This window comes from Bacillus sp. FJAT-29937 (assembly GCF_001509555.1).
Lineage (GTDB): Bacteria > Bacillota > Bacilli > Bacillales > Cytobacillaceae > Cytobacillus.
This window is the reverse complement of record NZ_LMAS01000011.1, coordinates 12,230-69,900: the sequence shown is the minus strand read 5'-3', so window position 1 is coordinate 69,900 and position 57,671 is coordinate 12,230. Positions and strand designations below refer to the sequence as shown.

General features: G+C 37.9%; 50 protein-coding genes, 8 tRNA genes, 2 pseudogenes and 1 other annotated feature (1 of these 61 cut by a window edge). Of the genes and pseudogenes, 8 read left to right on the top strand and 52 right to left on the bottom strand.

Going from position 1 to position 57,671, the window contains the following annotated elements; genetic code table 11:
* The 5 genes from AR328_RS19210 to AR328_RS22930 all read right to left on the bottom strand — a co-directional run.
* Positions 1-157: the beginning of a sigma-70 family RNA polymerase sigma factor gene (locus tag AR328_RS19210; RefSeq protein ID WP_066300098.1), read on the bottom strand. 365 nt of this gene lie to the left of the window's left edge; only the first 157 of its 522 coding nucleotides appear in the window; the start codon lies at positions 155-157; its stop codon lies beyond the left edge, outside the window.
* Positions 158-663: 506 nt separating this feature from the next.
* Positions 664-1,539 carry a DMT family transporter gene (locus AR328_RS19205; RefSeq protein ID WP_066300096.1) on the bottom strand — a complete coding sequence of 292 codons (876 nt, stop codon included), beginning with the start codon at positions 1,537-1,539 and terminating at the stop codon, positions 664-666.
* Positions 1,540-1,655: 116 nt separating this feature from the next.
* A complete protein-coding gene (locus tag AR328_RS19200) occupies positions 1,656-2,177 on the bottom strand; it encodes a CBO0543 family protein (RefSeq protein ID WP_231735023.1) in 522 nt (173 codons plus the stop codon).
* Positions 2,178-2,523: 346 nt separating this feature from the next.
* Positions 2,524-3,327 (bottom strand): NERD domain-containing protein, encoded by an 804-nt coding sequence (locus AR328_RS19195; RefSeq protein WP_197414498.1) that lies wholly within the window; start codon positions 3,325-3,327, stop codon positions 2,524-2,526.
* Entirely contained in the window at positions 3,228-3,482 is a 255-nt protein-coding gene (locus AR328_RS22930; protein WP_066300089.1) for a hypothetical protein, read from the bottom strand. The genes AR328_RS19195 and AR328_RS22930 overlap by 100 nt, the downstream gene beginning before the upstream one ends.
* Before the next feature lie 295 nt (positions 3,483-3,777).
* On the opposite strand from AR328_RS22930, the gene AR328_RS19185 reads away from it, so the two are divergent.
* Both AR328_RS19185 and AR328_RS19180 read left to right on the top strand, forming a co-directional pair.
* Positions 3,778-4,323, top strand: a complete 546-nt coding sequence (locus tag AR328_RS19185; RefSeq protein ID WP_066300086.1) for a GNAT family N-acetyltransferase — start codon at positions 3,778-3,780, stop codon at positions 4,321-4,323.
* A gap of 180 nt (positions 4,324-4,503) precedes the next feature.
* Positions 4,504-5,538: a DUF3231 family protein gene (locus AR328_RS19180; protein WP_066300078.1), complete on the top strand. Its 1,035-nt coding sequence runs from the start codon at positions 4,504-4,506 to the stop codon at positions 5,536-5,538.
* 65 nt (positions 5,539-5,603) lie between these two features.
* Here AR328_RS19180 and AR328_RS19175 read toward each other — a convergent pair whose 3' ends face one another.
* The 4 genes from AR328_RS19175 to AR328_RS19160 form a co-directional block, all read right to left on the bottom strand.
* A complete protein-coding gene (locus AR328_RS19175; RefSeq protein ID WP_066300073.1) occupies positions 5,604-6,152 on the bottom strand; it encodes a PadR family transcriptional regulator in 549 nt (182 codons plus the stop codon).
* An 87-nt stretch (positions 6,153-6,239) separates the two neighbouring features.
* On the bottom strand, positions 6,240-6,845 hold the full coding sequence (locus AR328_RS19170) for an L-2-amino-thiazoline-4-carboxylic acid hydrolase (protein WP_066300063.1): 606 nt from the start codon (positions 6,843-6,845) through the stop codon (positions 6,240-6,242).
* 118 nt (positions 6,846-6,963) lie between these two features.
* Positions 6,964-7,767, bottom strand: coding sequence for an Fpg/Nei family DNA glycosylase (locus AR328_RS19165; RefSeq protein WP_066300060.1), 804 nt, complete (start codon positions 7,765-7,767; stop codon positions 6,964-6,966).
* Positions 7,768-7,891: 124 nt separating this feature from the next.
* The gene (locus tag AR328_RS19160; RefSeq protein ID WP_066300057.1) at positions 7,892-8,758 is read right to left on the bottom strand and encodes a LysR family transcriptional regulator; all 867 of its coding nucleotides are present in this window, start codon (positions 8,756-8,758) and stop codon (positions 7,892-7,894) included.
* A gap of 161 nt (positions 8,759-8,919) precedes the next feature.
* On the opposite strand from AR328_RS19160, the gene AR328_RS19155 reads away from it, so the two are divergent.
* On the top strand, positions 8,920-9,798 hold the full coding sequence (locus tag AR328_RS19155) for a DMT family transporter (RefSeq protein ID WP_066300054.1): 879 nt from the start codon (positions 8,920-8,922) through the stop codon (positions 9,796-9,798).
* Positions 9,799-9,894: 96 nt separating this feature from the next.
* On the opposite strand, the gene AR328_RS19150 is transcribed toward AR328_RS19155, so the two are convergent.
* The 6 genes from AR328_RS19150 to AR328_RS19125 all read right to left on the bottom strand — a co-directional run bounded on the left by AR328_RS19150 (position 9,895) and on the right by AR328_RS19125 (position 15,496).
* The gene (locus tag AR328_RS19150; RefSeq protein ID WP_066300049.1) at positions 9,895-11,100 is read right to left on the bottom strand and encodes a DUF418 domain-containing protein; all 1,206 of its coding nucleotides are present in this window, start codon (positions 11,098-11,100) and stop codon (positions 9,895-9,897) included.
* 521 nt (positions 11,101-11,621) lie between these two features.
* Positions 11,622-12,224 carry an alpha/beta hydrolase gene (locus AR328_RS19145; RefSeq protein ID WP_066300044.1) on the bottom strand — a complete coding sequence of 201 codons (603 nt, stop codon included), beginning with the start codon at positions 12,222-12,224 and terminating at the stop codon, positions 11,622-11,624.
* Between the two features lie 14 nt (positions 12,225-12,238).
* Positions 12,239-12,847 carry a flavin reductase family protein gene (locus AR328_RS19140; RefSeq protein ID WP_066300041.1) on the bottom strand — a complete coding sequence of 203 codons (609 nt, stop codon included), beginning with the start codon at positions 12,845-12,847 and terminating at the stop codon, positions 12,239-12,241.
* A 21-nt stretch (positions 12,848-12,868) separates the two neighbouring features.
* Positions 12,869-13,807 carry a ring-cleaving dioxygenase gene (locus AR328_RS19135; RefSeq protein WP_066300032.1) on the bottom strand — a complete coding sequence of 313 codons (939 nt, stop codon included), beginning with the start codon at positions 13,805-13,807 and terminating at the stop codon, positions 12,869-12,871.
* Between the two features lie 80 nt (positions 13,808-13,887).
* Complete coding sequence (locus AR328_RS19130) at positions 13,888-14,304, bottom strand: MarR family winged helix-turn-helix transcriptional regulator (protein ID WP_066300029.1); 417 nt, start codon at positions 14,302-14,304, stop codon at positions 13,888-13,890.
* 319 nt (positions 14,305-14,623) lie between these two features.
* A complete protein-coding gene (locus AR328_RS19125) occupies positions 14,624-15,496 on the bottom strand; it encodes a YitT family protein (RefSeq protein WP_066300026.1) in 873 nt (290 codons plus the stop codon).
* A gap of 190 nt (positions 15,497-15,686) precedes the next feature.
* On the opposite strand from AR328_RS19125, the gene AR328_RS19120 reads away from it, so the two are divergent.
* Positions 15,687-18,857, top strand: a complete 3,171-nt coding sequence (locus AR328_RS19120) for an ATP-binding cassette domain-containing protein (protein ID WP_066300024.1) — start codon at positions 15,687-15,689, stop codon at positions 18,855-18,857.
* 82 nt (positions 18,858-18,939) lie between these two features.
* On the opposite strand, the gene AR328_RS19115 is transcribed toward AR328_RS19120, so the two are convergent.
* Positions 18,940-19,458 (bottom strand): GNAT family N-acetyltransferase, encoded by a 519-nt coding sequence (locus tag AR328_RS19115; protein ID WP_066300022.1) that lies wholly within the window; start codon positions 19,456-19,458, stop codon positions 18,940-18,942.
* A gap of 23 nt (positions 19,459-19,481) precedes the next feature.
* Entirely contained in the window at positions 19,482-19,934 is a 453-nt protein-coding gene (locus AR328_RS19110) for a MarR family winged helix-turn-helix transcriptional regulator (protein ID WP_066300015.1), read from the bottom strand.
* 115 nt (positions 19,935-20,049) lie between these two features.
* Here AR328_RS19110 and AR328_RS19105 point away from each other — a divergent pair, with 115 nt between their 5' ends.
* A complete protein-coding gene (locus AR328_RS19105) occupies positions 20,050-20,682 on the top strand; it encodes a YczE/YyaS/YitT family protein (protein WP_066300013.1) in 633 nt (210 codons plus the stop codon).
* Between the two features lie 21 nt (positions 20,683-20,703).
* On the opposite strand, the gene AR328_RS19100 is transcribed toward AR328_RS19105, so the two are convergent.
* The 3 genes from AR328_RS19100 to AR328_RS19090 form a co-directional block, all read right to left on the bottom strand.
* Positions 20,704-21,681 (bottom strand): ring-cleaving dioxygenase, encoded by a 978-nt coding sequence (locus AR328_RS19100; RefSeq protein ID WP_066300012.1) that lies wholly within the window; start codon positions 21,679-21,681, stop codon positions 20,704-20,706.
* A 38-nt stretch (positions 21,682-21,719) separates the two neighbouring features.
* On the bottom strand, positions 21,720-22,667 hold the full coding sequence (locus AR328_RS19095; protein ID WP_066300010.1) for a ring-cleaving dioxygenase: 948 nt from the start codon (positions 22,665-22,667) through the stop codon (positions 21,720-21,722).
* A gap of 278 nt (positions 22,668-22,945) precedes the next feature.
* Positions 22,946-24,019 (bottom strand): PQQ-dependent sugar dehydrogenase, encoded by a 1,074-nt coding sequence (locus AR328_RS19090; RefSeq protein ID WP_066300009.1) that lies wholly within the window; start codon positions 24,017-24,019, stop codon positions 22,946-22,948.
* A 529-nt stretch (positions 24,020-24,548) separates the two neighbouring features.
* On the opposite strand from AR328_RS19090, the gene AR328_RS19085 reads away from it, so the two are divergent.
* Positions 24,549-24,821: a hypothetical protein gene (locus AR328_RS19085; protein WP_231735020.1), complete on the top strand. Its 273-nt coding sequence runs from the start codon at positions 24,549-24,551 to the stop codon at positions 24,819-24,821.
* Positions 24,822-25,301: 480 nt separating this feature from the next.
* Here the strand turns inward: AR328_RS19085 and AR328_RS19075 are convergent, their stop codons facing one another.
* The 12 genes and pseudogenes from AR328_RS19075 to AR328_RS19015 form a co-directional block, all read right to left on the bottom strand.
* Entirely contained in the window at positions 25,302-26,576 is a 1,275-nt protein-coding gene (locus AR328_RS19075) for an MFS transporter (RefSeq protein WP_066299995.1), read from the bottom strand.
* Between the two features lie 443 nt (positions 26,577-27,019).
* Positions 27,020-28,621: an FMN-binding glutamate synthase family protein gene (locus tag AR328_RS19065; protein WP_066299983.1), complete on the bottom strand. Its 1,602-nt coding sequence runs from the start codon at positions 28,619-28,621 to the stop codon at positions 27,020-27,022.
* A 245-nt stretch (positions 28,622-28,866) separates the two neighbouring features.
* A pseudogene (locus AR328_RS23575) lies at positions 28,867-29,002 on the bottom strand (IS110 family transposase); the annotation flags it as partial.
* A gap of 587 nt (positions 29,003-29,589) precedes the next feature.
* On the bottom strand, positions 29,590-31,197 hold the full coding sequence (locus AR328_RS19055) for an N-acyl-D-amino-acid deacylase family protein (RefSeq protein WP_066299978.1): 1,608 nt from the start codon (positions 31,195-31,197) through the stop codon (positions 29,590-29,592).
* Between the two features lie 309 nt (positions 31,198-31,506).
* The gene (locus AR328_RS19050; protein WP_066299975.1) at positions 31,507-32,496 is read right to left on the bottom strand and encodes an ABC transporter ATP-binding protein; all 990 of its coding nucleotides are present in this window, start codon (positions 32,494-32,496) and stop codon (positions 31,507-31,509) included.
* Positions 32,497-32,499: 3 nt separating this feature from the next.
* Complete coding sequence (locus tag AR328_RS19045) at positions 32,500-33,495, bottom strand: ABC transporter ATP-binding protein (RefSeq protein WP_066299972.1); 996 nt, start codon at positions 33,493-33,495, stop codon at positions 32,500-32,502.
* Positions 33,496-33,519: 24 nt separating this feature from the next.
* Entirely contained in the window at positions 33,520-34,434 is a 915-nt protein-coding gene (locus AR328_RS19040; RefSeq protein WP_066299970.1) for an ABC transporter permease, read from the bottom strand.
* Between the two features lie 20 nt (positions 34,435-34,454).
* On the bottom strand, positions 34,455-35,405 hold the full coding sequence (locus tag AR328_RS19035) for an ABC transporter permease (protein ID WP_066299968.1): 951 nt from the start codon (positions 35,403-35,405) through the stop codon (positions 34,455-34,457).
* 69 nt (positions 35,406-35,474) lie between these two features.
* On the bottom strand, positions 35,475-37,034 hold the full coding sequence (locus AR328_RS19030) for an ABC transporter substrate-binding protein (protein ID WP_066299966.1): 1,560 nt from the start codon (positions 37,032-37,034) through the stop codon (positions 35,475-35,477).
* 157 nt (positions 37,035-37,191) lie between these two features.
* Positions 37,192-38,373: a hypothetical protein gene (locus tag AR328_RS19025; RefSeq protein ID WP_066299963.1), complete on the bottom strand. Its 1,182-nt coding sequence runs from the start codon at positions 38,371-38,373 to the stop codon at positions 37,192-37,194.
* A 680-nt stretch (positions 38,374-39,053) separates the two neighbouring features.
* Positions 39,054-40,274: an amidohydrolase gene (locus AR328_RS19020; protein ID WP_066299960.1), complete on the bottom strand. Its 1,221-nt coding sequence runs from the start codon at positions 40,272-40,274 to the stop codon at positions 39,054-39,056.
* 13 nt (positions 40,275-40,287) lie between these two features.
* The gene (locus AR328_RS19015; protein ID WP_066299952.1) at positions 40,288-41,526 is read right to left on the bottom strand and encodes an amidohydrolase family protein; all 1,239 of its coding nucleotides are present in this window, start codon (positions 41,524-41,526) and stop codon (positions 40,288-40,290) included.
* A 252-nt stretch (positions 41,527-41,778) separates the two neighbouring features.
* Between AR328_RS19015 and AR328_RS19010 the strand changes: the two are divergent.
* A pseudogene (locus AR328_RS19010) lies at positions 41,779-42,159 on the top strand (IS4 family transposase); the annotation flags it as partial.
* A gap of 368 nt (positions 42,160-42,527) precedes the next feature.
* Here AR328_RS19010 and AR328_RS19005 read toward each other — a convergent pair.
* From AR328_RS19005 to sigW, 11 genes are all read right to left on the bottom strand, one after another.
* Complete coding sequence (locus tag AR328_RS19005) at positions 42,528-43,325, bottom strand: hypothetical protein (RefSeq protein WP_066299949.1); 798 nt, start codon at positions 43,323-43,325, stop codon at positions 42,528-42,530.
* 164 nt (positions 43,326-43,489) lie between these two features.
* Positions 43,490-44,800 carry a Na+/H+ antiporter family protein gene (locus AR328_RS19000; RefSeq protein WP_066299946.1) on the bottom strand — a complete coding sequence of 437 codons (1,311 nt, stop codon included), beginning with the start codon at positions 44,798-44,800 and terminating at the stop codon, positions 43,490-43,492.
* A 323-nt stretch (positions 44,801-45,123) separates the two neighbouring features.
* On the bottom strand, positions 45,124-46,641 hold the full coding sequence (gene hutH / locus AR328_RS18995; RefSeq protein WP_066299944.1) for a histidine ammonia-lyase: 1,518 nt from the start codon (positions 46,639-46,641) through the stop codon (positions 45,124-45,126).
* 127 nt (positions 46,642-46,768) lie between these two features.
* Positions 46,769-47,212: a hut operon transcriptional regulator HutP gene (gene hutP / locus AR328_RS18990; protein WP_066299936.1), complete on the bottom strand. Its 444-nt coding sequence runs from the start codon at positions 47,210-47,212 to the stop codon at positions 46,769-46,771.
* Positions 47,213-47,341: 129 nt separating this feature from the next.
* The gene (locus AR328_RS18985; RefSeq protein ID WP_066299934.1) at positions 47,342-47,527 is read right to left on the bottom strand and encodes a hypothetical protein; all 186 of its coding nucleotides are present in this window, start codon (positions 47,525-47,527) and stop codon (positions 47,342-47,344) included.
* A gap of 193 nt (positions 47,528-47,720) precedes the next feature.
* Complete coding sequence (gene glmS, locus AR328_RS18980; RefSeq protein ID WP_066299930.1) at positions 47,721-49,523, bottom strand: glutamine--fructose-6-phosphate transaminase (isomerizing); 1,803 nt, start codon at positions 49,521-49,523, stop codon at positions 47,721-47,723.
* 477 nt (positions 49,524-50,000) lie between these two features.
* A complete protein-coding gene (gene glmM, locus AR328_RS18975) occupies positions 50,001-51,353 on the bottom strand; it encodes a phosphoglucosamine mutase (RefSeq protein WP_066299927.1) in 1,353 nt (450 codons plus the stop codon).
* Between the two features lie 32 nt (positions 51,354-51,385).
* A complete protein-coding gene (locus AR328_RS18970; protein ID WP_066299923.1) occupies positions 51,386-52,657 on the bottom strand; it encodes a CdaR family protein in 1,272 nt (423 codons plus the stop codon).
* Complete coding sequence (cdaA, locus tag AR328_RS18965; protein ID WP_066299921.1) at positions 52,650-53,477, bottom strand: diadenylate cyclase CdaA; 828 nt, start codon at positions 53,475-53,477, stop codon at positions 52,650-52,652. Before cdaA ends, AR328_RS18970 begins: the two co-directional genes overlap by 8 nt.
* Before the next feature lie 166 nt (positions 53,478-53,643).
* On the bottom strand, positions 53,644-54,279 hold the full coding sequence (locus AR328_RS18960; RefSeq protein ID WP_066300209.1) for an anti-sigma factor family protein: 636 nt from the start codon (positions 54,277-54,279) through the stop codon (positions 53,644-53,646).
* A gap of 202 nt (positions 54,280-54,481) precedes the next feature.
* Complete coding sequence (sigW, locus tag AR328_RS18955) at positions 54,482-55,045, bottom strand: RNA polymerase sigma factor SigW (protein ID WP_066299919.1); 564 nt, start codon at positions 55,043-55,045, stop codon at positions 54,482-54,484.
* 188 nt (positions 55,046-55,233) lie between these two features.
* Here sigW and AR328_RS23350 point away from each other — a divergent pair, with 188 nt between their 5' ends.
* Positions 55,234-55,437 carry an aspartyl-phosphate phosphatase Spo0E family protein gene (locus AR328_RS23350; RefSeq protein ID WP_331457202.1) on the top strand — a complete coding sequence of 68 codons (204 nt, stop codon included), beginning with the start codon at positions 55,234-55,236 and terminating at the stop codon, positions 55,435-55,437.
* Between the two features lie 39 nt (positions 55,438-55,476).
* On the opposite strand, the gene rocF is transcribed toward AR328_RS23350, so the two are convergent.
* The 9 genes from rocF to AR328_RS18910 form a co-directional block, all read right to left on the bottom strand.
* On the bottom strand, positions 55,477-56,373 hold the full coding sequence (rocF, locus tag AR328_RS18950; RefSeq protein WP_066299916.1) for an arginase: 897 nt from the start codon (positions 56,371-56,373) through the stop codon (positions 55,477-55,479).
* A gap of 286 nt (positions 56,374-56,659) precedes the next feature.
* Positions 56,660-56,732, bottom strand: a tRNA-Lys gene (locus tag AR328_RS18945).
* A gap of 10 nt (positions 56,733-56,742) precedes the next feature.
* Positions 56,743-56,817, bottom strand: a tRNA-Gln gene (locus AR328_RS18940).
* Positions 56,818-56,897: 80 nt separating this feature from the next.
* Positions 56,898-56,982 (bottom strand) — tRNA-Tyr (locus AR328_RS18935).
* 124 nt (positions 56,983-57,106) lie between these two features.
* Positions 57,107-57,182, bottom strand: a tRNA-Thr gene (locus AR328_RS18930).
* Between the two features lie 22 nt (positions 57,183-57,204).
* Positions 57,205-57,280: transfer RNA gene (locus AR328_RS18925), tRNA-Val, on the bottom strand.
* 4 nt (positions 57,281-57,284) lie between these two features.
* Positions 57,285-57,359 (bottom strand) — tRNA-Glu (locus AR328_RS18920).
* Positions 57,360-57,377: 18 nt separating this feature from the next.
* Positions 57,378-57,450 (bottom strand) — tRNA-Thr (locus tag AR328_RS18915).
* Between the two features lie 36 nt (positions 57,451-57,486).
* A tRNA-Asn gene (locus AR328_RS18910) sits at positions 57,487-57,561 on the bottom strand.
* A 24-nt stretch (positions 57,562-57,585) separates the two neighbouring features.
* Positions 57,586-57,671 (bottom strand) — a sequence feature (5S ribosomal RNA rRNA prediction is too short).

The following is a 57,671-nucleotide window of genomic DNA, read 5'->3' as shown; positions in this document are numbered from 1 at the left end:
GAAAGGATTTATACCCCTTAATAATGGCTTCCTGTACAATATCAAGGGCGTCCTGTTCATTTTTCACATATGAATAGGCAACTTTATAAAGTTTTTCCTGTTCATGCTTGATTAACTTTTCAAAGGAATGACCGGAGAATGATTTAAAAATGGACACAATCTCCCCTCCTTTTATCTCGTGATCACGGATACAACAGCGCGCTCAGTTTAAAAAAAGACGTCTTACCTATTAGACATTGGCTCAGACGGAATCGTTCCATTTATATTTAATTTAAAAATAGCGTGTCGCGTCTAATAAATCGCTATGGATTGCTAAATAAATGTTTATTACAATGATAAATATTATAACTGTATGGTGTTTTTACTATGTTTAAAAAATAAACGGAGAAATTCCGTTTAAATTGAAAAATATCTATATTTTCTTAAAAATAAGGGGAACTTTTCCGCTTATCATATCCAATGCTATTGATTTTGCCTTATTTAGTGCAGTTAGTCGGAATTTCTCCGCTTATATCTGCTCCTTTAGCATCCAGTTTGTACATTAGACGGAAATTCTCCGACTATATTTTTACATAATAAAAAGCATGGAGAATTCCTTACGAATTACCATGCCTTGTTGTTCTATTTACCCAATTTCTAGTATTCATTTGATCTTAATAGGATTTATTTCACCAACGCCCGCTTTTTACGGAACACTGGCTTCACTTCAGCAATCAATATTGCGAGCATGATTAACACAGCACCGATGATCATACGGCCTGTCAATATTTCATGTAAAAAGATAACCGATAAGACCATTCCGAAGAAGGATTCGGTTGATAGAATGATAGCTGCCTTTGTCGCCGTTGTATATTGATGGGCGATATTTTGAAAAAGATAAGCAATCGTTGTTGAGAAAATGGCTAAATACACAATTGAGTAAATGGCTTCGTTTTCAAACGTCGTCGGTAAATCTCCTTGAATTAATACCGCAATTACACTTAGTAAAGAGGCTGTTATGAATTGCACAATGGTTAGTGATATGGCATCTTCCTTTTGGACAAAAAGATTCGTATAAAAAATATCAAATGCAAAAGCAACTGCACAAGCAAGTGATAATGCATCACCAATATTGATGGTCATTGTACCTTGCAATGACAAAAATCCTATTCCAACAATAGCTATACAGGAGCCAATCATTTCATAACGATCAATTCTGCGCTTATATAAGAGATACGCAATAATTGGCACTACGACAACATTTACGGCTGTTAAAAAGGCATTTTTGGATGGAGTGGTATATTCCAAACCAACCGTTTGCAAGGCAAAGCCGATAAATAAAAAAGTTCCTAAAAGGGCGCCTTTCCATACGATAGACTTTGTAAACCCTTTGAATTTATATCCAAATAAGATCATTAGAATGAGGGTTGCGATCACAAATCTGCCAGCCATCACCTGGTAAGCTGTTAAATATTCTAGTGCAATCGCAGTGACAACAAACCCGCTGCCCCAGACAATCGCTGTAAATAGCAGCATTCCATCCCCAATATATCGTTTCATCTTCTTTCTCCTCCTGACTAAAAACAATAATACCATGAGAAGAAATATATGAAGCCGATTAATTTTCTAAACTTACTAATTTATTTTTTTACAGGCTCCATTTTAGAAGCCTTGTTTTACCTAAACACTTTACTAGGGACATCAAATACCTGCCATAGAAAGATAATAAAAAGAAATGAAAAGAACCAGGCCAATAGTGGACGGGTATGATGGATTCTAAATAACATAAACATAACAATAGTAAACAAGGTTGACCAATATAAATTCCAGCCATTAAAGTATTTGAACTGGTTAAGCTTTACATCGATTAATTCATTAAAGAAATAAATTAACACCCAGCCCAACATATATAATAATTGCTTAAACTTATTTTTATCAGGGAATTTAGAAAGGTATATAAGAATGGTGGCTGGATACTTAATGAAAATACTTGCTAAGGATATTTGGGTACCGGTTAAGCCAAAATATTTGTCCAGACCCTGTGGGACATATTTCCACATTGGATAAAAGTCTGATAATAGATACAGATAGAGAAAGTCGCCTAATGCAAAAAATAATATGGTTGGATAATACTTCTTCCAATTTTTCATATCTCCCCATTTTACCGTTGCCAGAATCCACAATAAGCCATAAACCACATTCAACCTTTACACACCCTCTGTACATTCAATTCCCTTTTTCTGCACGTTAACCCCTTTTTTTGTAGAAAAATCTTCTGCCTCCATTGACAGCCACACCTCTGATGGGATGTTGCCTTTCTTTTCCTAATAATATGGACATTTTCACTATTTCTATCCTGCTAGTTTTCAGTTTCCTGTATATTTTTAAAAGGACAGCTGTCATCCTATTGATTAATGCTTGATTCTTGGATTATTTGCACGATATTTTAGATATTTGAACGATTCTCGGATTATTTGCGCGATATTTTAGATATATGCACGATATCGCACGTATTTGCACGATACTACTGAGGGCAACTTAACTTCATAGAATATATTCCCTACCCTTTTTTTCTCCACTAAATGTAAGGTTTAAAGACTTGAGGATGCGAGTTGCCGCAGATTTGGAGGGTAATTGGAGAAAGTTGCGAAGTTTTTGATTGGTGATAGTATTTCCAATTAAGAGCTTATAATCATTGATAGCAGAGTGATGAGCTGACCTTGAGGAAAAGCCACATGAGATACACTCCCATTTTCTTTGTGCCCATCTCATTTGCAAGGTTTCGCAGTTGGGGCAATGAACTCCTTTTAGTAACTCCCTTTCATGAACACCAAATTCCTCAAGGATGCATTTATCATATGGAGTGTGTAGTTTTAATAATAGTTTTGATAATCTATGTAATTGCTTATTATCTAACACCTTATCTTTATGCAGATTTTCTAGCATGTTTATTTTACTTGGAAGATTGGCGCTTTTAATAATTTTATTAACTTGCCTATGGTTTTGGGAGGCAGTTATTATTGCTGCGGGATTTGTGATGACTAAAAGGGGAGCAATAGGTATTTGTGGGTATTTGTTTACTTGCAGCAATTGGCCTAGCTGAAATTGATGTCTATTTATTTGTGCAAGTGGGCTGGGGAATGCTTTCTTCACGTCATCAAAAGTCTGGATCAGCTGATCAAATAGTTCATCGAAGTATAGTTCGCCACGATAATTTTTTGAATCAATGGGGATTAATAGTGTTGGTGTTAGTAAAAATACGTCCATTTCAAAAAAGTGTCCATTCTTTGAATCAGGTAAGCGAAGGTTATGAAAGATTCGATACCGTTTTTCGTCAAGAAAGCCCAAATAATATAATAAGGATTTTCTCCCCAGTGGCCTGCCAGTCTTCTCTTATATTCACTATCTACCTTTGGAAAAATTTGATGCGCATTTGGCAACCTCCTACGTAAAGCATCAATTTTCATAAGCCTTTCGGGAAATTCGAATTCTTTTAATATCATATGACCAGCTCCTTTGGTATTGTATATTCAATTAAACTAGCATATTATCCTGCTTATGTTATATGCGAAACAGAAATTATCCTTCACTTTGGGAAAAGGGAGAGGAAATTGCAGTTTTAGGTCCATTTTTGTCTCGGAATGAACCATATATTTAAGGATTTACTGATATTTGCACGATATTTTAGATATTTGCACGAAACTTTGGATATATGCACGATTTCGCACGTATTTGCACGATATTAAATATATATGCACGATACGAGCCGAACACCCATTAAAGGGGGAATATTATCGTATGAATTTATCAAACACTTTTCCCGTATTGGAAACGGAGCGTTTTATCCTGAGAGAGGTTGTTCAGACCGATGCAGCCAGTCTATTGACTTACCTATCGGATCAAGAGGTGATGAAATACTTTGGAATGGAGCCCTTTCAAAGTGAGGAGGACGCGATTGAAGAAGTCCAGTGGTACAAAGAGATTTTTGAAAATAAAACAGGAATACGCTGGGGAATTACATTGAAAGAAAAAGATACAGTGATTGGGAGCTGCGGCTTTCTGAATATGTCTACAAAGCATTCTAGAGCTGAGATTGGCGCTGAGCTCTCAAAGGATTATTGGAGAAAAGGGATAATGTCCGAAGCTTTATCAGCTATTATCCCCTATGGCTTTAACCATCTTAATTTAATGAGGATACAGGCTTTGATCGAACCTCCAAACATCCCTTCCATTAAATTATTTGAAAGTATTGGATTTTTTCGTGAAGGCCTTCTAAGAAAATATGAATACTCTTGTGGAAAATTTGATGATTTGTATATGTATTCTTTGTTAAAAACTGACTAGCATTAGGGACAGAGTAGTGATTTTACATGGCACATGAATATCATATTTATATTTGGATATAACAACCTTGTAAATATTTTGCCAACTAAACAAGAAATTATTTTTTATTCCAAGACAAGTTCACAAAATAGAATTAAAACGAGAGGGAATGCTAAATAATAAAATGGATGTGATTATGCGATGGAACCGCTTGAACCATATAAAGCAGTCGAAACACTAGCAAATCAAAATGAAAAATTAACATCAGCCGAAATGGGAAAACTGTGGGCAGTATATATGGGGAATAGTATGTCAAGATGTGTGATAACCTACTTTCTTAAACATGTCGGCGATCAAGATATTAAGAAATTATTAGACCATGCTTTGAACCTAGTTAATGAATTTTTAAACACGATAGAGGGCATTTTTGAAAAGGATCACTTCCCGATTCCGGCTGGGTTTACTGACGAGGATGTAAACCTTGATGCACCGAGACTTTTCGAAGATGAATTCTACCTGCATTATATCAATTATGTGGGGAAAGCGGGTATGAGCATATACAATGTCGCCATTCCTTTAGTGTTCAGAAAGGATGTAAATGACTTTTTTCTCTATTGCATGAAATCTACAATTGAGTTAATGGAACAAGTGAAAAGTATATTATCGAATAAAGGCTTCATTAGGAAACCACCCTATATTCCAATACCAGAGAAAGTTACGTTTATTGACAAAAATTTCCTAAATGGTTTTTTTGGAGATATCAGGCCTATGCACGCTTTAGAAATCGCACACCTTTACGATAATATTCAGAATAACGTAACAAGCAAAGCGCTTCTCTTAGGCTTTTGTCAAACGGCAAAATCAAAAGAGGTTCGAGAATTGTTTAAAAGAGGGGAAGATATTACAACTAAGGCAATAGAACGCTATTTTGAAAAAATGCATAAGGAAGACTTGCCATCACTAGCCTATCTGGACCATTTGGTCACTACATCAATCGTTGCTCCTTTTTCAGATAAATTAATGCTATTTCATAAAGTAGATATGTTTTCCATGAAAATTCGATCAGTAGGGAACTCCTTAGCCGTCAATGGCAGACATGATATTGCACTGGTGTACACTAAGTCATTAGCAAATATCTCCTTGTTTGTAGAATTAGCCGCCAAACTTATGATTGATAATGGATGGTTTGAGCAGCCGCCAGTAGCGGCAAACAGAGAGGATTTGGCCTCTAAATGAGAGTGCAGGGACAGGATTTCTGTCCCTGCTGTTCTTTGCTATGAATCGGAAAGAGCCCCTTCCTCCTAATCCTCACTGTTCCTCATTGCCTTCAAAATTTTATTTAAAAAGTCTATTTGAAGCTTGTAATGATCCAGCATATTTTCGAAAGTGATCTTTGTTAATTCATTTACTTCTATAAACTGAGACTTTGCCGTTTGGCCTGCCTCAAGTTTATTCATCTTTGAGGAGAGCTCGGCGATTTGTGCTTCTACTGCTTCTGCAATCAAATGTGGTTCTGCCTGATGATTCGGCAAATTTAGCATCGAAAGTCCTGTATATAAATGGACCGGCAGAATAACGGAAGTCTCATGAAAAGATTCCACTAAAAGCTTCTTATATTCTTGTTCACCGGAATCCGTTATTTCATAAATAGCTTTCGAACGGTGACCTGTAGTTTCAACTTTAGTTACTTTGACGAGTCCTTCCTTATCCATTCTTTTTAATGCGTGATAAATGGAACCCGGGAGAATTCCAGCCCATTCATCCACTGCACTCACCTGTAAAAGCTGTTGCATTTCATAGCCTGACATAGGTTTTGTCCTTAATAATCCAAGTACCATTAGTCGTGTCATAACCACCACTCCAACATTAAGTATTCAACGTTAAGTATCGTGGTAAAAATATAACACCATTCAATAGTGATGTAAAGAGAGGCCCATTTATTCATCTATTTGATCAAATTTGAAAAAGCAGTGCGAATCTCCCTTAGACAGCAGCTTTGGTCGTGAAAATGTCACACCATGCTTTTTAGGATGAAGGAGGTCTCCCCAAACATCATCCATACTGCAAAAAATTGGCATGACTTCAAGTGCCTGATTTGAGCGGAAAAAGTCAAAGTAGAAGCATTTCTTTATATGCAAATGATAGGACTGTTCTGTATCTTTTTCGGTATGGTGAGTAAAATGATGGTTTCCATAATGCTTTATTTGTTTAAGTTTAGATATTTTCACAATTCGTTTAAATGGCTTACGATCCAAAAGCAAATACAATTTCATAAAAAACTGCTGCTTACTTTTTGTTCTTTCTATTAAACAATAGCGGATAATTTCTTCCCAATTCTCATAATGATACTTCTTCAATACTCTATACGAAGCAAGTACCGTTGAGGTAAAAATTAAATTGAGTTCGGTAGGTTTATCCGTTGCCCAACTTTTATTTTCTTCAAGAACAGTTAGGTACAAATCGTGGGCTTCCTTTGTCTTTTCTTTTCCAATCTTTTGTTTTAGGCCCTTAAAAAATCCCTTTTCAATAATTTTATTAATCATGTTATCTCCTCCAAAATGATTAATGTTGGATAATCAACGTTGAATATAAAATAACATGTTAGTTATAGATTGTAAAGCCTGATATTTTCTAAGGTAATTCCAAAGTAAACTCCCCGTATTAACGCTGGCAAGTTCTACAGAAATAAGTTTTTCGTGAGGATATTTCCACTTTCGCAATAGGTGTACCACATCGCTGGCACTTTTCCCCTTCTCGGTTGTGAACGGACATCTTATAGCCCCCTGTTTTGACATCACCCTTAAAAAGAGGTTCCTCCATGTAACCTCCATGTTGAATTCCCTGCTGAAGAATGTATCGGATTGATTCGTATAAACGAATAAGATGATTGTCATCTAGTTCAGTTAATCTTCTTTCTGGCAGGAGCTGAGCATGCCAAAGAATTTCATCCGAATAACGATTGCCAATCCCGGCAATAACCTCCTGATTCAGCAGCGTGTTTTTTAACCCGCCTTTCCTGCCTCTCATAATGGCAAGAAAAGCATCTGAAGAAAAACCATGCTCGAGCGGCTCTGGGCCTATGCTCTGAAATTCCTGCTCGATCATTTCCGGTGTTAAAAGGTGCAGGTAACCTAAACGGAGTCCAATAAAATAAAGATGGTGATCTCCAAAGGATAACTGTACCTGTACCGTTCGGTCTGGCCGATCTTCTTCTTTCCCATAAAACATCCAACCGCCAAGCATCAGGTGTAAAAGCAAACACGAGCCATTTTGAAGTTGGAATATTAAATATTTTGCTCTTCTTTCAATAGCTTCAATTTTCTGATTCACTATTTGAAGCACAAATGGCTCCTTAGCTATATTAATAGATTTTTCCCGGTTAATCGTAACCCCTGTAATCGTTTGCCCGCCAATCAATTGTTGCAGCAGCGATTTATACGTTTCCATCTCAGGTAGTTCTGGCATCGTTTTTCCTCCGCTCTGAAATAGGAGCTATGAACATTCATTTAGTTAGCAGATTAAGTCATCTCTCAGCCTTTTTCCTTTGTTATTCTTTACAAAAGGATGAATGAAAATTCAAGTGAACTGATTACTGTGTAGTATACTTCCCAATAATAAAATCAATAAAATATCTGCTTGCTATTGGCAATACCCGTTTGTCTTTGTAGGCCAAACTAATGGTACGGGCAAAAGTGGGGGTAATTGATCTCGTTATAATATTATATGAACATCTTTCTAGGACAAGCTTCGGTAAAATGGAGATACCAAGACCTTGTTCAACCATGGACATAATGGAATAATCATCGTGTACCCGGTATTGAATATTAGGTTCGAAGTTGTTTTGTTTAAAAACAGTTAATGGCTCACTTATTTCTCCCTCATCTAAAAGGATATAAGGTCCATTCGTTAACTCCTTCAATGTCACGTTGCTGTGAGCAGCTAAAGGGTGGTCTGTTGGCAATACAGCGAGCATTTCATCTTCTTGCAAATCAATAGTAGTTAAATTCGAAACGGCCTTCGGATTCACAAAGCCAAAGTCAGCACTTCCATCTTTGATCCAATTAGCGATATCCGTATAATCACCTTGAAGTAATTCGAAATAGACGGCTGGGTATTGTTTCTTGAAATCCTTTATCAATCCAGGCAGCCAATGACAGGCAACACTGGAAAATGTGCCAATTCGAATAAGTCCGCTTTCCAGCCCTTCCATTTCCTTTTGCTTTACCTGAAGCTCCCTGTGCGAATTACAAATATTCCTAATAAACGGCAAAAACTCCTCCCCATCGGGTGTCAGCGTTATCCCCGAACGAGAACGCAAAATAAGAGTAGTAGAAAGTTCTTCCTCCAATGAATGCACCATTTGGCTAATGGCGGATTGGGTATAGCCAAGCTCTTCAGCTGCTTTAGTAAAACTGCCTGTTTCGATCGCTTTGATAAAAGCATAATACGAATTCATACTCACTACCCCTTACATTAGAATTACTAATACTTCTATTATAAATATTCGTTTTACTAATGCAAATGCAGGTGATACGATATAGCCAACCATAAAGTGAATCAGGGTCTTACAGCCTTTTAATCTACGATAAAATAAATACTTGAGAGGAAATAACGGAGATGACACAAAAACAAGCTAACTGGATTTTAGCTACTTGCGCAATGACGTGGGGTACATCTTATATTTTCATGAAAATGAGTGTCGATTCAATCTCTTCATTGACAATTATCGCCTTACGCTTTGGTATTGCCTTTATCGTAATGATGATGATATTTTATAAAAAATTAATTCATGTCAATACAAAAGTATTGACGTACAGTGCCATACTTGGAGCTTTGCTATTCATTATATTCGTGGCTCTTTTGTATGGCATGGAGAGCACGTCTGCTTCTTCAGCGGGCTTTTTGATAAGTACAACCGTTATTTTAGTGCCCATTTTGCAGACATTCATCACACGAAATTTGCCGCGCAAACAGATTGTTTATGGTGTTATGATCGTTTCTATTGGGTTAGCTCTAGTTACGATTGAAGATGGTTTCAATTTTGCACAGGGCTCGCTTTATTGTTTAATTTCCGCCTTCCTGTATGCGGTCCACATTATCTTAACAAACCTCTTTGTTCAAGAGGTGGATACTCTTCAGCTCGGCATTTACCAGCTTGGATTTGCCAGCCTGTATGCAACCATTGGAATTTTCATTTTTGAAACGCCTATTTTACCAAGTGGAATGCTTGATTGGGTCGCAATACTCGGTCTAGCACTTTTTTGCTCCGCTTATGGCTTTGTCATGCAATCCATTGCTCAAAAATACACGACTCCTGAAATCACTGGTTTTCTCTTTTCGCTTGAACCAATTTTTGCAGCTATATTTGCATTTATCTTCCTGCATGAAAATATGGGGATTCAAGGTTATTTTGGTGCTTTGCTTATTTTGGCTGGCGTTTTGATTGCAAACTCTACATCTAAAAAACACCTTTTATTAAAGGAAATAAACGTCTGAAATAACTGAACACTACTATTCTAAACAACTTGCAAATAGCCATATGTGCACATGTTCCCGAACTAAACCCGTTCACATGCATACATATGGCTTTAATTATTTACTAATCTCCTTCTTAAATTGTTGTACTTTTCCATATGTCATTACTCGCCACAGCCATTCGAAAGGACCAAACTGGTACTTTTTTAACCAAAGATGGCTAAAGACGATTTGTACACAATAAAAGATTAGCGTATATAGGAGTCCCATCGCCAACGATATCTCTCCGAACAAACCAAATCCATAAAATACAATGACACCAAAGAAAGTCTGGCATAAATAATTGGTTAGCGCCATTTGCCCGACATAGCGAAACGGATTTAATAGACGCTGCCAAATTTGTTTTTCCAGCAAAAGTGCAATTGTTACTATATAAAAGATTGATAATGTAAATCCGCTAAAATGAAGGTAAAAATAGTTTCCTAGGCTGTGCATAAATACTACTTCTTCTAGCCTGGAGTAACTGAAAACAATGGCAGCCAGCGGTGGAATGCTGATCAAAAGCGTAATAAGCTGTATAATGCGGAGTCTGCGCTTCAATTCAGCAACTCTGCGGAATAAATTGATCTTTCCTGCATACAGACCAAGCAGAAACATTCCAAGAACATCAGGAATGACAAAAGGTTCATTCATGACGATTTCTTTTAATTCATTAGGAACACGCCATTTCAACAACTCAATGTATGAAAGACTTGTATAGGCCTCAATCTTCTCTTCTCCCTCTTCCATCCTCTCCATTTGCAGCTGTCCCGAAATATTTAACGATTCGTCAAATTGTTCGCCAATATAGGCAAATAAGGCTGATGCCCCAGTTATAAATTGGAATAGAGAAATGAGGATGAGTCCCCAAATAAGTACCGTTTTTGCCTTCCGGCGATAGAACAATAATAGAAAAAACCCAATTAACGCATAAGAATGGAGAATATCTCCCTCCCAAAGGAAAACTAGGTGCAAAATGCCGAATAACAGCAAAGCTAGCAGCCGTTTAGAAAACAAACGGAATACTTTTTCCCCTCTTGCTTCCGCTCGTTTCATAAAAATATAAAATCCAAGTCCAAATAGAAAAGAAAAGATCGTATAGAATTTCGTTTGGATAAACATATCAAACAGCATTCGAATCGTTTTATCCATTCCCGTATAGACCATGAATTCGCTTCCTGTAAAAGACGGCATATTCACTAAAAAAATGCCGAGTATGGCAAACCCTCTTATCACATCTAAAGTGATTATTCGATCTTTCCCTAATACAGATTCGTTAGACATTGTTTCCCTGCCTTTCTTTATGTACCTTGACACTCCTCCAAATCCTCACGATAGCCCAAAGAGTGACAATAGCCGTTTTTTTCCACTTGTATATACGTCCTATGCGAGCCAATGGTTCCCAAAATCTTGCTTTTCTTGCAACTTCCCACTAGAGTTGCCTCTTGAATTGTCCTTTTTTGCAAAAGAGGACTCCTGTTCCGCTAAATATCTAAATAGCATGTTTTTCTAGAGGTTCAAGGACACTGGTTCCGTTATTACATGAAATTTAGCTAATTTCTCATGTTTTTACACCATTAACGAACCCTGTGTCCTCTTCATACGATAATATGCTAATTTTATGGAAATAAAGGATCCACTGTCCACTACGTAAAGTGTTCTGCGCCTCTCCTTCTACACTATTGCTATTGTCATCTATTGAAGTTCATGTAATAGAAAAAAAGAACGGGCACAAATTTGTGACCGCCCCATCAAGCTATATTTTATAAATTGTACCCTTCCTATTTCCCTACCATTAACTGATATTATAAAGTCAGATACCATTTACCCGCTGCTCCAACTTCCTCAGCTGTCAATTGATGACCCCTATTTTCCCAATGAAGCTCCACTTTTGCATTTGCCTCTTCTAAGAGCGATTGAAGTTCTTGAGATTCGGCTGGTGAACAAATTGGATCATTTGTTCCAGCTGCAATGAACACAGATTTTCCCGATAAATCAGGAAGCTCTATTCCCCTTCTAGGCACCATCGGGTGATGAAGAATAGCTCCCTTCAAAGCATTTTGATAATGAAATAATAAACTCGCAGCAATATTTGCCCCATTTGAGTAACCAATAGCAATAATATTATCTCGGTCAAAGCTATATTTTTCTGCTGCATCATCAAGAAATTCATTTAATTCTTTTGTTCGGAAAATAAGATCTTCTTCATCAAAAACTCCTTCTGCTAATCTTCTGAAAAAACGAGGCATTCCATTTTCTAAAACATTCCCTCGCACACTTAATACAGAAGCTTCATCATCAATCATTCCGGCAATAGGCAATAGATCTAATTCATTTCCTCCCGTTCCATGAAGCATTAATAAAGTCGGTTTATTAGGATCTTTTCCCTTATTAAATATATGTTTCATTCGTTACCCTCCTACTATTTAGGTCTTTCTATTTCAAAAACTTCTCCGATTTTCGCGTAATAATTACCCGCCAATCGACTAACAGCAGCCAACCCTTTTGAATCGATTCTTCCATTTTCATAAATTTCATTTTCTATATGAAATTGAACGACTTTTCCGATGATAAAATCACAGCCAGGCGTTTCTTTATCTCCCAATTCCAACGAATGCTCAAGTACACATTCCATTCGAATTTTTGCTTGCTGAACACCTGGAACAGAAATTTTAATACTTTCGATTGGTGTTAATTCTGCTAACTCCACTTCACTCTCATGAGGAGGAAGACTGGCAGCTGTTTTATTTACCTTTTCAACATTTTGTTCATCGACAATATGGACGACAAATTCCTTTTTCTCGAGAATATTTTTGGCCGTATCCTTTTGTCTCCCTGCGGAACGTTGAATCGATAAAGAAATCATTGGGGGATTCGAAGATACAATATTAAAATAACTAAAAGGGGCGCCATTTAATACGCCCTCTTCAGACAAGGTTGTAACAAAAGCAATTGGCCTTGGGATAATGCTTCCAATTAGAAATTTATAATTTTCTCTTTCTGTAATTGTATTAGGATCAATGGACAGCATAGGAATCATTCCTTCGCGAAATTAATTTAATTCTCTTACCTTAATCGGTATCAAACTGCGTTCAAGCTGTTCTCTATACTGTTCATACTGTTCAGGCAGCATTAACTGCTCTCCCATTGTTTCTTGCGATTCATCATGAGCGAAGCCTGGAGGATCTGTTGCAATTTCAAATAAGATTTCTCCGTATTCTCTAAAGTAAATGGCATTAAAATAATTTCTATCCTGAACAGGAGTGACACCATAGCCATTTTCCGCAACATATTTCTGCCATTCCAATTGATCATTGTCATCAGCCGCTCTCCATGCAATGTGATGAACGGTTCCAACACCCATTTGCCCTCTGCCAGACGCAGTTGCTTTCAAGTCAATAATATTTCCAATATCAGCTAAAGAACGGAAGCGGATAAAGTCTCCTTCTTTCCCGATAAGCTCAAGTCCCATTACTTTTTCTAACAGTTCTGCTGTTTTTTCTGGCTGAGAAGATAATAATACAGCACCCCCGAACCCTTTGATTGCAACTTCTGGAGTGATCCCCCCAAAGGTCCAAGTATTGATTTCCCCTTCTTCCCTCTCCACGATTTCCAAGCGAAGCCCGTGTGGATCATCGAATTCCAGATACTGTTCACCAAAGCGTTCTGTTTTTGTGAATGAAATATTGAACTTCTCTAATCTCTCTTCCCAGAAACTTATAGCCCCTTTAGGTACAACATAAGAAGTCACACCTACTTGACCATCGCCAATCCTTCCCTGATAAGCATTAGCCCATGGAAAAAAAGTAATTATTGTACCCGGTTTCCCGCCTTCATCACCAAAATATAGATGGTAAGTGCCTGGATCATCAAAATTTACCGTTTGCTTCACTAAACGCAAGCCCAAAACTCCTGCATAGAAATCAACATTTTCTTGGGGATGACCAACGATTGCAGTAATATGATGGATACCCATTGTTTTTTTATTCATTCTATTTTCACTCCTATTGCGATTTATGCTCAAATTTTAGTATCTCAACGTCGAGATATATAATCAAAAAAAATCTAAGTTTATACCCTTACCTTTTTCAATAAGTGTACCAATGTCTCTGCCTCATTAGAATCTAGCGGCTCAAACAGCCCATCAACAACCCCATGATACTTCGGCATGATTTCATTCATCAATTCATTTCCCTCATCAGTTAATAACACATGAATCGCTCGGCGGTCATCTTTACAGGCGGATCTAATCAATAATCCTCTTTGTTCTAACTTGTCCAAGCAATAGGTCATCGAGCTGCTTGAGATTAATATGCGCTTTCCAATTTGCTGAATGGTTTGTTTCCCTTTTTGGTATAGGACCTCTAAAACGGAAAACTCCGTTATATTTAATTTACTTTTTGCCATTTCTTCTTTTATTCGATCATGAATTTCTTTGGATGTTTGCATTAATATCAGAAAGGGCAAATTTGTGCATGTTCTCTCCATATATTTTACCCCCCATAATCTCAAATTTATTTATCTTGAATTCAAGATAATAATATTACTTATTTTTACTTTTGTCAACAACCCTTTTATTAGCTGAGCTTAGCGGCGGACTTCAGTTCCTTTATTTGAGGCAAAATGGGGTAATTCCTAATGTTTGCGGACTTTGATTCCGCTATTTTACAAAAAAGCTGTGATTTCCTGTGTTTTTTCGTAAATAACGTCCTCAGTGTCCGCTTAGCCCTAAATTATGGTCACTTCACAAAAATAACGGATTGAATGTCCGCCAAAAAAAAGCCCAGTGCCTTTGGATTACGCCTATTCAATGAATATCTTGCTTTATGAAGCTGCCGCCCTTCACTTCTGATACATCGTATATTGCTACAAAGGCATTGGGGTCAATTTCATTGATGATTTCTTTCATTTTGCTTTCTTCCAAACGGTTGATGATGCAAGTGATTTCCTTGAATTGCTCATTTGAGTAACTGCCAAGTGCCAGCGTATACGTTGCTCCACGGCCTAATTTCTCACGAATCATTTCAACCATCAATTCAGGCTGAGTGGTGATAATTTTGAAGGTTTTCGAGCCGCTTAAACCTTCCTCCACAATGTGAATGACTTTAGATGCGATAAAGTAGGCAATCGCTGATAGAATAGCTCCCTGTAAACCGAATATCGTTGAGACGACTATAAAAACAAACATATTCAAAAATAAAATGAGATCACTCGTCCCAAAAGGCAGCTTTCGGGAAAGCAATACAGCTAACATATCAATTCCGTCTAATGCTCCGCCATTACGCAAGGCTAATCCCATTCCAAAACCGATGATAATCCCACCAACAACGGTTATTAGTAATGTGTCCCCTTTAACTATGGTTGTTACATGATGCATTAAGCTAGTGCTAACTGCCAGTGAAGCTATACCGAGAACCGAAAAAGCAGCAAAGGTTTTGCCAATTTGTTTGTATCCTAGAAATACGAAGGGAATATTTAATAATGCAATTAGAAGTCCTAGAGGTAACCCAATCAATTGTGACCCAACAATACTCAGTCCTGTCACACCACCGTCTGATACTTGGTTCGGGATTAATACCGCTTCTAGTCCATAGGCAGTTATAAATCCTCCTATAATAACCAAGCATGCACGTACCACCATCATCAGTTTATTGCGTTTTTGCTTTGTTTTTGTACTCATTCATGATCCTCGTTTCAACTTTTCATTTATTTATGTAATTATTTTTAACACAATTTTACTTTTTAGCACAAATGATACATCTTTTTCAAACTAAGAGAATTATTCATCTGCTCGAAAAAAACGCAACAATTCCATTTGAAGTTGTGCTAACATGGCAATACTAGATTTAGAGAATGGAGAGGATAGGCCGATGAAAATAAATCAATTAATTGCCAACAATATTAACCGTTTAGATGCTGTCTTGCCGGAAGATCAATCGTTAGGAATTGCTGGTTTGTCCGGATCTGGCAAGACTACATTTTGCCAAACCATTGGGGAAGAATCCAAGAAGCGTCTCGTTTCCTTATTGCCAAAGGCTGAATACCAGTACTTATTTCCAAACATTATGGAAACTAATTTCAGTGCCATCAAGATGGAGGAGATGCCTTTAGTTCTTTTTCTCGGAAGATCATCCATTTCTTCCAATCCGCGTTCAACGATTGGCACGCATACTGGCGTATTTACAGAGGTTCGTGTAAAACTTGCTGAAAAATACAATCTTTCTCCAGAAGTCTTTTCATTTAATAATGAATTAGGCTGGTGTCCTAAGTGTAAAGGCCGTGGTACTAATAGTAATGTCGAATGTCCAAAGTGTGAGGGAAAGCGCTATAATCAAGAAACCCTGCAGTATACGATTGAATTATTTGATCAACCACATAATATTTCCGATATGAATAACTTGAGTGTTGAGACCATTCTTTCACTAGCAGATGTTTTAGATCTTAGTGAAGGGAAACAAAACATTCTTCAAAATATAATCAATATGAATATTGGTTACTTAACCTTGAATCGCATTATGGGTACATTGTCAGGCGGAGAATTAACACGGCTTTACTTGGCGGAATTTATGGCAGTAAGCGAGAATACCGTTATTATCATTGATGAAATCTCTGTTGGCCTTGATCACCAAACACTTTTGAACATTTTAGAACAGATTAAACAATTAGGCTATAAGAATCAAATTTGGCTCATTGATCATTCAGATACAGTGCTCGATACAACAGATGAGCAATTGTTCTTCGGACCTGGCAGCGGGAAATATGGTGGAAAAATCGTAGAGGAATCCCCACGTCCCGCTCCAATCGTTTTGGAGCGAAACGAGGCAACGCCAACAGAATACTATCAATTTCATGATCTATATTGCCGTAATATTCAAATGGCCAAATTTCAGATTCCCAAAAATAGACTGGTAACCGTTACGGGTGAGTCTGGATGCGGAAAATCTACACTTGTCAATGAATGTATAGCTACAGATTTTCTGAAGAGATATCCGAAAGATAAACTCGTTATGGTAGGCCAAGATCGAAATCAATCGATTACGAGTAGGTCAACCGTTGCGACTTTTCTTGATATTAAGAAGAAACTTACAAAATATAGCGAAGATATTGATGATATTTTTCTGCGCTCTATTGAGGAAATTATTAATGAACTGCCAAAAGAAGACATCGTACATAAACGCTTAAGCTTATTAATCAAACTTGGACTTGGTTATTTGACGTTGGAAAGAAAAACACAGTCTTTATCGACTGGTGAATTTCAATGTGTCCATTTAGTTTCTGAGCTGTTTGCTAATTCAAGAAACCCACATACGCTTTTTATATTTGACGAACCTTCAAAAGGTTTATCACAAAATATTTTAAATCAATTTATTGATAGTATAAGAGACATTCTGCAGGATGAATCCGTCTCAATCATCATGATTGAACATAATTCGTATATGCTGGCAAACTCAGATTTTATCGTGGATTTTGGTAAAAGACAGCTTGAACCTGTGGAGCATCTTGATGTTGTCAGTCACGATGATTATTATCGTCTTAAAAACAGAGAAGATACTGCTGCTCCAACGCCTATATCTTCCACACTCAATCAGCAAAACGGCATTACCTATTTAAAAGAAAATCATATTGCCTACTTCAAAAATGCAGAAAACGTCTATAAGGGCGGCATCTTAAAAACCTTATCATCCATGGCCCGTTTGATTTACGGTGAATACGAATCTGAAAAAATCGCACCCGTTATTGCCATCGATCTAGAAAGACACTTATATAGCCAATATAGTTTTCTCTATGAAATAGGCGGACTGATCAATCATATTGTGGCCGCTCATCCGACTAATAAAGATACGAGAAAATTTGATTTCTTTTCTCCTGACAATCATTGCCAATCATGCTCGGGTCGTCTTAAGATTGAAATATTTGATAAAGATCTTGTGATTCAAGACAAAAACCTTCCATTCTGGGATGGTCTATTCTATCCAGATATAATGGAAGTATTAAAATTTTATCAATACCCAAAATTAGAGTTTCTATTTGAAGAAATTAAGAATGAGCTTGGTCAAGATTTAACGAAAAGCTATAATGAGATGTCAGATGAAGAAAAGCATACATTTTGGTACGGGTATTTTGAAAAGTCATTTTATGATAAGAAAGGCAAGGCACGTCGAACATGGGTCGGTTTTAATACGATCCTTGGTATGTATATTGTTGTTTCAAAATCAAAGATTAAGGAGCAAATGAAAGCTTCTAAAGAAATGATTACATGCCCCATTTGTGAGGGTACTGTTTTAAACCATCATAAGCCGCTTAAATTTGGAGATATAGATATCCGTGAAGTAATTAATCAGCCGATTGACCAAGTATTGACAATAACAGGTGGCTTACCTGCACTCGACAAACTGAAATCGATTGTAGGCGGAGATATGATTTTGACAGAGGACGTCTCACTAATGCCTAGAGAAACACAAGTTGCCCTGAAAATGCTTGAACTCGAACTGGCGAGCTTTACGGGTTATGAAATGGTTTTACAAAATGTCTTACCATTCTGGGGCAGTATTAGCGGCAATATCGAAGCCATCAGCCTTCATAATCAAATCACTATCTGTGACTTTGCCAATATCACAGAGACGAGAGAAGTAATCATAGATAAATATTTCACAAATGGTAAATACAAAAAACTAACCTATGTCTATGAAGCGTTTGGCTACAAAAAGTTAATTACCGAAATTAATAAAATTAAAAAGAGCCATCCATGTCCTTTCTGTAAAGGAAAGAAAGTGATATCAGAAGATAATCTCCATGATGGCGTGTATAAATTAACCATTCCGTGTGTAAGTTGTTATGCAAGCGGCATCAATGATGATGGCCTGATGGAACTTGTTGAAGACATACAAGTAAAAACATGGTTAACTGGAACTGTAAGTGATGTTATTGATGAAAGCTTATATACAGAAGCTGTTGCGGATATTCCCATTTTCAATCGTATACGTGAATTGAATAAACGAGATATGATGGCAGTGTATCAATGCCTTGAGCAAAATAACTAAAATAGAAAACGTTGTTGGTCTAGTCTTGGATAAAAGCCTGGGGGAATCTGTATAACAGTATTCTCTCAGGCTTTTAACTTAGTTATATAAGTGTTTTGGTCAATATTAAATCCGTTTGTTCTTCATCACCCATATAAAAAGAATGAGCCCCCGTTTGAACAAACCCCATTTTCTTATAAAAGGCAATCGCATTTTCATTTTGTTCCCAGACGCCTAGCCAGATTTTCTTTTTCTTACGTTCCGTCGCCAATTCCACAGAATTATTGAGCAGATATTTACCAAGCCCATGTTTTTGGAATTTATTTTTTATATAAATCCTTTCGATTTCAAATGATTCATCATCCATTTCTTCAGACTGAGCTTCATTCGTATTGACCTTTAAATATCCAGCAATTTCGTCATTAAAATATACAAAAAAGAATTCCGAAGACATATTGGATAATTCTTTTTCCAATTGGTTTAAATTAAAAGCTCTTTCCAAATAGGTACCCATATTTTCGGGTGAATTCTGATTTTTAAATGTATCATTGAATGTTTCAATGCTTATTTCTTGGAGTGTTTGTAAATCTTCAAGGGCACACATTTTTATCTTAATTGTCATTTAAATAGGGCTCCTTTATCTATTTAATAAATTCTTTTGTTTCCTTTTTTGACAAACTCCCATTCTTTTTCAATATTATTTCTTACTCGTTGAAGGAGGTTGGAAATGGTTTCTGCTTCACTTTCGGAAAATCCTGTTAATGCGACACTATTCGAATGATCATGTTCTTTTTTTATAAAAGGGTAAACACTTTTTCCTTTCTCTGTTGGAAAGAGCTTTTTTATTTTTTTGTTATGTTCATCATCTTTTTTTTCAATAAAGCCATTCATTTCAAGCTTTTTTATAGCACGAGCTGCAGTTGTTCGATCGACCATGATCATCTCAGCTACCTTTTCTTGAATGATTCCAGGGTTCTCACATATTCGCACAAGGTATAAATATTGCCCTTTTGTAAGGTCATATTCTTTAAATTCGATATTGCTTATGGAATCTAATGCCCTTGCGATCATTCCAATTTCACGAAGAATTTCCTTCATTATAAACTCCTTAGCACATAATTTTGTTGCAAATGCAATAAATATAGCCTATATTAAATGTAACTCGAATTTGTTGTATTTGCAACAAAAAATAATGTTGAAGAGGTCGAGTGAAGTGAAATATGCTTTTTTTGTACTGGGAATTTTAATATTAACGTTTGGTATTTCTTTGACTATCCAATCAGAACTTGGAACATCACCTTTTGATGCGCTTTTGGTTGGGCTTTCCATTAATGTCGGGCTTACTGTGGGAAGTTGGGAAGTCATAATCGCTATCATAATGATTGGCTGTAATTCACTTTTGAAAAGGCAGAGGCCCGAAGTTTTGGGTTTGCTGACAGCTTTTATAACAGGTGTTGGTATTGATATGTGGCTTTTTTTGTTACACTTTTTTGTTACACCTGAACTATGGATCAACAAAGTTGTTTGTTTTGGAATTGGCTTAGTTGTAATAGGATTTGGAACAGCCTTGTATTTACATACAAATTTTGCACCGATACCAGTTGACCGATTAACATTAATCCTACAAAAATTAACTAGAACAAATATATTCTTTTCGAGAACATTCATTTACCTCGTATTCTTGATAATGGCATTGATTTTTAATGGGCCGATTGGCGTTGGCACTTTACTAACCGTTTGTTTAGGCGGGCTAATACTTAATTACTTTATGCCAGTCACTAAAAAAATATTGGACCACACCTTAATACATTCTTCTCCACCAAATGATAAAAGCCATTCAATGTAGAATGGCTTTCGTTGTGGCATATTACTCTTTGATGAATTCCTTTGTACTTCTAACTGTATCAATTGGGCGAACCATTTTTTCTATTTGTTCACGTTTTGGCTCTAAGAATGGAGGTAAAGATAATTTCTCACCTAGTGTTTCGTAAGGCTCATCTCCCATAAATCCAGGACCATCTGTAGCAAACTCGAATAAAATTTGCGGTGCCACTTTTGCGTATAAAGACTCAAAAAAGTAACGATTGATGTAACCCGATGTTGGGAGGCCAAAACCACTCATTCGCTCATTCCATTCATCTAGTTCTACACGATTCTCTACTCGGAATGCCGCATGGTGAACTGTACCAAAGCCTTGTCGGGCTTGAGGCAGAACAGTGTTGTATTCTACAATGACTGAAGCGCCATTTCCACCTTCCCCTACTTCAAATAAATGGAATGAACCTTCTTTTGCAGTCTCTTTAAATAAAAGGACTTTTTCCAGGATTTCTTTAAAGTAATCAAAGATCGCTATACGAACGAAAACCGGTCCTAAACCAGTAATGGCGTATTCTAGTGGGACCGGGCCCTTTTGCCAAGGTGTACCTGATTCCACTCCTTTATTGAATTCATCTGAAATTATTTGATATTGTTGGTCATCGAAATCAACGAAAGAGAGAGTTTTCTTGCCAAACTGCTCTTTAATGCCAGTATGTTTGACTTCTAAACGATCAAAACGTTTTACCCAATACTCTAATGCTGCATCACTTGGTACACGGAAAGAGGTCTTTGAAATCTCATTTGTCCCATGTACACCTTTCTGACTGCCTGGGAAGTCAAAGAACGTCATGTCTGTTCCTGCACTGCCTTTATCATCGGCAAAGAATAAATGATAGGTTTGGATACTATCTTGATTGACTGTTTTTTTAACTAAACGCATACCTAGAACATATGTGAAAAATTCATAGTTCTTTTCTGCACTGCTTGTAATAGCTGTTACGTGGTGTACCCCTTTTAATTGATTCATTTTATTTTCCTCCTAAGAATGTTTATATGTTAGTCTGATCAATATTCTTCAATTGGTTTTAGATTTTTTTCAATTTCATCTCGGCGGTCTTCCAAAAATGGCGGCAATAACAATCTTTCACCAAGTGTTTCGATATCATCACCATCGGCAGTGAAGCCTGGGCCATCCGTTGCAATTTCAAATAGTATTCCGTTAGATTCACGGAAATATAGACTCTTGAAGTAGAAGCGGTCCACTATGCCAGATGAAGCGAAGCCACGCGCCCGTACTTGTTCATCCCAATATTCTAGTTCTTTATCATTTTTTACGCGAATAGCTAGATGATGAATACTGCCGCGGCCTGGCTTTTCAGAAGGGCCATCTAAAGCATTCACGATGATTTCTCCAAAAACTTCTTCTTCAATCGATTGGAAAATCGCGGACGTTTTTGTACGGTTTACTTCTGTGTAGCCAAACATATCTGTCAGTGTATTTGCGAGCTTATCAAGTCTTTGTACCGTTATTTCTACAGTCCCCATACCTTGGATTTGATGCTGGGCAGGGATTTCGGACTTTTCCCAAGTTTCCCAGTGCTCAACTTTTGCCCCATTTGAAACAATAAGCGCCAACCGCAACCCTTCCGGATCTTCGAAAAGTAAGGCAGTGTGATTGGCATACTTCGTAATTTTGCCATGTTCAACACCGTAGTCCTCAAAGCGCGATTGCCAATACAGTAAACCATCCACTGTCGGGACAAGCAACCCGATTCTTGTAATGGCATTGGTGCCACGATGTGTTCTACCTACTAGCGGAATTTCAAAAAATGATAGCTCCGTACCTGGGCTGCCGGTTTTGTCTCCAAAGAATAAGTGATACATCGATGGGTCATCTTGATTGACCGTTATTTTCACACGACGTAAACCGAGTACTTTGCGATAAAAGTGATTATTATGGCTTGCGTTTTTTGTAATCATCGAAATGTGATGATGTCCTGGAATTTTATACATAAGTCATTTCTCCTTTTTATCAATTTACAAATCAAGTGATAGATTAAAAAAAATTTGAGAAGGATCTTACTTTCCCATTTTATTTTCTGTGTTTTTTTGTAATTTAGACATAAGGTTATATAGTGTTTTCTGTTCTTCTTTTGTTAAACACTCATTGATCATAAAGACGTTTGTTACTTACACTTTACACCTCAAGTGAAGATAATGCAATAAAAATATCTCGGATCCAAGATATTTTTATAATACTCCCCAAATCATTAATATTTTTGGGGTTATAATCAGTTTAAATCTGAAAGGGAGATGCGGTATAACTTATCGTCATTATCTTGCGGATTTCCACGACCATCTGAATTATTGCTAATGAAGTAAAGGTTATTATCTTCAATTAGCACATCTCGAATCCTGCCAAGACCAGTTATTACTTCATGGTATTCACCTGTTTCAAGGTCAAATTCTAAAACAGCAGTGCCTCTTAATGCTGCAGCATACAATTTACCATTCTGATTGGCCATTCCTGACGGTGCCCAAGTCGAGTCATCACCTGAAGTGAATAGTGGTGAAACCATCCCATCTTGTTCTTCGTGCCCTTCGATTATTGGCCATCCGTAATTTTGACCTGCTTCTATTCTATTTATTTCATCATTTGCACTGTTTCCATGCTCACTTGCATATAGCGTTCCATCAGGTAACCAAGTAATTCCTTGGGGATTACGATGTCCATAGCTAAAAACATATGAATCTGAAAATGGGTTATCACTTGGGATAGATCCATCAAGATTCATTCTTAAAATCTTCCCTCCTAAAGAATTGCTGTCCTGTGCAATTTCTCGGTCAGATGCATCACCAGCTGTTGCATAAAGCTTTCCATCGGGCCCAATTTTAAGCCTTCCTCCATGATGGTAAGTACCACTTGGGATACGATCAAGGAGCAAACTCTCCTCTCTCCAAACATTATCTTCCAAATGAAGAGTTATAATGCGATTAAACTGCCCGGTACTGCCTTCATATGTATAATAGGCATAGGCTAAATTCGATTCCTGAAAGTCAGGAGCAAGCACAAATCCTAGTAACCCTGCTTCCGAGGCTGTTGCAAGGTCTTTCTCGAGTTCTACACGATGCCTTTCCATTTCTCCATTTTCTATTTTCACGATAGATCCCGATCTTTCAGTTAGATAGAAAGTATCATTCACTTTTTCGATTGACCAAGGAACATTGAGATTTTCTTCAAGTATTTCCAATTTATTATTTTCCTGCTGGCTTGGCGGTTTGCTTTGCTCGTTATCATTATGATTTGAAGAACAACCAACTAATAAGAGAATAAGTACCATACATGCAGTTACAATTTTTTTCAACACCAATCACCTTTCCTACCTTTTTATAAAAAAAGTATCCCAAAAGCTGACTTTAAGACACATTATACTTTTTCGCATTACTTCTATTTAAAAGTATGAACTCTAATAGGCGGAAAATTTCCGGCTATTGTAGAAATTGTGGCTTAAATGCCAAATATAAGCGGAGGGATTCCGCTTATCCAGTCAAAAAAGGTCAAAATCCAACGATTTGGAACATATAAGCGGAAAAACTACCTCTATTTTAAGGGAAATGTATGTATTTCCCAACTTAAGCGGAATTTGTCCGTTTATTTTTCAACAGGGTTAGTAATTCAATTCAGAAGCAGACGATAATTCCACAGTTTTATACAATGAAGATATTGGTTTAGGTAAAAATATTGGAGTGTCTATATACATTATCTTCAGTATATTTACAAAATTATGTTAATATATTGTTGTAAACCATAATATTTCTAAGGGGGAGAATATCATTCGAACGAAATATTTAATTATTTTGCTTATAACTTTTGTTGTAGAAGTGGCTATAACGATGTTCGTTGCAACAAAATTTTCTGTTAGATTTATTGAGGTAATGTTTTTCACTGGCATAGCTTTTGCTGCTATTAGCTTTTACTTTTCAAGCAGTGGAGGGATTGTTTCAAATTATAGTTCTTCACAAGTCAGTGCGCAAACAGGTTTAATCCAAAAAAGAGAAAAATTTGTGTTTAGAAGAGGACCTATATTTACTTCTTCGATAATTTTTTTCCTCATAGGATTAGTGTTATTTATTCTGCTCATTACAGGAATTATCCCACCTGCTTAAAAGTAATTTGGGCTGAAGCTACTTTAGAGCCAATCGGAACAATGTTCATTGGGTCAAGGGGGAGAATAGATATTAAGGGAACTAATGGGTCTGTAAAACTTACACTAGTAGACAGAACTTTATCTAAACCAAGGGTAACTGTTTATATCTTGGGTTCTGAAACTGAATACTTACTAGCTAAAGCAAAAGGCGAATCTGAGCCAAAAACAGATGTTGTTTATAGGTGGAAAGTCATGACTAATCCCCCAAATGTTCAATATATACCTTTAAATGAAGAAACTTTCTCGGAAGCGTTATTATCGGTAGTTAGATGAAGTTTTCAGGGATGAATCAAAGCATTAAGGAAATTGCTCAATGGTATAATATTAACAAGGTTTCCATTGAGCTTTATAGATTAATAATTCTTAATTCACCTCCCTTTTTAAATTATCGTGTGAGGTGAGAGTAAATTAAATATATCAGTTTTAGCCTTCTATTATTCTATAAGGTCATAGTTTCACCTCTAGTTAATTGACTGGATTGCTGCTTTTTAATCAAAATTACAAATAAGCTCCCTAATAAACAGAAAACTCCTGCCAAGAAAAATGCCCATGTATAAGTATTGAAAAACTTATAGATTAGGCCTCCTCCATAAGCAGCTGTTGCAGCACCCGCCTGATGAAATGCAAAAATCCAACCATAAATTATGGCGCTTTTATTAGTACCGAAAATCTGTCTTGAGATACTAATCGTCGGTGGAACAGTCGCTATCCAATCTAATCCATAGAATATAGCAAAGATAATGAGCATAGTTGTAGAACCTTTAATTAATGCATAAGGAAGTAGAACCAAAGAAGCTCCTCTTAAACAATAGTACCAAAATAATAGCCACCGATTATCGAAACGATCAGATAACCAGCCCGATAGAGTGGTTCCTACTAGATTAAAGATTCCCATAAACGAAAGAAGTGAAGCTGCTGTAACTAAAGGTACTCCAAAACTTATACAATAAGAAACAAAATGTGTTCCAATTAAACCGCTTGTTGAAAGCCCACAAATGAAGAAACTACTAGATAATAACCAGAATTCCTTCACTTTTACAGCTTCGTGCAAACCTTTGAAAGCTATAACTATAGGGTTTTCCTTTTGACCCTCATTACTCTCTTGTACTTCTTCTTCACGTCCATATGGGAGAATGCCAACATCCTTTGGTGTATTTTTCATAAATATTAGAATGATGATAAGCATGATGATACCAAGGATCATTATTAAACCAATCGCTGGTCGCCATGAATAATGTTCTATAATTGCCGCTAAGATAGGAAGTAAAATTAACTGCCCTGTCGCTGTTGCTGCCGTTAATATTCCTATGGCAAGGCCTCTTCTTTTTTCAAACCAAAGATTCGCTACATACGGACTTAATACTGTTAAAAAAAGACTTGATCCAAGCCCAATAATAAAGCCCCAAATGATAATCATCTGCCACGATTGATTCATAATGAAGGTCAGCATAATACCCGTTAGCAGAGTTGACATAGAAACGATCATCATTTTCTTTAAGCCAATCACATTAAGCAATGCTGCCATAAATGGCCCCGATATACCAAACAAAAACATACTGATACCAAAACCGAGTGCAATAACAGATCGATCCCAGCCAAATTCTTTTTCAAAAGGATCTATGAAAACCCCAGATGCTGACATGACAATTCCTGCTACAATAATGGAGAAAAATGTTATGGCAAGAATAAGCCAGCTATAGTGTATACGTTTCATTTCTAAACCACCTCCGTAGCCTTCATAAAAGACCGGCTTATTTTCTTAATATTAAGCCGGAACTTATTATTAGTAAAATTGAAATTAATGAAATTATCCATTGATTTCTCTGATACTATAGAAGTGAGAAATATAAAAGTGGGTGAAATGATGGAAATACGCCATTTTGTTACGTTTAATAAGCTTCTACTTAGGGAGACTTTTTTGCTTTCGTCCATAAAAAAGCCCCCTATTATTTCAATTAATAGGAGGTAATTAAATTTATTTTTTGGCCTGTGGATACATATGCAATGCTAGTGGAATCTATCCGTCTATTTAAGCGATTTTTGACTATTTTCTTGATCGGGTACTTAGCAGATCCCCCAGCCGATAAGAGCAGATCCTCTTGATCCCAGATGCAGGAATCAACATCTTAAATTCGGGTAGGACAGGCACGGACAGTTTTACCCAGCATCTACTTGTTCCTGGATTTCTTTTAAAATTCTTTCAAGTGATGTCACGACGCCTTTTTCGTCCTTGTAGCTGATATGTTGCGGCCGGAAATGAATTGGAGAGTCAATGCCCGCCGCTGCTGAAATTCGAAACAATCCCTTTCTTAGGGTAACTAGGTAATTTACTACCCGATATTTCTTTTCATCAATAACAAGTGCCTTTTGGAGATTAGGGTCTGTTGTCGCAACGCCGACCGGACAGGCATTTGAATTGCATTTCAAGGTTTGGATACATCCAACCGTGATCATAAATCCAAGCGCGATGTTGACCAGGTCAGCCCCCATGGCCAAAGCAATGGCTATTCGGTCAGGGGTGAACAGCTTTCCGGAGGCAATGATTCTGACCCGGTCACGGACTCCATATTTTTGTAAAGTCGCGACTAAAATGGGCAGGGCTGATTTAATTGGCAAGCCCACAGCGTCAATTAATTCCTGATAGGATGCCCCCGTACCACCTTCACCGCCGTCAACCGTTATAAAATTAGGTCCTTTTCCGGTATCGCGCATATACTTGGCTAATTCTTCGACGCTGTCATTCCCACCAACCACAATCTTCATTCCTACAGGCTTGCCCGTATGTTCACGTATTTTTTCAATAAATTCGCACAGCGAACCTACATCGCTAAATTGGTGGAAGCGGTTGGGACTATCAACGGATTTCCATGCCTCTACCTTGCGAATCTCCGCGATTTCCGGAGTTACTTTTTCACCGTCAATATGGCCGCCGCGTATTTTGGCCCCTTGAGCAAGTTTAAGTTCAAAGGCTTTTACTTGGGGGATTTCACTTTTCCTCTTCAACTCGTCCCAGTCAACATTGCCATCCATATCTCGAATCCCAAAGAGGCCTGGACCAATCTGCATGATGATATCGACCCCTCCTTCTAAATGATAAGGGGATAAGCCACCTTCACCGGTATTCATCCAAGTGCCTTTCGCCAATGCCAATCCTTTTGATAAGGTAGAAATGGCATTTTTCCCAAGTGCTCCATAACTCATGGCCGACATGCCGATATGGCCTTTCAGAACAAATGGATATTTGGTGTCCTGGCCAATGACGATGGCATCATCATCATGCAATAACTGGGCGAGCGATTCCTCGTCCTCCCATTTCTCCTCACGTTGGGAAAAAAGCGGATCCTTTATTAGAATGTATCGTTTTGTAAACACTTTTGTTTCACGGTCCATTTTTATTTCTTCGGCTAACTTCGGGAACATCGCGTTGCGGATATAGAGACCTTCCTCATCAAAATCTCGTTTGGATCCAAATGCAACGACATCCCTTTTGTATTTAGCACTTTTCACAATATGCTCATATTCGTCGCGTGAAAACGGCTTCCCTTCCGTATCGCTATTGAACCAATATTGGCGAAATTCTGGACCTATTTTTTCTAAAAAATAACGCATCCTGCCAAGCGCGGGATAGTTGCGTAAAATCGAGTGGGCCTTTTGATTACGGTCAAATATGTATAAGTAAACTAGAAAAATAATAAGTCCGAGAAGAATTAGCGCTCCTAATCCAATTACTATAACAATCAAAGTATTCGCAATATGCATCTGAATCCAGCCCCTTAAAAGACATATGGGCATAATTTATACAGATTTCAAAATTTTATACATTACTACGTCCTTTACTATTCGTAACATTTGTCATAAAACTGGTTGTATTCATTATAAGAATGTTCTTTACTAATTCTTCAACAATCGCGCCCGATCGTATTATAAGGTCAACCAGAAATATTTTCTGGCTGACCTTATAATACGAGGGGGACGTTCTCCTGAAATATCTTCTATCTCTTTAATAAAATCTAATAAACTAGCTAACCCATCAAGATCGTGTTTTACTTTGAAACTTTTCTTGTAGGGCTTCTTTCTTTCCAAGTATGCTTGAACCTGACTTTCACCTTTTGCTACATCCAGACCAACGACTGGATTCATTAAAATTCCTCCTTCAAAAATATAATTGCCGGTAACCCCTAAATCCTCCTCATAGTGTCATAGCTTCGCTTGTTATACGAGATCATTGTCCCAACCAGCCTCAAACATGTTTCTACAAGTAGGGGGCGAACTGTTTTGCGGACGGGGTCTTAGCCCCACGGGCGCGATTGTTGAAGAAGGACTTTAATATTATAAGTTAGAAAAAAGGAATGTCTCCAAAATTGAGACATTCCTTTAGATTTTCAAGAGTACATCTTACTTTTTAATAAACACTAGGTCACGACTAAGTTGTCTGAGTCACGACTGAGTTGTCTGGAGACAGAAGAAATGTTCAAGGACATTATTGTTGGTAACTGGAAAATCGTTTTGTATCAAAGGAAAAGGTACATTATAAATAAGTTTAACCTGTATTAATGTTGGTAACCACTTTATAAACTTAAATTAGCATTTACACGAATACACCAATTACAGAACCACCATTTTGAATTGTAGCAACAAGTTGAGGGGCAGAGGATATAACCTCTTCACCCCAAGTTTATTCCTGCAACTTAACCATCTCATGTAAATCGTTTATCTAAGTAAGTTTCTTAAATTGTAACGTTCTTTGCATATTCAAGCCCCCGCCTTAACACTTGACCCTCAGTTACTCCTAAGAACTCCCCATTTTCAACAGCCAGTTCGCCGTTAACAAAAACGTAATGGATACCTGATGGCTCTTGTAACGGATCTTCATAAGTGGCGTTATCTTGAATGTTTTCTGGATCAAAAATAACGATATCTGCAGCATAGCCTTCTTTTAGTAATCCTCTGTTTTTTAGGCGTAATAATTGAGCAGGAGCACCTGTCATTTTTCGTATTGCCTGTTCAAGTGTTAGAGCTTGCTTTTCTCTTACAAAGTGACCTAAAACTCTCGGGTAAGTACCGTATAAGCGTGGATGTGGTTTACCCCCAAAAATTCCATCAGAACCTACAACTTGTAATGGATGCTGCATTCCGCTAGTAATAACTTCTTCATCTCCCCAGTGAATAATCATAGTAATTCCGGCATTTTCCTCAAGGAGAAGCTTAATTGCAGCATCAGCTGGTTCTACACCAAGCAGTTTGGAAATTCCCACCATATTTTGACCTTCAACCCATCGATTCTTTTCTGTTGAAACGGAGGTAAGTGTTATATTCTCCCACCCGCAATTTAATACATGGTTTTCATAATCGGTATTATTCTTAAGATCCTCTTTTATACGAGCTTGTATATCAGGGTCTTTTAACTTTTCCAGCAATTCTGCTGTTCCACCAGAATGCATCCATGGAGGCAATATAGCATGAAACACCGTGGATCCCGCTGTATACGGATATTGATCAAATGTCACTTCTATACCTTCTTTTCTTGCTTCGTCCATTTTGATGAGGGACTGTTCATAATTAGAACGATTAATTTTCCCAGCTACTTTAAAATGGGAAATATGAAGGCGTACACCTGATTGTCTAGCTACATCAATAACCTCATCCATGGCCTCTAGTGATTTATTACTTTCATTACGTATATGGACTACAAAGCATCCATCATACTTCGCGGCTCCCTTACAGATTTCAATTAGCTCTTCTTTACAAGAGAATACATTAGGAGGATAAACAAGGCCAGATGACAGTCCAACGGCTCCTTGCCTCATTCCTTCTTCAACGAGTTCTCTCATTTTTTTCATTTCTTCCTTAGTAGCTTGACGACCGTCAAATCCCATTACCAATGTACGAACAGCACCGTGGGGAACAAGATAGGTCGCATTTCCTGCTATTTTGGATTTATCCAAAAAATCCAGATATTCTTCAATTGTGTTCCATGGCCAATCTCCAATATCTCCGTTTAGCCCTTTTAATTGCTTTTGCCAGAGTGGTTTTGTGGCTTCTGATACTGGCGCAACAGATATTCCATCCTGTCCAAACAATTCGGTTGTGACCCCTTGTAAAACTTTTATTTTATGAATCTCAGGTTTTATACAAAGAAGGTCAGAGTGTACATGTGTATCGATAAAGCCTGGAGTTACAGCCATTTTGCTTGCATCGATTATCCTATCTGCAATTTCATTACTAAGATCACCGATTCTATTAATAATCCCGTCTTTAATTCCTATATCAGTTTTAGTCCAGGGATTTCCCGTTCCGTCATAAAGATTTCCACTTTTTATAATAAAGTCAAACATGATAAATCCTCCTGTATTTTAATAGATTGGTTTTTCTTTTAAGAAAGATTCAGTTTCTAGCAAATACTTATTAAATATTTGATTATTAATTTCGAATCCAATCCCAGGTCCATCAGGGACATTCAACGTACCAGGATTTAAGAATCAACTTCAGGTCTTACAATCTCCTTTTCACAATAGCAAGTTGATGCTGATGTATCTCTAGGGATTATGAAATTATCAAAGGACGAAAGAGCAATGTTATGGGCTACTTTTCATCATTTTTCCAAAATCCACATTCTTAATTATTAGTAGCCTCCCTAATTTCGTCTATTTTTCTAACAAATAACAACTTACAAAGTGTTTTTCTCCTACTTTGATTCTTGGCGGAGCATCCTTCTTGCATATTTCCATTGTATAAGGACAGCGAGTATGAAAAACACACCCTGATGGAGGATTAAGTGGTGATGGAATTTCTCCCTTAAGAATGATTCGTTCTTTTTTTGCTCCCGGATTTGGAATAGGGACTGCAGATAAGAGTGCTTGTGTATAAGGATGATATGGGTTTGCAAACAATCCCTCTACAGGAGCTTCTTCTACCATATATCCGAGGTACATAACACCAATCCGGTCGGAGATATGTCTAACCACACTGATATCATGTGCAATGAATAGATAGCTTACGTTTGATTCTCGCTGAATTTGGCGGAGAAGATTTATAATTTGGGATTGAACAGAAACGTCTAGTGCTGAAACAGGTTCGTCACAAACAACAACTTTTGGATTCACAATCAAAGCCCGCGCAAGGCCAATTCGTTGCCTCTGTCCACCTGAAAACTCATGGGGAAAGCGGTAATATTGTTCTTCGTTTAATCCAACTTTATTAAGGATCTCAAGGACCATTTCAATACGATCGTTTTTGGTTCCAATATTATGGATCTTCAGTGATTCCTCTAGAGCATTCCCGATACGTATTCTAGGGTTCAATGAAGAAAACGGGTCCTGGAACACCATTTGAATATTCTTCCGGACTGCCATTAAATCTTTTTTGTGTATTTTAAGAATATCTTGTCCATCTAACAAAACACTTCCTGAGTTCGGCTCTATCAAACGGAGGAGGCTTCTTCCAGTTGTGCTTTTACCACAACCGGACTCTCCGACAATCCCTAAGGTTTCCCCTTCATATAAATCAAAAGAAACATTATTAACAGCTTTTACGATTCCAGGCTTCGCTCCAAAGGTTTTCTTTATTTTAAAATGTTTTTTTAAGTCCTTTACTTGCAACACTGGGTTCCTCTGATCTGTTTCCGTCCCTAACATTGGTTATGTAGCCTCCTTTAGAAGAATTTCTTTATAATGCCAGCATCGCACCTTTTGCTTTTCATCATAGGATTCTAGTTCTGGATTTTGTTGATGGCACTTTTCATCAGCATACGGACAACGCGTTGAAAAACGGCAACCCTTCGGTGCTTTATCAAGAGCAGGCACATTTCCTTTTATTACGTGTAAGTCTTCTTCTCGATTTCCATCAAGTTGCGGAATAGATTTAATTAGACCTTTAGTATATGGGTGAAGCGGGCGTTCGAATAGCCTATTCACATCTGCCTCTTCCACAACCTGTCCAAGGTACATTACAAGGACTCGTGTACAAACCTCTGCGACTACCCCTAAATCGTGAGTGACGAGAATAATTCCCATATCAATCTTCTGATTTAAATAGGTGATTAAATCTAGAATTTGTGCCTGAATTGTTACATCAAGAGCAGTAGTTGGCTCATCTGCAATCAATAATTTGGGTTCACAAGCTAATGCCATTGCAATCATGACCCGTTGTTGCATTCCTCCCGATAGTTCATGGGGATATTCATTTATTCTCTTTTCTGGAGAAGGGATACCTGTTAACTTAAGGTATTCAATAGCCTTTTCATAAGCCTCTTTTTTAGAAATCTTTTTATGAATTCTAAGTACTTGGGCAATTTGATGTCCAATTGTATAAACAGGATCAAGGGAACTTAGTGGATCCTGAAATATCATAGATATCTCATTTCCTCTAATACTTTCCATATCTTTTAATGGTAAATTTAATAAATTTCGATTTTCAAAGAGTATCTCTCCATCATACTCAACTAGATGTTTTTCATCGAATAAACGGAGAATAGATTGAGAGGTAACACTTTTTCCACAACCAGACTCTCCAACTACTGCTAAAACTTCCCCCTTACCAACATGAAAACTTATTTCCTTTAATGCCTGTAACTTTCCGCGTTCTGTATAAAAATGAGTTGAAAGCTTGTTTACCTCTAGTAATTTTTCTGTCAATTTTCACACCACTCTTTCAATTAATTATTTTTTCTTTCCTTTTGATCCCGTTGGATCTAGTAAATCACGTAGGCCATCTCCAAACAGATTTAGTCCTAAAACTGATAGAATCATAAAAACACCTGGAAAAACTGTAAGCCACCACGCATTGAAAATAAAGAGCTTACCATCGAACAAAATATTGCCCCATGTCGGATCTGGAGCAGGAACTCCAACACCAAGAAAGCTTAACGCAGCTTCAAGAATAATTGCTTCCGCAAAGATAAATGTTACTTGAACAATTAAGGGGGACATCGTATTTATTGCCATATGCCGCCAAATAATTCGCGAAGAGCTTGCACCCTGAGCTATCATTGCCTCAATGTAGGTTTGTTCTCTAATGACAAGAGCTGACGATCGTACAACCCTAGCAACATAAGGCGTATAAACAACGCTGATTGAAATTACTACATTTGTTATTGTAGGTCCAAGTGCTGCCATAATAGCAATCGCTAGTAAAATAGCAGGAAATGCCATCATTGCATCACAAAATCTCATCAAAATTCCATCAAGAAAGCTGTAATAGCTCGCATACAGGCCGATAATAGTACCCAAGATACCAGTAATCAAGGCCACAAGAAAACCAACCTTCATAGATACTTGTGTACCATAAACAACCCTACTGAAAAGGTCACGACCAAAATTATCCGTTCCAAACCAATGGTTTATTGATGGACCTTGCAGTTTATTTACTACAACCATTTCGTAAGGGTTTTGTGTTGCAATAAATGGCGCAAATATAGCGATAACCGTAAGTAGTAGGGTAATAATTCCTCCAGTAATGGCCAATTTATTTGAAAAAAATCTTTTTAATAGAAGGTGCCTTTGCTCCCTTTTTAATCGATCCTTTGTTTGATAAAATCCCACACTATTTCGTTCAACATCGACTTTTACTTCCATTTTTCGCCCTCCTTTCTATACTATTTTCTTCCTAATTTAACTCTCGGATCGATAACACCATAAAGTAAGTCAATAAATAAATTAATCGTTAGATACGATAAAGTAATAAACAAAATAGAACCTTGAATAACTGAATAATCCCGTCTTTCAACTGAGTTCAAAATAAGCTGTCCAATTCCAGGAATGTTAAAAATAGTCTCCGTAACGGCAGCCCCCGCAACAAGCGCACCTAAAGTCTGTCCAATTACCGTTACAATGGGAATAAATGAGTTTCGTAGAGCATGTTTATAGGTTAAGACCCCTTCTTTTACTCCTTTGGCTCTAATTGCCTTTATAAAATTTAAATTTAAAACATCCAGTAGGGAAGCCCTTGTCATACGGGCAATCAATGCAGCGTGCATCGTTCCTAGGGCGATTGCAGGAAGAATTAAATGCTTAATATGATTCCATAATCCCGAACTTAGAGGAGCATAGCCAGCTACAGGCAATAACTTTAACTGTACGGAAAAAATTAAAATTAAAAACAAGCCAAGTAAAAAGCTTGGGACAGAAATTCCTAATAAGGAAAGACCCATAAAAGATTGGTCAATAAGTGAGCCTTTTCTCTTTGCTGCAAGAATTCCAATTGGAATAGCCAGAATAATTGCAAATATTTCAGCTATAATAGCTAAAGAAAGGGTTGGTCCTAAATGCGAAAAAATTGAATCCAAAACTGGTTGTTTCATAAAATATGAGTAACCAAAATCACCTTTAAAAAGATTTATTAACCAATTAATATATTGTTGATATATTGGTTGATTTAAGCCAAGCTGCTCTCGGACAGCATCAATTTCCTCTTGACTTGCTTGATCCCCTAACATAACTGCGGCAGGATCACCCGGAGTTAGATGAATAATTGAAAACACAACAACAGATACAATCAACAACACTGGTATTAAAGATTGGATTCTTTTTATGATATAGCTAGTCATTGGGTTCCTCCTTTCATTTTCCCCTAAATTTTGAAGCAAGCAGAGAAAAATCCTCTGCTTGCTCTTTCCCTATTCAGATTTTGATGTATTCCAAAGAATATATCCTTCAAGAAAAGTTATTCCTTTCACTTTGTTGGACATTCCATAGAAATCGTAGTAATCTCCAAACTTTGTTATCGGCAAATAGTCATATATTCTGTCCTGAAGTTTATCCCATACAACCTTGGCCTCTTCAGTAGTTTTAGATGAGTTAATTTGTGCCGTGAGTTCTGTTATTTGTGGATCATTTGTCCATCCTGGCCATGCTGATCCCAAGTAAAGAATTTGTGCTGGAGACAATACTTTTGGAAACGCTGTGATAAATGCATCATATTCACTTGGTTTAGCCCTAGTCTCTAAGACTGTTGCCCAATCGACAACCTCCAATTTCACATTTACCCCAATTTTTCCCAGTTGCTCCTTAATAACAACTGCAGTATTGTACATATAATCAAAATCACGTGTAGCGAGGATTTTGATTTCCTCCCCATTGTAACCAGCTTCTTTCAAGAGCTCCTTTGCCTTTTCTAAATCATGTGTGTTATATCTATCTTTTCCGGCTTCGCTATACCATTCTTTTTGCTCTATAACTGTATGTCCATGGTCAAGTCTAAAAAAGTTTTCATTTGAGAATCCTGCCATCATAATACTCTCCAAATCAAGTGCAGCATTGACCGCCTGCCTCATCTTTTGATCTGAAAAAATCCGTTCTTGTTTGTTATAAATCAATCCTGTTGGTCCCGACAAATCAAGAATTGTTTCTATGTTTGGATTACTTTTCAACATTTCATAGTTATCAGGAGGTAGCAGCAATCCAATATCATACTGACCTGTCTGTACTCCAGCTACCCTAGTAGAACTATCTGTAACAACATGGAAATAAATATCATTAACTAGAGCTTCTTTTTTTCCAGATAGCCCATCGGCTGGATAATCAACAGGACTATAATCTTCATACTTGGTAAGATGAATATATTGGTCCTGTTTCCAGTCAACAAATTTGAATGGGCCTGTACCGATATATTCTGTTACCCCAGTTGGATCAGCTGATTCAACCACCTCTTTCGGCATAATAGCTGCCATTTGCGATGCATCAGCAAGTAAAGCAAGAGCACCAAAAATATAATTTGGCAGCTTCATTACAACAGTATAATCATCTATTACCTCAAAGGTCGCATCTGGAATTGCGGCTTTCGCCTTAGTTGAGATGCCTTTCCACTTATTAAGAGATGCAACAACATCTTCTGCCTTCATTTCTTTTCCATTATGAAATTTAACTCCTTTACGAAGATGGAATGTAAAGGTTTTACCATCTTCACTTTCATCAATTGACTCGGCCAGCATGGGAACAACTTTAAAGGATGAGTTAAGTGCAACAAGCTGTTCATATATATGTCGAGTTAGGTGTGAAACAGTTGTTGCAGTAGTCATATGAGCATCTAACGTTGTGGGCTGAGCGTTAATTGCAACGTTAAGCTCGCCTCCAGAAATTTTGCCAGTTTTGGGTGGTTCCGATTGCTTTGTATCCGTTTTAGAACTGCACCCAACGATTACAAATAGACATAGAAAAATCATGATCAGTTTTTTCAATTCTAAATTCCCCCTCTTAATAGAAAAAAACTACTTTATAGGAACTTCTTTGTGCCGATAACGAAATAACTGAATATTATGAAAAATAAATCTACAAAGCGTTTTCAATTGGATATATTGGTCTAGTTATCTTCTTGTATTCAAAACTACTTAACTTTTAGCCCTTTAAACGAAAAATTCTGCGTGGCTTTCCCCTTGATTGAAGGGCCTCTTTTCCAATAACAATGATTGCCTTCTCTTTTTGAAGCAATCTAAAGAATCTTTGGACACTTTTGACGGATAGACCCATATATGATGCGACTTCATTAGCTGTAAATTCGTCTCCTGCTTGGTGAATAGCATGATAAATCTTTCTAAGTGTCATTGTGCTAAGATTGGTTCGTTCTGCAAGACTAAGAAGAAAAGAATCAGTGGTACGTAATTCTAAAATTTTAGATTTCCTCATACTTGTTAATGGACCAATAATTTGCTGTTGTTCATTAACAATGAAACAACAATTACCTCCGGCTTTCTGCGCATTCTTAACAGCTATTTTGGCTGAATGAGCCGCGAGATTAGTTGTTCCTCCTATTCCGATCCCTAGGTTTAGCGTCACCTCCTTTGGTAAAGTTTTTTTATGAAAAATGGAAGGAGGTCTAGTAAAACCCTCAGTTGTTTTTTCGATTAAGGCTCTTGTTGTAAAAAAGAGAAACTCTCTTGGTATGGTTTGTATGCACTGTCCATCTAGCTCCTTCACAAAATTAAAAACTAGCTGTTCCAGCTGAAGATTGAATCTTTGTATGTCCTGATATTGTTTTTCTTGTGTCCACTCATCGTAGTGATTAACATTGATAATCCCTACAGACCCTTGATGACCAGCATTATGGAGATTATCACATTTTAATTTGACCTTATCGAGTGTTTCACGGATCACCAATCGAAGAGGACTTATTTTTATACAAGGAACACCTCTCTTAATCAACTCTTTATGGCAAGAAGCTATCCCCGTAACGGTACCTTTTACTTTTCCATCATTATATAGACTTGTGTGATATTCAACCAAATCTTTGCTGTCATAATTATTATTAAACTCAAATATATACTTTGGATTCTCAGTCAGTTCCAATTCCCTGAATGTTTCCAACAATAAATCGAGGTTTACAGTATCGAAACTAAAGGTGCAAACATCTCCAACTTTTTGAACTTTGAATAAGGCTCTTAATAAGCCCAAACCGTGAAAAGGTATATACATACTTGGAATTTGTTTTAAAATATTCTTGCTTTGAACGATGTAATAAGGGACTGGTCCTGCAAAAAGAATAAAATTAAAATCATCCCCTAACCTTCTTACAATATCCAAACATTCCTTCTCTGATTGATAAATTAAGGGAATTAAATTAATTGTAGGATAGAATACTTGTAACTCCATACAATTTGTAACGATATCTTCAGGCCCAATTAAAGCTACTTTTGATTGTACGCGAATAATTCCCCCCTCCCTTTAATCAATAAAATGCGCCTTTATTAATCCTTATTTTAAATGAAAGGAAATATAATAGTCGATATTTTCTGAATTCCCAATATTCCATTATTGAAAAATTCTAAAACTAATTATTTGCTGAAAAACACAACCTAGCAAGTAGATTATTAATAGAAAAAGGTACTTGCAGTATCGATAACCTACCAACGCAAAGCGAAAAATATACGCTAAGGAATTTGTTCAGATAACCTTGAGTTACTGAACACCTTATGGTTAAAGGGGTTAAAAGGATTTCCCCCGTTTTTTAATGTTCAATTACTTATCCCTTTATCTATATGTTCAGTTAATAAGCAAAAGATAAGTTTTGTTACACCTATAACAGTCTAAGCGTACAGAAAATATGCTTTTTTTATATCGAATTTTGCTTAACGTATGTTTTGCGCAGAATGTTGGTAGTACGCCTTTAAAAAATAACGTTCCTTCCCCCAATTCCGCAAGAGCGGAACGGAAAAAGCGCTCATTCGATTTTAGTAGAATTAAATACTGAACTACCTTAATTCTTATATTTGGCCAGCTACCACTTTTCCTTTAAAGATAACGACTTCACGCTTTGGAGTTCTTGCAACTGTTTCCGCTGAGCAGGAAGCATTAACAAGAATTAAATTGGCGTCATCACCCACAAGTGGCCACGTAACCTCGCCATCTTTATTTAATGGTGTTGTTCCGCCTGTTGCCCATTTAAGTGACTGAGCTAATGAGAGTTCATCGCTTTTACGATAAATCTCCCCAACTCTCTTTACTTTTTCTAAGACATCTCCATTCCCAAATGGTCCCCAAGAATCATAGAAACCATCACAGCCTGAATATATATTGACTCCTTTTCGGTCTAAAAGATCGATTGGAGGGAATGAATGTTTAATTGGAATGGTAGACATAATTGAGATTCCAAGGTCACTTAACTTATCAGCGATCTCTTCCACTTGTGAGGTCGGTACGTCTCCAAGGCTAAATGCATGACTGACGGCAGCACGATTCTTCCAGTTTGCATCTTCCACCATATCTGTGAATTTATCAATTGTATATAAACCAACATGTCCTCTATCATGCAAATGAATATCAACATCAGCATCAAACTCTGTGGCCAGATTCATTATTTCATATAGTGATTTCTCGATATTATGATCAATGCCCGCTGGGTCCAGTCCACCTACAATATGAGCCCCAGATCTCATTGCTTCTTTCATTAGAGAGATAACATTATTTCTTAAAAGACCATGTTGTGGGAAAGCAACGATTTCATATGTCAACTTATCAGAGTAATTCTCAAGCACTTCTTTCACACCTTCTAAGTTTTTTAACCCGATATACGGATCAATATTAACATGTGTGCGAATATGCGTAGATCCTTTCGAAAGGATCAACTCAATCATTTCACTTGCCCGCTGCTTTACAGTAGAAGCTAGTTCTTCTAGTTCTAATGCTTCAGTAAGTAATCGTCCTTCTAAGTTTTTTGCAGGTTTGCAAGCCTTCCATTCCAGTGAAAGATAGGTTTTATCTAGATGATTATGCATTTCTTTAAAAGTTGGAATTGCTAAAAACCCCTTACCGTCTATTGTTTTTTCACCTTGAGGAATATTAAAGTTTTGATTTTGCTTTTCAATAATTTTTTCATCTTTAATTTTTAAATGGAATAAATCTGTTTTTGTTGTGTAAACGCCTTTTTCATCTCGAAGGTAACCTGTTTCTAACTGAACATTTTTCAACCAATATGCAGTTGACAATTTAAATCTCCCCCTAAGCCCGTACTGTATCAGATTCTACCAATTTGCTTTCAACCTTTTTCCCTTTAAAAAATAATGATTCAATATTTGCCCGTCTTGCTATTGCTTCTGCTGAACAAGTAGCATTAACTAACATCATAGTTGCATCATCGCCAACTTTTGGCCAGATCTGTTCCCCTTTTCCATTTAACGGTGTTATGCCACCAGTTGCGAATTTAAGCACAGAAGATAAAGAATATTCGTCAATCATCCAGAATCTTTCAGCAAGTACTCCAAGCTTTTGAATTGTGTTTCCTGTTCCAAATGGAGACCAATGATCAGTGATACTGTCATGCCCTACTGATACTTTAATACCCAACCGATCAAGTACTGGAACTGGTATTGTTGGACGATTAACAGGAATGGTAGATGTTATATCAATCTCCTGGTCTTTTAATTTCTCAGCTATTTCAGTCAGAACCTCTCCTTGCAGATCGCCTAATGCATGCCCATGGCTTATCGTTGCATTTCCTTTAAGACCTGCTTCTTTCGTATATCGAGCCATTCTCTCAAATGTAAAAACACCTAAAGTATCTGGGTCATGAAGATGGATATCTACACCCTTATTATTTTCAACTGCAATTTCAAAAATAGTATATAAAGACTTCTCAATATTTCGATCTACCGTGGCAGGGTCTACACCGCCAACCAATGTTGCCCCATTTTTCATCGCATCCCTAATCAGATTTACTGATTCACTTCTAAGCAAACCATGCTGCGGAAAAGCCACGATTTCATAAGTAAGAACATTTTCATATTTTTTTAAAGCATTAACTGTAGCCTCTAAGTTCTTTAGGCCAATCACTGGATCAATATTACAATGGGTTCGAATATGCGTATGACCATTTTTTATATATAATTCAATCATTTTCTCAGCACGCTCTTGAGCTGTTGGTAAAAGTTTAGGAAGAAGTTCTCTTTCTTCTTCCATTCTAGTAAAAATCCCTTTTGTCATTGGCGTACAAGCTTTCCAAGGCCCTCCATAATATGTTTTATCAATGTGAGTATGCATATCTTTTAATGAAGGAAGGAGTAAATACTTATTAGCATCAAACTGAACTTCAGATGAATCTGGAAGGGTATCTGTGATTTCTGTGATTTTTCCATTCTCTATCTTTAAGTGACAAATTTCTGTTTCGGTACCGGCAATTCGATCATTTTCATATACAAAACATTTTTCTAAGCGAACATTCGTTATCCAATGTGTTATCATTCCAATTCCTCCTTTAGAGACTTTTTAATAGACAAAATCATTATAGTTTACTCTAAGTGCTATTTTTGCATAAAATTGTCACTAGCGTTTCGTTGATTAAATTTTAATATTAAAGGGACTCATAATATTCACTAATTTTATTTTGTGCAAAGAAAAAGCCCTTTATATTGGATAAGTCAGATAGTAACCCGTCCAAATCCACTAAAAAAGGACTAACGCATGGACAAGATTACACGAAAAATTTCATTTGGAAGTCTTCATGCTTTGGGGGATTGTCTTCTCGATGATCAACTTCAAAAGGGAAATGGCCTTGTTTCTATTAGTATTTCTCAGTTGTTTCGCCGTTTAAATGGTATGAATCCTGATCTATTCCAAAGGCTATTCGTTGATTTAGTTGCACAAATTCATGCCAAAACGTACTATACAAAACTCGTAATGCCGTTAAAAATCATATATTCGAGCACATTGCCACTGAATTTGACCAATCATAAATGGGCAAAGTTCCGCAAAACAAAAGCTGGTGTAAAATTACATTTACGACTTGTGTGTATGGAAAAAGGTGCTTCATACCCCGAAAAAGCCGTTATTACTACGGAAAAAGAACATGATCGCAATCAACTTGAGGTCATGGTAGCCCTTATTTAAGAGCAGCTTTATGGAAGCCAGCATATATCTGGCTTCGAAAAATTGAAGGAAAAGCTGTTCCTTGATAGGCAAATTGTCGTTGTCGCACAGGTATAATTGTAAATAAATCACCAAATGGATGGAACCACCTTTGATTAGGTATTTACCTTTTTGGCTCTAAACATGGAAAAGTATTAAACTGGAAATTGCGACACTATTTATGCAACACTAGTGATTTTTGTTTATTATTATTTTTATAAATTATTTCAACACATTTCTTCTAGTAAGCAAATTAAATATAGCTTGATCAGACTAAAGGAATAAAGAAAAAGAAAAAATCAAATGGTCCCCAGTTTATTTTCCTGCCAGTTAAACAACTATAAATTAATGTTGGCAATACCTTCACAAGTAAAGCGGACATCTGTTGAAATATAACTTTTAACACCCGTTTCGACATTAATGATTCCGCCTGGCTGATGTATGTTAAATTTGTCCTCTTTACCCTTTGACAAATAAATACCTACTGCCAGACTTCCGGATCCACAAGCTTGCTCGAAAAATCTAGATCCCGTTTCTTTCACGTAAACGAACGGCCATATCTCATATTCCTTTTCTGCTAATCTTCTATAGGGAATAACCCCAATTGCTTTATTTTGAATTTTCTTAGAAGCCTCTTCAATAATAAGATTAAAGTCATCCTCGGATGGCCAATAGTCCGTTAAGAAATGAGTGATACCATCTAGCTGCACACAACTTCCTGTAATGCTTCTTCCATTAAGATTAATAACAAGTTCTTTAATGGAAAGGGGATCTGGCATTTCAGCTTTTGCTACAAAATGATTAGAGGATTTAGCTTCAACCAAGCATACAAGTGGTGATTCTGCCCCAGAAGTTTCTAAGAAGAAACTTTTTTTTTCTGTTAGACCATTGTAGTGACAGTATGCAGCAGCCCCTAAAAGGGCATTTCCACAAAATTCCCCCCCTGACATTTCCAACCTAAGTAAAGATTCCCTGCTTTTCGGTGTAGCGATAAAGCCTACCTGTTCCGCATTAACATATTCATAGTCCATAATCGTACTGGCGATTTGTGAATAATGAGTAGGATCAACATAGTTGGTTATTATAACTGTCATATTTTTTGAAGGACTAATTTTTACAAAGTTAAGCTTCATCATCTAATCATCTTCCTATCTTTAAACGTTAATTTTTAGCGATCTGATTATTTCGAAAATTATGGATAGAAAAATTCTATATCCGTGATTCGTATATACCTTTATTGTAATAGTATCGTTACTTTTTGTTCAATGTACATCTCATTCCTAGTTTAATCTAGTTACGTTTAAAGCACCATTGCAGCAATGAGACCGAAAATAAATAATGGAATGTTATAATGCAAAAAGGTCGGCACACATGTATCCCAAATATGGTGGTGTTTTCCATCTGCATTCAACCCTGCAGTCGGTCCAAGCGTACTGTCTGATGCCGGTGAACCTGCATCACCAAGTGCTCCAGCAGTACCAATTAATGCGGCCGTTGCCAATGGGGAGAAACCGACAGCTAAACAAAGCGGGACGAACAAAGCAGCAATAATCGGGATCGTGCCGAATGAAGAGCCGATTCCCATTGTGATTAACAGTCCGACTAGAAGCATCATAGAAGCAATAATTATTTTATTATCCCCTAACACCCCAATTGAGGATTGTACAAGGTTTTCAACAGCGCCAGTTTCTTTCAAAATTGTTGCATATCCAGAGGCGATTAACATCACAAATGCGATCATCCCCATCATAGTAATCCCATCATTAACAACCTTTTCCCCTTCTTTAAATGGGACTATTGTAAATAAGAACATGAGGACAATTCCCGTAAGCGCACCCAAAACTAGTGAATCACTAATAAGTTGCACAACTAGCGCACTGATAATTGCCAGAATCGTGAGCATGTGTCGTGATGTGAATGACAATTCTATCTCTTCTGATACCGCTATCTCATTTATAACCCCTTGTTCACTGAAAGACAGTTCACGATCCTTCCGATAAGAAATAAAAACTGCAACTAACAATCCAACGATCATACCAAGTCCTGGTATTAACATGGAGTAAGTGACAGAGGAAATAGCGATCTCCATACCACTCGCTTTCATTTCAGCGGCAATAATCCCATGGAATATTAACCCAAATCCCGCTGGAATCAAAATATACGGGGCCTTCAATCCAAACGTTAGTGCTGTAGCCACACCTCTGCGGTCAACTTTCATTCTATCAAACAAATGGAGTAAAGGTGGAATTAAGATTGGAATAAACGCAATGTGTACTGGAACGATATTTTGAGAAAAACAGGCAACTCCAGCAATCGTCAACAATAAAATGGAACGTTTTCCTTTTAAAACGCTTACAAGTTTTTTCACAAGAAATCCGGTAATACCTGAATAGCCAATCATTACTGCAAATATACCAAGTAAAACATAACTTAGTGCCGTATTCGCTTGTCCTCCCATCCCAGAGATGAGCATATTCGTCGTATCAACCAGTGATAATCCTTCCATCAAACCTGCAACACCAGCCGCAATTAAAATTGTCAACATGACATTGACACGTAGAAGACTCAATACGACCATGACAATTACAGAAACCACTACAGCATTTAACATATTATCATCCTTTCTTTGTGGGGCGTTTAGTAGTTTTTGAAATTATATATGAAGAGAACAGTTCAGGCTTATTTAACATAAACACCTAATGGCGTTTATCCCTAGATAACAGTTCTCATATTTTATGCAAAACTGTTTAGGTGAAAGAAAGTTATCATCCATTATTCTAACTCTTGCTGCAGTTCTTGTGATTGGATTTCTACAAGGAGTGTGGCAATATTATGAGCCAAAAAGTTTGCTCTTCTTCATGCCCAAAGATTGCCGCACTCCTCCTACAATTTAACTTAATTTCTATAATTATCTTGGCCTATTAATCTATCTTTTTATTTATGAGTATTTGATACACATTTATCAAACTGAAAAGTACCAACCTTTAACCAATTATTCATCTTTTCAATATCCTTTGAAAACACTCTGTCTGCATCAATAAACGGCACGACTTTTCTGCCATTTTCTAAAAACCAGCCTGTTGCAGTAGCCATTTTTTCTTTACCGCGAATTTCTGCTGCCTGTATTGCGCAAATAGCTTCGATTGCTAATACACGACGAGTATTTGTAATCACTTGATATGCATGTCTTGATCCAATCGTCCCCATACTCACGTGATCCTCTTGGTTTGCTGATGAAGGAATGGAATCAACACTTGCAGGGTGTGCTAGTGTTTTATTCTCCGATACAAGAGATGCTGCGACATACTGCATGATCATTGCCCCCGATTGTAAACCTGGTTCGGGACTTAAAAATGGAGGTAAGTCGTTTAATTGTGGATTCACTAAACGCTCAATTCGACGCTCAGATATATTTGCTAGCTCCGCTACTGCAATCGCTAAGAAATCCATTGCAAAGGCAATCGGCTGTCCATGGAAGTTACCACCAGATAATACTTTTTCACCATTATCGAAAATTAACGGGTTATCAGTAGCTGCATTCATTTCAATTTCTAATTTCTCTTTTACATAATTTAACGTCTGCCATGTTGCACCATGTACCTGAGGAATACAGCGGATTGAGTATGCATCTTGTACACGGATCTCCCCTTGTTTCGTTGTTAATAAGCTGTCTGAAAGATGTGCACGAATTCGTTCAGCAACTTCAACCTGCTCTTTATAGCCCCGAGCCAAATGAATATCTTCGTCAAATGCATCAATAATTCCACGTAAGCCTTCAATAGTTACTGATGCAATTAATTCGGTTTGATAAGCTAGTTGTTCTGCTTCCAGATACGCAACTACACCCATTGCGGTCATTGCTTGTGTTCCATTGATAAGCGCTAATCCTTCTTTTGCTGTTAGTGTGATTGGGAAAATGCCTTCTTTTGTTAATGCTGAAATAGCTGATGTTATCTCCCCTTGATAAAAAACCTCTCCCTCCCCGATTAAAACAAGAGCTAAATGTGAAAGCGGAGCTAAATCACCACTTGCACCTAGTGATCCTTGTTGAGGAATAACGGGATGAATCCCAGCATTTAATAGCTCAAGCAATCTTTCAATCACAACAGGTCGGACACCTGAAAACCCCTTCAGTAATGCGTTTGCTCGAAGCAGGATCATCCCACGTGATACAACTTCTGGAAAAGGTTCCCCAACCCCACAAGCATGTGAACGAATTAAATTTAGCTGTAGTGCTTCAACATCATCTTTGTCAATAAAAACATCACTAAATTTCCCAAATCCTGTCGTAATGCCATATACAATTCGCTCTTCATCAACGATTTTTTCAACTGCTTTTCTGCTTTCTTGAACTTTTTCCATGCTCTCTTTAGAATAAACAACTTTTTCTCCATCAAAAAGGACCTTTCGTACGTCCTCAAAAGTAAGCGTTTGACCATTTAATGTAACCATCTTTTTGGCTCCCTTCAATTTCCTTTAGCTAAGTAAAGTCACAATAGAAAAGGGGGCTATATCAATGAAATCAATTAAAAATGATTTCAAGATATAGCCCCCTGTTAACTAATAAACTATGGGCAAGTTATATATGATTAATCCCTAAACCAATCGTTTCATGCTCAAGTCCCTTAACCGGTGCACCAATTGTTCCATACAAAGAAACGGCAATCCAATCTCCCTCTTGCTCATTATCGTAGGGATTCCCCCGTAAAACAGCAAAAGATAAGCCAACAGTTCTAAGTACAGATCCTAATTGCACCTGACCTCTTGTTACACCATGTAGTGCTTCAATAATGGCATGGTATAATGCATGAGATTCTCGATAAACGTCCGGCTGGATAATCCCGTTTTTCTTAGCTGCTGTTTCAATTGCAGCAACTATTTTTTGAGAGTCCATCGAACCAACTTTTCCTGTGCATCCCTTCCAATTTGCCTGCTCAAGTTTTTCCAGTTGTTCAGTTGAATCATCAGAGAACAAAAGAAGAATGGATAGCCGACCTATATAACGGTCTTTACTCAATGCCATATTAACACTCTTTCTAATTTTCTAGCTTATAAATTCTAATGACTAATAACTAGCTTTATTGTAATCGCTTTATGAAGGGGTGTCAACACCACTTTCTAAATAGTAAATTAATTTTGATATCCAAACTATTTAAAATTTTACCATTGCCGCCTTTCTTCCATTTCTTTTGCTCCTGCTTTTCCTTCTTCCTTTTTCGTTGCGAATCCCTGTTGCTTCTTGCTTTCTCATGCTCTTTCTCGCCTTTTCTCCTGCCTTTTTTCGGGCATAAAAAGACCGAAGGTCTGCCTGAATCGGATCAGGAAGCCTTCGGTACAAGGAATGCTCTTTTTATTTAAGGTGCGTTATTTTTGTGTAAGAAACGGTAATTTTCGCTTTGCACATAACAAAAAAGGCATCAGCATTTGCCGATACCTTTTTATTTAATACCTATTTTTTATCAGTACCTGAATTTGTTTCAAAGAAACCGAATTTTGTTTTAAATCAACATTTGCTTAATTTTTTTCCACCCCTACTCCACCGTCACACTCTTCGCCAAATTCCTCGGCTTGTCAACGTCACAGTCCCGGTGTAAAGCAGCGTAATAAGAAATAAGTTGTAAAGGTACAACAGAGATAAGAGGTGTTAATAGTTCGTGCACGACTGGAATCACGAAGGTGTCCCCTTCCGCTTCCAGTCCTTTCATAGAGATGATGCACGCGTTGGCTCCACGGGCAACGACTTCTTGTACGTTGCTGCGGAGGTTTAGGTTAACACTTTCTTGAGTAGCTAAGGCGATGACAGGAGTGCCCTCTTCGATTAGAGCGATCGTGCCGTGCTTTAATTCGCCACCAGCAAAGCCTTCTGCCTGAATATAGGAGATTTCCTTCAGCTTTAGTGCTCCTTCGAGGCCTACATAGAAGTCTAATCCGCGGCCAATGAAGAAGGCATTGCGAGTTACTGTTAAAAATTCGCGAGCAATTGCTTCGAATTCTTCCTTCTCATCACAAAGCACTTCCATCGCATTCGCAATGATGCCTAGTTCACGTGAAAGATCTAGCTCCAGCTCCATCCCTCGTTTTTTTGCCGTAACCGCGGCTAAAATCGCTAACACAGCCAGCTGTGCTGTGTAGGCTTTTGTCGAAGCAACAGCAATTTCCGGACCAGCATGAAGCAGTAACGTGTAATCCGCTTCACGTGAAAGTGTTGAGCCAGCCACATTTGTAATAGTAATTGCTTTATAGCCCATTTCCTTAATTTTCACTAGTACAGCTCGGCTGTCGGCAGTTTCCCCGCTCTGTGAAATAAAGATGAATAGGGGTTTTTCTGGAAGCAATGGCATGTTGTAGCCAAACTCACTGGAAATATGCACCTCAACAGGGATCTTCGCCATTTTTTCAATAAACTGTTTTCCAACAAGTCCCGCATGGTAAGAAGTTCCCGCTGCAATGATATAAATACGGTCTGCCCCGTTCATTGCTTGAAGAATTTCGTCATCAATTGTTAAAGCTCCTCCTCTGTCCTGGTAGCTTTGAATGATTTTCCGCATTACTAAAGGCTGTTCGTCAATTTCCTTTAACATATAGTGCGGGTAAGTGCCTTTTTCAATGTCGCTTGCATCTAATTCCGCTGTATAAGGATCACGGCTGATTTTTTCACCATCAAGGTTTACGATTGCCACTTCATCTTTTCTCACGATGACGACTTCTTTATCCATTAATTCAACATATTGATCCGTAACTTGAAGCATCGCCATTGCGTCTGAAGCGACCACATTAAATGTGTCACCTAATCCGACTAGCAGCGGGCTTTTATTTTTTGCCACATAAATGGTTTCATTATCCTGTTCATCTAAAAGGGCAAGTGCATACGAGCCATGTAAAGATTTCAGCGTCTTCCGGAACGCTTCATCAGTAGTTAGTCCTTCGTTTGCGAACAATTCAATCAGCTGAACGATGACCTCGGTATCTGTATCACTTTTAAAAGGAACGTCTTGCAAATATTCGCGCTTTAGGATTTCATAGTTTTCAATGACACCATTGTGAACTAGAGTAAAGCGCCCTGATGCGCTTTGGTGCGGGTGAGCATTGGCTACGCTTGGCACTCCATGTGTAGCCCAGCGTGTATGCCCAATTCCTAGCCCGGCATCAACATCAAAGTCAACCTTGTTTCTTAAATCAGCAATTCGGCCCTTCTCTTTAAAAACATGGACCGTGTTTTCGTTCATCACAGCAATTCCTGCTGAATCATAACCTCTATATTCAAGCTTTTCTAAGCCTTTAAGCAAAATTTCTTTTGAATCCAAATTTCCGATATATCCTACGATACCGCACATACTTCTTTTCCTCCTAATTCGGAAGGGGCAAGAAGCCTTTTGGGACAGTCTTGCCCCTCATCTCTGTAATTGATCTTTTGACGTTTTCTTTTGACAAGCGACTAGTAATGGTGTTCTTTACAGTGGCTGTTTTCATTAAACGTCATTTTTATCATTAGCATTCCCATCTCTTTGTGCATTAAGTTACCCTAATGTTTTAAAGATGAAATAACGGTTTGCTTTGAACCGGGAGGCATCCGCCGAAAACTTCGATAAACCTCCTCCTCGTCAACTAATCCACTTCCGTTCTGGATTAGTCCAGGCGCTTCAATTTTTAACTTTTACTATAAGAACAGCCCACCTTTCAATTTAATTTAGAAAAACAGTAATATCATACACACAAAAAACTCTCTCGTCAATTGAAATTATAGGGAGAAAAACACTATACAATAAAAATATGCATAAGAGAACGGTTCGGTTCCCTTATGCATAGCCTGTTTACTCTTCATTTAATCCCATTTCTGCTACGACCACAGCAGCAATTCTCTCCACATAGGAACTGCACAGCTCTTCTGTTGGCGCCTCGGCCATCACACGGACAAGCGGCTCTGTTCCGGATGGTCTAACTAATATGCGGCCATTTCCATTCATTTCTTTTTCAATCTCTGAAATAATCGCACTTACTTTTTCATTATCTGTCACATGGTGCTTATCTGTCACACGAATATTCACAAGCTTTTGCGGGAATTTTTGCATTTCCTTTGCAAGCTCTGATAATGGTTTTTTCGTCATTTTCATGATGTTTACGAGCTGAAGACCTGTGAGGAGCCCATCACCTGTCGTAATATAATCAAGGAAAATGATATGGCCGGATTGCTCGCCGCCAAGATTATAGCCATTCTTCTTCATTTCTTCTACTACATAGCGGTCACCAACAGCTGTTGGAATGCTCTGAATGCCGTTCGCCTCCAGCGCTTTATAAAAACCAAGATTGCTCATGACAGTCGAAACGACTGTACTGTGGCGAAGTCTACCTTGTTCTTTCAAGTATTTTCCGCATATATACATAATTTGATCGCCATCCACGATGTCGCCATTTTCATCTATCGCAATCAGGCGATCCCCATCCCCATCAAATGCTAAACCGACATCTGCTCCTTTTTCCTTTACAAATGCAGCAAGCGTCTCAGGATGTGTTGATCCTACACCTTCATTAATATTTAATCCATTAGGAGAAGCTCCAATCATGGATAGATCTGCATCTAAATCGGCAAATAAATGGGATGCAAGGGAAGATGTCGCTCCATGAGCGCAATCTAAAGCAATATGTATGCCAGAGAAGTCCTCATCCACAGTTTGCTTCAAAAATTGCAAGTATTTCTGTCCGCCCTCGAAATAATCATTCACCTGTCCAAGCTCGGCTCCGACTGGTCTAGGCAGCTGATCTTCCTCTTGATCCATAAAGCTTTCGATTTCATTTTCCTGATCATCTGACAGCTTAAATCCATCAGGACCGAAAAATTTAATTCCGTTGTCCGCCACAGGATTATGTGAAGCTGAAATCATGACGCCCGCTTCTGCCCCAAGTGCTTTTGTTAAATAAGCAACACCTGGCGTTGAAATGACGCCAAGACGCATGACCTCTGCTCCAATAGATAATAAACCGGCAACGAGTGCCCCTTCAAGCATATGTCCAGAAATACGAGTATCGCGGCCAATTAATACTTTTGGACGGCTTTTATCTCTAGTCAGAACATATCCTCCAAAACGCCCTAATTTAAAAGCTAACTCAGGTGTCAACTCGCTATTTGCGACTCCACGTACCCCATCCGTACCAAAATACTTTCCCATTAATGCATACGCTCCTTTAAACATTATTTATATTAAATCTCTTTTTGTGTAATCGTCACTTTTGCTACATCCGTTGCTAGATTCCATTGCACATTTGAAGGACCATTTACATTAATTTTGACGTCATGGTCTCCCGCTTCTAAATTAGTTAAATCAAGAAAAACGGAAAAATCACTAGCTTTTAATTGCTTAATCATGTCACTTTTTCCCGTAACGGTTAGGCTGGCACCGTTATTCGGCGTTAACACTGCTGCCTCATATTGATTCGGAAGGCCAGATAAACTAATTGGCAGATTAGAGAATGTTTTATTCTCATCTGTTTCTACAGCTTGATCTCCCTCTTGCAGAATTTCACTTATTTGGATCGCTACTTTAACGACTTTTGGATTTACTTCAATAATTCCTTCTGAAATGATGACAGGCAGTGATAATTCAGTATCTTTATTGATTTGGCTAACATCCACTTCCACCCTTACACTATCCGTTCGATCTAAAACATCCTGTGCACCAAAAATCTTTGCTTCTTTAATATCAGGTGTGATGGAATCAATGACAATGTTGTCCGGTGGACTGCCCTTTTCTATTACCTTAATGGGAACTGTTTTGCTCAAGCTTTTCACTGGGATGATGACATCAACCATCTCTTGCTCTAACAAAACATCTAGTTTATTCATATTTCGATCCAGCACTTGAATCTGTGCTTCTCTTCGAACAGTTTCTTTTATCGTTCCCCTAATATTCACAGTCGCTTTGACATAGCTTATTTTGTCAATAACATCCTTAGCCCCTGTTATTTTGATACTTTTCGGCTCTGCCTCAGGAGGCTCGGAAATATAGCCCTCCTGCAACAACGTCTTGTCAAATTCTACATCTACTTTAAATTCCTTTGTTACTTTCTCCTGTATGCTGACATTTACATAGGCAGGATCAATGGTCGCTTTCAGCTTGTCTGATAAATTGCGAATTTCCAACTGGACACGTTTTGTGCCTATTTCCGCATTGGCTAAGTCTACATATACTTCGAAATTACGTTGCGCTTTTGCGGGTTGCAATAGATTTTTCGGACCCTGTATGGTCACTTTCACCGTTTCCGGGACGCCTGTTACTACAAGATTGTCAGTATCATAATAGCTTTTAACTGGTATATCCGATAGGATTTCATAATCCTCCCCGCTAGGCACATTAATGTTGGACAGGTCCTTTTGCGGATCATAAACAGAAGTAAAGAGAAGCATGGCAAGAATTAATGCGGTAATCTTCATAAACCAGCGTGTGCCAATCAGCTTGTCAATTAATTTATCCATTTTTCTTCGCCCTCCAATTCCAACGAGCGGAAGAAGCTTGTTTAACTCGGTTTTGTGTAATCAATTCTGTTGTTAACATTTCCTTAAAGTCATCAGATTGTAAGTCACGGTGAAGCTCGCCATTCTTTGTTAGCGAAATAGCGCCCGTCTCTTCTGAAACAACTACTGTTACACTATCCGTTACTTCACTAATCCCTAGTGCAGCCCTGTGCCTGGTCCCAAGCTCCTTCGAGATAAATGGACTTTCTGACAAAGGAAGATAGCAAGCAGCAGCAGCCACCTGATTTTTTTGTAAAATAACAGCCCCATCATGCAATGGTGTATTAGGGATAAAAATATTAATCAGTAATTCTGACGAAATTTTTGATTCTAGCGGTGTGCCTGTTTCGATATAATCGCCCATTCCGGTTTCCCGTTCAATGGAAATTAAGGCCCCAATCCGGCGCTTTGCCATATAATCGACTGCCTTCACAATCGACTCAACCAATTTTTCCTGATCTTCTGATTCCTGATTGCCTGTTCTAGAAAAGAATCGTCCGCGCCCTAGTTGTTCTAGCGCTCTTCTTAACTCAGGCTGGAAAATGATTGCAATCACTACAAATCCCCAAGTAAGTACTTGCTGCATCATCCACCCAAGTGTCTGGAGGTGGAAATTATCACTGATTACCTTTACAAGAAGAATAACAAATATTCCTTTTACCAATTGAACAGCTTTCGTCCCTTTGACAATGACAATCAGTTTATAGATGACATACCAAACGAGGAGAATGTCAACAGTATTTGCTAATAATTTCAGTATAGAAAAATCTGAAAACGACATTATCCTTCCTCCAAATATATATTAAAAGCATCATTATTCATCAACGTAGCTTTCATATTATACCATAAAGCATGCAATACCACCCGCCTGGATATGTCAACTTTCCATATAAAACAACGGAATCCTGCCTGGAAGCAAGATTCCGTTGTTTGAATGATCAGTTTGTTTATTGAACCGTCTCAGGCTCGCTGCCTTCAAATATGCTAACTACGTCTTTAGCAGTTTTCTTGATATGATACCACATCCAGTCAAAAACAGCATTCACCTCTTTTATTTCTCCTGTAACTTTCCCAGCCGATGCTAAATATTTCTCTCCGTTAATAACGGTCACATTTCCTTCTACTTGTCCTTCTATTTTTAATTTGCCATTTTTAACGATGACGTCACCCTTGACTACTTCTCCTTCAGGAACAATGACTGTGTCATTTTGTACGACGAGATTGGGCTGTCTCGACACAGAGAATTGATGATCTTGTTCCCAAGAGGAAATGATGCTTCCCATCATGAGTACGAGGAATAGCGACGCAGCCGTTACTAGCGGATGCTGTCTAATCCAGCGCTGGAAACCGACCTTCCGCTTCTCCTTAGGCAATTTGGCCATCACATTTGCTGTAAAATCGGATGGCGCTTGTATATGTGAAGTGCTTCTGACAAGTGCAATGGTCTTTCGTAATTCATGGAAATGCGCCTGGCATTCCTTGCAGCTTTGCAAGTGCGCTCTTAACTCTGCTTCATGTTCGGCTGAGATCTCTTCATCTAAATATTCATGCATATAAAGAATCACTTCTGCTGGACACTTCAAAGTTCTCACCCTTTTCATAATCAAATTCGCCTTGGCGTATTTGCGCCCAGATTACCTGAGCTCGCTCGATAAATTCCTTTAAAAATCGAAAGGCTCGCCGGAGGCTTAACTTTATTCAGCTAGGGTTGAATCCCAACTGAATTTGATAACCTTTTACATTCAACTAGCACCTATGAAGGTGGGAAATTATTGCTGAATAAAGTTATACGTGTCGTAATTGGGTTCTTAATGCTTCTCTTCCCCGATGAATTCGTGTTTTAACCGTACCTAATGGCAAATCCAGTATTTTGCTTATTTCCTTTAAGGAAAGTTCTTCAATATATTTAAGAACAATCACTGTACGGTATTTTTCTGGGAGCTTGGAAATTTCTCTTTGAATGGTCTCCTGCAGCTCCAGACTTTCAAGATCCTCCTCTGGAAGACTCGTATCTGAGGCAATTTGCGAATACATCGTTAACCCATCAGTCCCTGCGACCTCTGCATCTAGATAATAATCAGGTTTTTTCTTCCTTATCCGATCGATGCAAAGATTCGTAGCAATTCGATAAAGCCATGAAGAGAATTTCAGATTTATATTGAAACTATGAATGTTCACGTATGCTCTTAGAAAAGCCTCTTGTGCAATGTCTTCTGCTTCATGTCTATTCCCCAGCATTCTGTAGCAAATCATATATACCTTTTCTTTATAGATTTCTACTACTTCTGCATAGGCGTCTTGATCCCCTTTTAGTACCTGCTTAATCCTTTTCTTTACGATTGTCTCCATTTTTCTTTTACCTCCGCTCTAATGCGGCTAATCGATATTACGATCGATAGCGGAAAAGGTTTCACTTTTTTAAAAAAATACTAACCATATTCTATATTAACAAATATTTACTGCTGGTGTTTAATAATTTTATTTTGCGGGGATTATAGTAAGTAAAACTTGGTGAAGATGTATATTCTTAAGTTGAAATGCAAGCAGTTATAAATAAGTATAAGCTAAAAAGGGGTGGGCTTATGTGTGAACGTAAATTGTTAAAGGATATAGAAAATTGCAGAAGAGAAATGATTGATTTAGCATCCTCCTCTTCTCTGTGTAGTCAACAAGTAGTAGACATGAGTACAAAACTGGACAGGCTGCTCAATTTATACTACATCCAGAATAAAAAAAATTAGGCAGGGCTTCTTTTGTAAGAGCCGCTGCCTATTATTTTTTTAAAGAAGCTTTTCGCCAAATAATGAACCCATTAAAGCAACAGCAACCGACGCTGTTTTATTCTTATCATCTAAGATGGGATTTACTTCAACAAATTCAGCAGAGGTAATCAACCGTGCTTCCGCTAGCATTTCCATGGCTAAGTGACTTTCCCGGTAGCTGATACCGCCAATAACCGGAGTCCCTACCCCTGGTGCATCATGAGGATCTAATCCATCTAGATCAAGAGACAAATGGACTCCATCCGTTTTTTCCTTCAAGTAGTTAATCGTTTCTTCCATAACCTTCGTCATACCCAAGCGGTCGATTTCATGCATCGTATAAACTTTAATCCCCAGCTCTTTTATTAATTTCCTTTCTCCCTCATCTAAAGAACGAGCGCCGATAATGGCAATATTCTCTGGCTTTACTTTTGGAGCATAGCCGCCTACATTTGTAAGCAATGGATGACCCATGCCTAAACTTACAGCAAGCGGCATTCCGTGAATATTTCCTGAAGGAGAGGTCTCAGCCGTATTTAAATCCCCGTGAGCATCATACCAAATGACGCCTAAATTATTATAATGCTTGGCAACCCCAGCCAGTGTGCCAATCGCAATGCTGTGATCTCCCCCAAGCACAAGTGGAAACGCTTGATCCCTAATGGCTTGATCCACCTCTTTAGCGAGCAATTCTGTTTTCTCCGCAATTAATTTTAAATTACGCAGGTTTGAAACCGGGTCCACCTCTACTTCTGGCCTTCCAATGGGGATATCCCCCTTGTCATGAACTTCATCAAACAATGCTTTTAACCGCTCATTTACTCCTGCATATCGAATAGCACTTGGCCCCATATCTACCCCACGTCTTGCTTGACCCAAATCCATAGGCATTCCAATAATCGCCAACTTCTTCATAAAGTAACCTCTCCCCTTAAGCCAATTAAATAATTTTCTACCCTTATTTTAACCCCATTAAAGGAAATGACTCAACTCGACAAAAACTTGTATAAATATGCGGAATTATTTGAAATTAACTGAGGGGGGTGGTTGAATGGACGGGATAGAAAGTATTATTGGTGACTGGGCGCTCTCTTTTTCGGGCGGGACGGGCGCCTAAATCCCTGATCGTCTATTGTTAAGGAAAAAAACAAAGAAGACCTTTAGGAATAATATCCCCAAAGGTCTTCTTTAGAAAATGAAGTGAGCCATGAAGGACTCGAACCTTCGACCCTCTGATTAAAAGTCAGATGCTCTACCGACTGAGCTAATGGCTCATTTGAAAAATGGCTGGGCTAGCTGGATTCGAACCAACGCATGTCGCAGTCAAAGTGCGATGCCTTACCGCTTGGCTATAGCCCATTGATTAAACTATATGATTTACAAAAGAAAAAGGACTAATTATAGCTTGTCCAATTTTAAACCTTTTTATTAAAAGTAAATGGTGGTGGGGGACGGATTCGAACCGCCGAACCCAAAGGGAGCGGATTTACAGTCCGCCGCGTTTAGCCACTTCGCTACCCCACCGTTTTGTTATTAAGAATATATTGTAGAATACATAAACCTGCTCCAAAGCCCTACGGTCTTTATCGCAAAAATTTAAAATTACCATTCATTGAAGAGAAGCTTCGAAGCTATAATTTTAAATTTTTGGTGCCGGCCAGAGGACTCGAACCCCCAACCTACTGATTACAAGTCAGTTGCTCTACCAATTGAGCTAGGCCGGCATATTTAAAGATAAATTAAAAATGGTGGAGGATGACGGGATCGAACCGCCGACCCTCTGCTTGTAAGGCAGATGCTCTCCCAGCTGAGCTAATCCTCCAAAATGGTGACCCCTACGGGATTCGAACCCGTGTTACCGCCGTGAAAGGGCGGTGTCTTAACCGCTTGACCAAGGGGCCATATATTTATTTTAGGTAAGCTTCCAAGCGGGCTCGAACCGCTGACCTCTTCCTTACCATGGAAGTGCTCTACCTGCTGAGCTATGGAAGCATCACAACTACCTGCTCATTTAAATCATCAAAAAAATGGCTCCGCAGGTAGGATTCGAACCTACGACCGTTCGGTTAACAGCCGAATGCTCTACCACTGAGCTACTGCGGAATAATATAGAAAAGGCCTAGCGACGTCCTACTCTCACAAGGGGACAGCCCCTAACTACCATCGGCGCTGAAAAGCTTAACTTCCGTGTTCGGGATGGGAACGGGTGTGAC

Coding starts and splice junctions, on each gene's coding strand:
- AR328_RS19205 (WP_066300096.1), bottom strand. CDS start 1,539: ATGAAACGATATATTGGGGATGGAATGCTGCTATTTACAGCGATTGTC.
- AR328_RS22930 (WP_066300089.1), bottom strand. CDS start 3,482: ATGATATTAAAAGAATTCGAATTTCCCGAAAGGCTTATGAAAATTGAT.
- AR328_RS19185 (WP_066300086.1), top strand. CDS start 3,778: ATGAATTTATCAAACACTTTTCCCGTATTGGAAACGGAGCGTTTTATC.
- AR328_RS19180 (WP_066300078.1), top strand. CDS start 4,504: ATGGAACCGCTTGAACCATATAAAGCAGTCGAAACACTAGCAAATCAA.
- AR328_RS19175 (WP_066300073.1), bottom strand. CDS start 6,152: ATGACACGACTAATGGTACTTGGATTATTAAGGACAAAACCTATGTCA.
- AR328_RS19170 (WP_066300063.1), bottom strand. CDS start 6,845: ATGATTAATAAAATTATTGAAAAGGGATTTTTTAAGGGCCTAAAACAA.
- AR328_RS19165 (WP_066300060.1), bottom strand. CDS start 7,767: ATGCCAGAACTACCTGAGATGGAAACGTATAAATCGCTGCTGCAACAA.
- AR328_RS19160 (WP_066300057.1), bottom strand. CDS start 8,758: ATGAATTCGTATTATGCTTTTATCAAAGCGATCGAAACAGGCAGTTTT.
- AR328_RS19155 (WP_066300054.1), top strand. CDS start 8,920: ATGACACAAAAACAAGCTAACTGGATTTTAGCTACTTGCGCAATGACG.
- AR328_RS19150 (WP_066300049.1), bottom strand. CDS start 11,100: ATGTCTAACGAATCTGTATTAGGGAAAGATCGAATAATCACTTTAGAT.
- AR328_RS19145 (WP_066300044.1), bottom strand. CDS start 12,224: ATGAAACATATATTTAATAAGGGAAAAGATCCTAATAAACCGACTTTA.
- AR328_RS19140 (WP_066300041.1), bottom strand. CDS start 12,847: ATGCTGTCCATTGATCCTAATACAATTACAGAAAGAGAAAATTATAAA.
- AR328_RS19135 (WP_066300032.1), bottom strand. CDS start 13,807: ATGAATAAAAAAACAATGGGTATCCATCATATTACTGCAATCGTTGGT.
- AR328_RS19130 (WP_066300029.1), bottom strand. CDS start 14,304: ATGGAGAGAACATGCACAAATTTGCCCTTTCTGATATTAATGCAAACA.
- AR328_RS19125 (WP_066300026.1), bottom strand. CDS start 15,496: ATGAGTACAAAAACAAAGCAAAAACGCAATAAACTGATGATGGTGGTA.
- AR328_RS19120 (WP_066300024.1), top strand. CDS start 15,687: ATGAAAATAAATCAATTAATTGCCAACAATATTAACCGTTTAGATGCT.
- AR328_RS19115 (WP_066300022.1), bottom strand. CDS start 19,458: ATGACAATTAAGATAAAAATGTGTGCCCTTGAAGATTTACAAACACTC.
- AR328_RS19110 (WP_066300015.1), bottom strand. CDS start 19,934: ATGAAGGAAATTCTTCGTGAAATTGGAATGATCGCAAGGGCATTAGAT.
- AR328_RS19100 (WP_066300012.1), bottom strand. CDS start 21,681: ATGAATCAATTAAAAGGGGTACACCACGTAACAGCTATTACAAGCAGT.
- AR328_RS19095 (WP_066300010.1), bottom strand. CDS start 22,667: ATGTATAAAATTCCAGGACATCATCACATTTCGATGATTACAAAAAAC.
- AR328_RS19085 (WP_231735020.1), top strand. CDS start 24,549: ATGTTCGTTGCAACAAAATTTTCTGTTAGATTTATTGAGGTAATGTTT.
- AR328_RS19075 (WP_066299995.1), bottom strand. CDS start 26,576: ATGAAACGTATACACTATAGCTGGCTTATTCTTGCCATAACATTTTTC.
- AR328_RS19065 (WP_066299983.1), bottom strand. CDS start 28,621: ATGCATATTGCGAATACTTTGATTGTTATAGTAATTGGATTAGGAGCG.
- AR328_RS19055 (WP_066299978.1), bottom strand. CDS start 31,197: ATGTTTGACTTTATTATAAAAAGTGGAAATCTTTATGACGGAACGGGA.
- AR328_RS19050 (WP_066299975.1), bottom strand. CDS start 32,496: ATGTTAGGGACGGAAACAGATCAGAGGAACCCAGTGTTGCAAGTAAAG.
- AR328_RS19040 (WP_066299970.1), bottom strand. CDS start 34,434: ATGGAAGTAAAAGTCGATGTTGAACGAAATAGTGTGGGATTTTATCAA.
- AR328_RS19035 (WP_066299968.1), bottom strand. CDS start 35,405: ATGACTAGCTATATCATAAAAAGAATCCAATCTTTAATACCAGTGTTG.
- AR328_RS19015 (WP_066299952.1), bottom strand. CDS start 41,526: ATGATAACACATTGGATAACGAATGTTCGCTTAGAAAAATGTTTTGTA.
- AR328_RS19005 (WP_066299949.1), bottom strand. CDS start 43,325: ATGATGAAGCTTAACTTTGTAAAAATTAGTCCTTCAAAAAATATGACA.
- AR328_RS19000 (WP_066299946.1), bottom strand. CDS start 44,800: ATGTTAAATGCTGTAGTGGTTTCTGTAATTGTCATGGTCGTATTGAGT.
- hutH (WP_066299944.1), bottom strand. CDS start 46,641: ATGGTTACATTAAATGGTCAAACGCTTACTTTTGAGGACGTACGAAAG.
- hutP (WP_066299936.1), bottom strand. CDS start 47,212: ATGGCATTGAGTAAAGACCGTTATATAGGTCGGCTATCCATTCTTCTT.
- glmS (WP_066299930.1), bottom strand. CDS start 49,523: ATGTGCGGTATCGTAGGATATATCGGAAATTTGGATTCAAAAGAAATT.
- glmM (WP_066299927.1), bottom strand. CDS start 51,353: ATGGGAAAGTATTTTGGTACGGATGGGGTACGTGGAGTCGCAAATAGC.
- AR328_RS18970 (WP_066299923.1), bottom strand. CDS start 52,657: ATGGATAAATTAATTGACAAGCTGATTGGCACACGCTGGTTTATGAAG.
- cdaA (WP_066299921.1), bottom strand. CDS start 53,477: ATGTCGTTTTCAGATTTTTCTATACTGAAATTATTAGCAAATACTGTT.
- sigW (WP_066299919.1), bottom strand. CDS start 55,045: ATGGAGACAATCGTAAAGAAAAGGATTAAGCAGGTACTAAAAGGGGAT.
- AR328_RS23350 (WP_331457202.1), top strand. CDS start 55,234: ATGCAAGCAGTTATAAATAAGTATAAGCTAAAAAGGGGTGGGCTTATG.
- rocF (WP_066299916.1), bottom strand. CDS start 56,373: ATGAAGAAGTTGGCGATTATTGGAATGCCTATGGATTTGGGTCAAGCA.